This is a genomic window from Mesorhizobium sp. M0408, assembly GCF_040321495.1.
GTDB lineage: Bacteria > Pseudomonadota > Alphaproteobacteria > Rhizobiales > Rhizobiaceae > Mesorhizobium.
Genome location: NZ_JAMYRO010000033.1, coordinates 1 through 54,955, shown reverse-complemented (window position 1 = coordinate 54,955; position 54,955 = coordinate 1). Strand labels below are relative to the sequence as shown.

Sequence of the window (54,955 nt, the reverse complement as noted above, 5' to 3'; positions counted from 1 at the left end):
GCGACCAAGATCAACGTTGCCGAACTAGCGACTGAGAACGTCGCCCGTGAAAGCACCCTCTACACCGATGAGAGCCGCCTCTATTTCGACATGGGGGACCACTTCACCGCTCACGATTCGGTCAAGCATTCGGCTGGCGAGTACGTTCGCGGCGTGGTGCATTCCAACACTATCGAAAGCTATTTCAGCATCTTCAAGCGCGGCATGCGCGGCACCTACCAGCATTGCGCAGAGAAGCACCTTCACCGCTATCTTGCTGAATTTGACTTCCGCCACAATTCGCGCGTAGCCCTTGGCGTGAACGATGAAGCGCGGGCCGGCCGCATCCTTGATGGTGTCGTCGGCAAGCGTCTGACCTATGAAACGACTAGTGCAAGGTGAGGCACCCTATGGCGTCTGGCGACCGTCCAAATACCGCCCGAAAGCTGCCCGGAAAAAAGGCAAAAAAGCTTAGTCAGAAAGAGCAATCCGAGCGGTTCAAAGAGACTGCTCGGAAGCTTGAAGCGGACGAAACTGGAGAAGCCTTCAAGCACGCCGTTGAGCGAATGTTGCCGGCGCGCAAGCCCTGATTAGCCCCAGTGCTGCGCTCCGCTGTTGGGCCACCAGAAGCACCCATAATTCGCTGCTTGAGTTCTGATCTGTCCCAAGACAGTAGGTTGTAGAAAACCGCCGAACAGCGCTTCTAGTCGCCGCTCACTCCGTTCGGCCCCTCGAAGGTGTCGCTGAAAAACGAAGGCACATGAATCGGCGATTTGAAGTAGGGGCTCGTCTTCTTTAGTCGCGAAGCTGGGCGGTCCTTTTATCCTCGATATCGGAAGGTTGTGGAGCTTTTCTCGCAACCACTCTGGATACCACCGCTTCAATAGCGCCTCGCTGCTGTAAAGGCGGTGGATCGCTTCTATCGCCCTCCGAGCCTCTTCGCGTTGCTCGGCCACTAGCATCGCCACTTCATTTTCGCTGGCGTGATTTTTCATGAACCAGTCAGCGGCCTGGATGCATTGGCCATACGCCTCTGCATGAACGACCTTCGATTCACGAACTGAATTCTTGTCGCGCTCAACCGCGCGGCAAGGCAATCAACCGGTCCAATAAAGCCCATCGATCTTCATCCGGCCAATCATGGCGGTATTTCCCACCATGCTCCAAGTCGGTTGCATGGAAGATGAAACCCTCTCTAAACTTTTCGGGGACATCGGCCTTAAGCGCTTCAATACGATCAGCCAGGACACGCCACTGCCGGTCTGGATCAAGTATTAATCCTGCCACGATCGCCACCGGCTCCCGCGTGGTGTGGCCGGTTTCGTCCACATAGACAACGCGCACGATCTTGTCCCCAACGAGCGGGCCGCCGCCAAATGCGCGGACCGCGCTCCGCCTGTCCTGTAAGGTGCTCATTTTCATAGCACCTCGCGGGTGGGTACGCAAAGTATAATATGCTGAACAAATTCCTCTCCGGTCAAGGCGCTCTTGACATTTTTGTTCTTATTTCGTTTGGGGTCGCAGGTCTTGGCGGCTTCCTGCAGGCGGGCGCGATCGAGGGTCCGCTCGCCACTGTGCGAGCAGTGGGAGCGGACCCTATCAGCGCATGAAGGGACTAGGATACGCATGACGACGCTATCAACTTCAACCCGCCGTGCAAGTTCCAGGCGCCATTGTGCGCAGGATCATTGCCCAACGCGGTCAGACTTAGGTCCTGTGGTTTCGGGCAGCTCGAACATCCAATCGAAATGGCGCCGGCCTTGACGATCGCCAGACCGGCGCCAGACGGCGGCGCACTGGCGCTCGGCGGCGTCATCGTGGTGAATTTGAGACGCTGATTCAGCTGCTCCCCGCAAGCTGATTTGCGATCGAGACAACTTTACCGGCTCGCGAAACGGACCCTCAACATGCTGCCTCTAGGTTAGTCCCAGCTAAATGAAGGGGGCTTCCATGCGGGTGACCGAACGATTTTGGCGTTCAGAACGCGGCAACTTCGCCGTGGTGTTTGCGTTGGTCTTGCCGGTCGTGCTTTTGGGCGTCGGAGTGGCGATAGACTTTGCGCGCGTGAGCCGAACTGCCCAACAGTTGCAGGAGGGAGCCGACTCCACGGCCCTTCAGTTGGCCGTGGCAAGCGCGAACAGCAGCGATATGACGTCGGAACAGCGTCAGGAGAACGTTGATACTTTCGCCAGCCCCACCTTTGTGGCCACGCGAAGTCCCTATAGTGGTGACGCCCACCAGACGGTTGGATCAACCAATCCCACAATCGTGACGGTTGTATTGCACCAACCGCAGGAATTGGCCTTCTCGGCAATCCTTGGCGTCGATAAACTTGATATTAGCCGAAGCGCAACCGCGATTGCCTATCCGCGATACCCAGTCTGTCTTCTCGTGTTAGATCGGTTCGCCTCGAACGCATGGTCGAATTCGGGGTCTTCGTCGATAAATGGCCAGAAATGCGTTGCGCAGGTGAATTCAAGATCGGGGTCTGCGCTAGCCACGAATGGCGCATCGTCCATCAGGACATTGGTGACGTCAGTCGTCGGCCCCTCCGGGCCGTCTGCCGGCTTCAACCCTCAACCGCTTTTCAATCAGAAAGAGCTGGCAGATCCCATTATCTCCCGACTGATCTGGCCAACAGACAATGTCTGCACCTACAATAACCTGGTGATCAAAAACGCCACCGCAAATCTCATTCCCGGCACTTTTTGTGGAGGGCTCACTCTATCGGTTGGAGCGGTGGTCAATCTTGCCGCGGGAACGTATGTTATCAGGACGGGAGGGCTTTCGCTCTCCTCCGGCGCGGTTCTCGATGCAGCTGACGGTACCACCATCGTTCTACTCGACGATCAGGCCACCACCACAATGCAGGCCGGCGCCAAGCTACGCCTGACGGCGCCGACCAGCGGCCCGTGGATGGGGATCGCGCTAGCTCAAAAACCCCAAGGCGTGGAGAGAACCTCCACGCTCATTGGCGGTGGCGATACAGATCTAGGCGGCATAATCTATCTGCCGTCACAAAAGCTTTTTCTTACAGGTGGCGGTGCATTGTCGACGGACAGTAAGCCTCGCATCTTTGTGGTCAACCGGATCGAGATGAACGGCAATGGCTCAATTTATCTTGCTGGCGCAAGTGACTTATTGACAACGAATTCTGCAACGAGACTGATGAATTGAACTTGGCTGTAGCCAGCGCAGTGTTGTGAGACAGACTGCATTTGAGGTTCGCTTGCTTCCGTGTTGGACGGAGAGCGGATATCCAAGGCAACGCTTCCCGCATAGTTTCATCGATAATGAATCATCTCCAGTGAGTTTCTGGTGAGTTAAACAACGGGCAATAGGCTAACTCCCGGACAATTCGGGGGATTCCCGGCTGAATAGCTGCCTTCCTTGGGCAGGTCTGCCGGCGTCAGATTGCCCCGTCACCTTCTTCGACGGCATCGACAGGCCCGAGGCGTGGTAGCCATCGAATGTCAGCATTCAACGTTGCCTATTTTTTACAAGAAGCGAGTCGAAGCCTCGTTCGAAACTGCATGCATCCGCGTCTAGCCTAGTTTCACGTGATTGGGCAAACAGGCCGACTTCCTCAGTCGGCTATTGTCAAGCCCGCTTGGGTTTTCATGTCTTCGCCGCTCACCTTTTTGGTCACAGCGGAGAAATCGAGCTTGCCTGAGCCGAGGACAGGCACTTTCGCAACGACGCGCACTTCGGCCGGCACCATCAGGTCCATGGCGCCGTTGGCCTTGGCGAAGGCCAGGAATTCGGCACGTGTGGCGTTGACGGCCTCGGTAATGAGCACCAGCTTTTCGCCCTTGCGCGCATCTGGCACGGCGGCGACCGCCGAGAGCGAGCCTTTCCACAATTCGCCCGCCAGCGCCTCGACGGCGGCCAGCGAAACCATCTCGCCACCGATCTTGGCAAAGCGCTTCGCGCGGCCTCGAATGGTGATGAAGCCGACGTCGTCAACGGCGACGACGTCGCCGGTGTCATGCCAGCCGTCTTCGAGCGGCTCGAGCACGCCCGGCTTCTCGGTGCGCAGATAGCCCGCCATGACATTGGGCCCACGCACGAAAAGCCGTCCCCCATCCTCGACGCCAGGCACCGGGTCCAGGCGGTACTCCATACCCGGCATGATTTTGCCGACACTGCCGGAGCGGTTGTACATCGGCGTGTTGATGGAGATCACGGGCGCGGTTTCGGTCACGCCATAGCCTTCGAGGATGCGTAGGCCGAACTTTTCCATATAGGTCGCGCGCGTAGAAGCCTTGACCGGTTCCGCGCCGGCAAAGCAATAGCGCACTGAGCGGAAGTCGTAAGGGTGTGCCGTACGCGCATAGCCGCTGAGGAACGTATCGGTGCCGAAGATGATCGTCGCGTTCGATGCGTAGACCAACTCCGGCACGATGCGATAGTGCAGCGGGGAGGGATAGAAATACACCGGCACGCCCGAGATCAGCGGCAGCACCGTACCTGCTGTCATGCCGAACGAGTGGAAGATCGGCAGCACGTTGAAGACCTTGTCGCCCGAATGGAAGTCGATACGCGAGGCGGCCTGGGCGGCATTAGCCAGGATGTTGCGATGGGTGAGCACCACGCCCTTAGGCGTGCCTTCAGAACCTGAGGTGAACAGGATCACCGCCGGTTGGCCGGGCTTGCGGGCGACCCGGGGTGTTTTTTTGCGCAAAAGGCCGAGCAGCTTGTCCTTGAGGCCAATGGTGGCCCGCAGATCATCAAGCCACACAATATCGACCGAGCGGCCGAGTTCCTCGACCACGGCGCCAAGTTTCGCTTGTTCGACAAAGGCGCGCGAGGTCAGCACGGTGCGCACCTCGGCGGCTTTGCAAGCGGAGAGGATGTTGGCCGCACCGGCAGTGAAGTTCATCATCGCCGGAACCTTGCCGGCGGACATGATGCCGAGCAGCGTCGCACAGGCGCCGTTAGCGTTGGGCAGCATGATGCCGAGCGTCTGCTGGCCGGCATAGAGGTTTTTGAATTTCTCGCCAAGCACGGCGGCGGCTGTCAGCAGCTTGCCGTAGCTCAGCGAACCGGTGACGGGGTCCTGCACGGCCAGTTGCTTCATGCCGCGTTCGCTCGCCGTCTGGATGATCTTCTCCAGCACAGTCTTGTCGATGTCCTGGGTGCGGAAGACGAGATCCGACATGACCTGGTAGAGGGCAGCACCCGCCGCTGCGCGGCGCTTCCGGCCCTTGAGATCCGGCGGTACTTCAAGTTTGGCCGGTTCTAGTATCGTCACCTTGACCTTTGGGAACAGCTGGCGGCGCACATGCAGCGAACTCAGCCGCGAAAAATAGCTCTTCTCCAGGCCGTCGATGCGCACTGGCACGACCATCGAGCCGGTCTTGTCGGCCACCATGGCGGCACCGTCATAGACCTTCATCAGGCCGCCGGTCACGGTGATCCGGCCTTCGGGGAAGATGACAAGCGGATCGCCGCCTTGCACGACCTTGATAAGCGTGCGGGTCGACATCGGCTTGGCCGGATTGAGCGGCACAGCGCGCGCAAGTTTCATGAACGGCTTCATCCACCAGGCTTGGGCGATGGTGTAGTCGATGGCAAACACCGGCTCCTCATCCGTCAGCGTCAAAGCCAGCGGCCCGTCGAGGAAACTGACATGGTTGAGCGCCAGGGTGGGTGCCGGGCCGGCCGCCTGGAGGTTTTCCAGCCCCTCCACCTCCAGACGATGGAAGGCTCGGAACAGAATGGAAACGAAGTCGCGGAAGGCGTTGGTTGGCAGATATCTCAGCATCAGCCAGGCGGCGACCACGTTGAGTGCGGCGAGGCCGAACAGGATACCTCCAGTGGAGACGCCCGCTGCTTGAATCGCGGCAACAAGTATGCCGCCCACCGTCATAAAGCCTGCATTGACGATGCTCACGGCGGCGACGACGCGAGCGCGGCTGGCGTCGGGCGCCCAGGCTTGTACGGCGGCGAACGTCGGTACGACAAGAAAGGCGCTGGCAATAGCCATGCCGGCAAGGTCGATCGCAACATGGACCGTGTTTGGCCCGGCGAAGAATATTGCGAGCGTTTCGGCCCCGAGCGAAGGCTGCATACCCCAGATGGTCCAGGCCAGGTCCAAGCCGAATAGTGCCATCAACGCAGTGCCAACCGGGGCTGGCAAGAGCACAATGCGGCCCTGCGACATCCATGCGGCTATGGCAGAGCCAATGGGGATCGAGACGGCGAACACCGCGAGATAGGCGGTGACAGCGATTTCTCCGCCACCGAGCGAATCCTTGACCAACGCAGGCAGGATCGAAAGGACAATGGCCCCGATCAGCCAGAACCACGACGTCATCAGTCCGGCGCGCCAGATCCGCTTGTCGGCACGCAAACCGTTCACCTGTCGCCAGGTCGAGCGAAAGATGTTTTTGTCGATGACTAGGTCGGGAGCCGCAGAACCGGTGGACGGAATGTAGCGGCTGACAAACCAACAGGCCACGGCAAGGGTCATCATGATCGGCCCGAACACCGAGACGCCAATGCCATCGGCCGAGACGACGCCTCCGGCGATAGTGCCGCCGAGGATGGCGGCGAAGGTTGCCGATTCGATCCAGGCATTGGCGCGGGGCAATTCCTTGCGCTCGAGATGATCCGGCAGGATGCCGTACTTGATCGGTCCGAACAGTGCCGAGATGATGCCGAACATGAGCAACGCGATCATCAGCACCGGGATCGACGACAGCGCGATTCCAACGACAGCGACAGCCGCAGCGGCGATCTCGGTGAATTTCAGCCGACGGGCGATGAGCGCCTTGTCGAACCGGTCGGCGATCTCGCCACCAAGGGCGGACAGGAGCAGGAAAGGAGCCATGAAGACGGCACCCGCCAGCGTGACCAGTGATGCTGCCTTGTCCGCCGCCAGGGTGAACAGAATAAGGAACACCAGCGTGTTCTTGAGGAAATTGTCGTTGAAGGCGGACAGGAACTGCGTCCAGAAGAGAGGCGCAAAGCGCCGTGACGTCATCAGATGGCTGTTCGTATAGCCGTTCGTGGCGATTTCCATTGGGGCGGCTTCCATTGGGCAAGACCGTTGAAGATCGTGGTCGTATCGATCAGCGGTCTTGCGCGGTTTGAGCTTCTTGTAGTGGGAACCCGGTTACACTTCGTTACTGCGGCTCGCATCGATCAGCGGCTTTTGGGTTTTGGAGTCTTCTAGCCAGTTCATGAAGCGGCTTGCCTCTTCCGCGTCTCGCAGGGTCTTGGTGATGGTGATCGAGGTATGCACGAGCCTGGTCGCGGCCATCGGGCAGAACCCCCTGGCGGCAAACCTTGCTCCATGAAATTGATGCCGCCGTCTTCATCCAAGCGGCGATAGCGAAAGTGGCATGGTCAATGTTTGCAGGCGCTTGAACCCCTTGCGAGCGTAGCTGTTGGAGGTCATCGATATTGTCTTTTGGTTTCAGGTGTAGGTTGGGCCGGCGTTGGTCTGTTTCAGGTTCGATACAATCAAGCCGGTCTTGCCACAGTCTTTTACGTCGGGCGAGTGTTGCTCCGCAGCGGCGCGCTACAGACGGCGGTCGCCAGCCAGCTTGAGGCGCAGTTGCCGCAACCACTCGCCATCCTCTCCGAGCGGAACGCAGGACGGCTACGCGAATCTGAGCACTGCCAAGTAGGCCTAATTTTCCACTGCCGAATAGACGATGAAACGCGTAAGCGAGTTTCCGGACCGGAAGGTATGCGTTGGGTTGTCCAAACGATGCAGAGGCGCTGCTGTGTTGGCGCGACACGCTCGACCGCAGGTGCGGTCGGCGTAAGAATTTTGGAGAGGCCCGTGGTGACTGGGGATTGCGCCGGTATTGGCGACGCGCGAAGACTGGTCGATACCTGGGGCGACGGCAGCCCCTGCGACGCAACTTCATACCGGAGAATGGAGGCCGCGCTGGGAGGTTGTTGCTTCGGCTACCAACTCAAAGTGATTGTCCGGGAGAGTTCGGCGATGTCGCCATAGATCATCGAACCTGTGACGAGAAAACATTTATCACCGAGGACTTCGAAGAGTGAGCTTGACGCGGTACAAACCGGCAGGTCCTTCGAATTGGCGTACGTGCCGAGGGTCGCGGTTTCGACCTTACGGTCCTTGGCTTCGGCACAGCCGAGACTGATCGCGAGGATTGCGATAGCAATGAGAGTCGTCTTGCTCATATTTTGCCCCTGGAGCCAGCACTTGTCGCGTAAGTCGCGCGATGCATCAAAGTAGCACCGGCCCACGATCGGCTTCATCCATCGATTGGAGGAAGCGGGCTCATCCATAATTAGCAATATCTTGAGTAAGGCGCCGAGCGCACCAGACTCATGGAATGGCGGCGGGCATAGGTGTTGGTGACGTGGTGGCGATCACAGCCACATATCAAGGTGAAGAAGCGGCAGCAGATCGAGCTTACCGGAGAGATCACGCGCATACGAGGAAGGCGGCAGGGTGACCGTCGATCTGGGACCGCTGGTGACGATCGACGTCGACAAGGTCAGGCTGGTCGAGAAGTACAGGACGCCAAAGCGCAAGAAGCCGCTGCGCGACATGGTGGATTAGCTCTTGGACCGCCGCTTATCCATGCGACATCGGTACCACTCAAACGAATGGCAATTTTCTGTCTGAATGCGTTTAGGGTCGATGCTCGGAGACCACGCATGGGTATCGCGCGGGAGACAGGTGACTCCCCGTTTCAAGGCGTCGAGATGCTACGAGCACTGAATAGTCAGTTCCTTAGACCTAAAGATCGGGCGATCTGCCAGCGGGTTGTCGACCAGGTAACCGCCGACGCCAAATGGTACAGCACCCCGATAGACGGTCAGATTCTGGCCTCGACCACGCTGAATCTCTTTCAATCAGGGGTCGTAAACGAAACGAATTTGCTGGCACATGTTCGCGCGCGGCGCCACGACTTCACTAAACTGACAGGCTAGTTCTTCACCCTCGCGACATGGGCGCGAAATGCGGCTCCTCGTAGTCCGCTGGCCTATTGTTAAGCAGATTGAGCGCCCGCTTTATGTCCCGATGCAGATGCTCGATCGCTTCCCAATGCTCGCCAAATGGCTTGAGCGACAACTGCGCGTCGCGGAGTTCTACCGTCAGAAGCCACGCCTGTCGTTCAATTTTGGCGAGGTGATATTCGGAAACGGCTTCGTGTCGGCGAGGGTGCGGCATCCCGCAAAATAGGAATATATTCCGCATGCCGTCAAGGCACATAGACTACTTCGTCCTGCCCTCAGCGCCTGCTCGCCGCGGGCATTTTGGGGGGAAGCACTGAATCAAGTTATGTGCGTTTGTAGCCATCAGCGTTTTGTCGGGCTGCGCTACTCGCCCAGCCGACATCAAGCCCACGCTGGTTTCGTCCAGCGTATACGCGGGCAAGTCCTGCAGCCAGTTGGAAGCCGAACTTTACCGAACGAGTTCCGACCTGGCGCCGATAATGGCCATACAAGACAGAACCGCCCGCCATGACGTGGACGGCGTGTTTTGGCTTGGCTTGCAGGTTGGCAGCATGATGGACAACACAGACATCAAGGCACGTGAAGCCAAGAGCCGAGCTGAAGGGCAACATGGACGCGATCAACGCAGCCCGACGAAAGGGCGGCTGTGTTGCCGGCACTCTGTAAGCCGTTCCAACGTTAAAATTGTCGGCTTGCTTCCCGCCCTGGCGATTGCGGAGTGGTCGTTTCATCGATTGACTCGCGTAATGCACCGGCAGTTAATCTCCCCGCCAGGGCAAAAGAGGGGCTATGAAACTGGGAGCAAACGATGACTGTCCAAAAAGAAGACTATCGAACCAACAGAGCCGACTACGCCATAGCTGCCATGCATAGCCGAGCGACCGCTGAGGGCGATCGTGACGATTTGGTGGCGAGGAAAAAGTCCCTGTGGGTAACAGATCGGCGATCTGCAAAATTGGCTGCAAACCCGTCCGAAAGCGCGCCAGAACCCAAGGCAAAAGCGCGCGGTAAGTGAATCGGACGCCAGCCACTTTCTTACCGCCGCGTACTTCGTTCGCATGGTTCGATTATATTAGATTTATCTAAAATACTAACCAGCCAGTCGAGCATTCCCGAACGCTCGCTGGTCAGGCCCAGCGGCCCCCCTAACCCAAGCTGCTGGGCCGCCCTCAGAGCAAAGCGCGATGTATGAGCATACTAGCATTACGGTGATCGTCTCCACCTTGCCGGCCTTGCTTAGCACCACCTGGAAATCAGTTTCGAATCCCCGAATGTGCGGGGTCCAGGGGCCATCACTAGACATTTCGAGATTTGCGGTTCGAGCGGGCTCCCTTCATCGGCATGAGGGGTGACGGAGTACATCATCTTGGCAAATCAACACAGCCGGCATACTCGCCCCCTCGTTCGGTCGAAAGCTGGGTGGAACAATCAGGTGCGCAACTTGTCATCACTGATATTGCCGCTTCACCCCAGCTTTGAGCGTGCGCCCTTCAGCCCATGCGTGGTTCACCGTTTTTTCACTTTATTAGCGCACGTTCATAAACGGACATGTTGGTGTAGCTTGTACGTGCCCAAAGCCCCGGCGCAACGACCCACGCCGGGGTTTTTTTGTCCGCCTGGTAATCCGCGAGTTCAGTCCGAGGTCGCTCTCAATTCGAACGCGAGCGAATTACACCGCAAAGTCCCTTAGGCAAGACGCTGTGGGTGGCACCGCGGTGCGAAGCGCGAGTGCGGAGGAACTTTCTGGCACTCCGCCAATTATTCTGCATGTCCCAAACAGCACACGTCGAAGCGCCCCGGCAGGGACGTTTCGGCCTGGCTCCAAGCGGGGAAGGTCAAATATCGTGAGGACATTGTCGAGGGACTCGCGAACGCGCCGATGGCCTTCATCGGTCTTCTCAAGGGCCGCAATTTCGGCAAGCTGTTGGTCAGGGTTTCACAGTGAGTAGAAAAGCGTCTCCCAAACCTAGATTGCCGAAACCACATGGAATCGTTCGAGGGCGAATATGCGGGGCGCTTTGCTGTCATCGGTGAAGGGGCAAAGACTCATTCACGCCGTGCATCGGTTCGTATCTTGCAACGCCCGTAGTATCTGCCAAGGATACGCGATCCTGATCCGATGGAGCACGGGATGCCGAGCCAAATGAGAAAGCCGACCTTGACCGCGGACCAGGTCGCGCGGGTCCACAAGGTCGTTCAGGACCAGGGTTTGACGCCAGGTGCCGAGCTACACACCGATGCCGACTACGACAGCTGGGTCGAGCAAATGATCCGAACTCATCCGGCCCCGAAAGCACCGACCCGCCTGTTCGCCTACGGCTCCTTGATCTGGAAGCCGGAGATCGAGCATATCGGTGAGCAGGTAGGCCTCGCTCGTGGGTGGCATCGCGCTTTCTGCTTTCGCATGACCCGTTTTCGGGGCACGCCGGAGCAGCCAGGCCTTATGATGGGCCTCGATCGTGGGGGGCAATGCAGCGGCGTCCTGTACGACCTGCCAAAGGACAACCTCGAACGCCAATTCGGCAAACTCTTTCGACGCGAATTCACCTACAAGCCGGCCAACAGCATGCCCCGGTGGATCACGGTGGCGACCGCTTCCGGGCCTATCTCGGCCTTGGCCTTTGTGATGAACCGCGCGTCACCTCTCTATGCCGGTCGTCAGTCGCTTGAAGCCGTTGCCGATGTCCTGGCCCTGGCCTGCGGTCATTGGGGAAGCGGGGCCGAATACCTGTTCAACACGGTTTCTCACCTCGAAGCCAAAGGCATACATGACAGCAGCCTCTGGCGGCTTCAACGCCTTGTGGCGGAGTTGATAGAGCGAAACCCGGCGGAGCGGAACGTTCTTTGAGCCGACGGAGCGGTCGCTTCAAGCATCCGCAGTTGGCGCGAACATGACCTCCAGCATTGTCACCCGCGATGTCCGCTTCCGGGCGGAGGCTGAAGAGACTGCCACCGCACTTTTCAACCTCGCCAAGGAATACCTTGAACAGCTCAAGGCGAGGCCATCGACTTAAGCCTAGCTGTGCGAGTTTCGGCATTTCGACGTCGCGGTGTCGGATTATTTGCATGCAAACCAGTTTTACGACGCTATCCTCCCATCCTCAACGGAAGATTCTGGGAGGAGTGCATGGCTGCGCATGAGCAACATGCCGTTGAAATCATTAGGGACAAAGAGTGGTCGGTTCGCGTGACGGTCAACGGCACCACCACCACGGTCCCTTTTACATCTGAGAGCTACGCGCGTTCGTTTGCAGACGGTCAGGCGTTCCGACTGGGCGTTCAGGTCGCGGAGATCAAGAAGGCGGCCTAGCTGCGCGCTTGCCCCAAGGGCCCCACAGCGATTGAACCTCGAGTCACCAAAGCCGGTTGAAATTAGCGTTGCGCGGCATAAGAGCTTGTGTCTATAGTTAGTACGTGGCTCGCACGAACAAACAGATTGACTGTGACGACCTGTAGACGGCGCCCAAGCTGGGCTGCTGCGCGGTCTGGAGGTGAGCTGGAACACTCGGTCAACAGGGGATACGCACAGTGAACCGCTTTCAGAAACTCTCGACCGCAGCGCTCGTCGCAGCATCCTTCACGTCGGCCGCCCTCGCCGCGAATGACAAGCTGACGATCGGCATCGTCACCTTCTCGACATCCGACGTCGACACAAACCAGATGGTCGACACGATGAGCCAGGAAGCCAAGTCGAAGGGCTGGTCGGTGGAAACGCTCAATGCCAATGGCGATCCTTCGCAAGCGATCACCAGTATCAAGCAGCTGGCAACCAAGAAGGTGGACGCCATCATCGTCACTGTCTTCGATTCGACGGGCCTGGCGGCCGGGCTCCAGGCGGCGGCGGACGCAAAGATCCCCGTCCTTTCGGCCGGCGGCGGCATGGCAGACGGGATCGCGCTATCTGCAAGTACCGGTGCTGCGCAACCGCTGATCGACTTGATGCTGAAGGACATCAGCAAGTCCGGAACTGTACTCGACCTCACCTACCATCCCGGCATTCCGTGCCGCGAACGAGCCGACGCCTTCGATGCGGCGGTCAAGGCAAATCCGGGGCTCAAGGCGACCTCGCACGAGATCAGCATCCCGGGTGCTGCCGAATCCTCGCAGGCCGCGACCAGCGCCTGGCTTGCAGCCAATGCCAACGCCAAGGGGCCGTTCGCCATCTTCAACTGCTATGACGACAACGCTATGGGCGCGATCGCGGCGCTGAAGCAGAACGGCCGCAGCGACGTGAAGGTCTATTCGTTCAACGCCACGGCGCCCGCTGTCCAGGCTGTCAAGGACGGGACGATGACCGCCACGCTCGGTGTCGATCTGACTTCGGCAGGCAAAATGCTAGTCGATCAGATTCCCGACATCCTGGCAGCCGGCGACCAGTGGAAGCCCAAATCCTTCGTGCCAGGCTATACGCTCGTCACCAAAGACAACGTCGACAAGTTCATCAAGGACAATCCGCAGTAAGCTCTCCTGATTGTGGGTCTGGGCCGGACTTGACTGGCCGGGCCGGAGTGCTGTCATGAGAGCCGCCATGTCCGCTGATCATTCCCTGCCTGAAACCCACGCTCCGGCAGAGGCGCCCCGCGTCCTGCCGTCAACGCAGACCGGCTATGCCTCGCCCAATGCCCGACAGCGGCGCGCGTTGCTCATGCGCCTGCTTGGGACCTACGGCACCATCATCGTGCTGGCGTCGATGCTGGGGATATTCTCGGTGCTGGAGCCGGGGACCTTCGCAACCATCGGCAATTTTCGCAACATCGTAAACGACATGGCGATCGGCACCATTGTCGCGGCCGGCCTCACCGTGCCACTCGTCGCCGGTGATTTCGACCTCAGTATCGGCTATGTCGCGAGTTTCTGCGGGCTGCTCGTGGTCGGGCTGTTGAGCAGCAGTGGCTTGCCGATCCTACCCGCCATCTTCCTTGTCGTCGGCCTCGGAACGGTCGTCGGCATTGTCAACGGCATTGTCGTTTCGAAGATCGGGGTGAACGCCTTCATTGCCACGCTTGGCACGGGCACCATCGTCGTCGGGCTGAACTACGCCTATTCGGGCGGAATTCCGCTGCAGCTCACCCAGTCGCGCGAATTCACCAATATCGCGATCGGCCGGATTGCCGGAGTGCCGCACCTCGTCATCATCATGGCCGTCGTGCTTGCGCTGCTGTGGGTGATCCTCAACCGAACAGTGCAGGGCCAACACATCAAGGCCATCGGCGTCAGCCCGGAATCAGCGCGCCGCGCCGGCGTCGACGTCGATCGCAGCCGCATCGTTGCCTTCGCCATCGCCAGCACCTGTGCTGCTATAGGTGGCGTGCTGATGGCCTCCAATCTCGGCTCCGGCCAGGTGACGGCGGGTGACAGCTTCATGCTGACGTCGTTTTCGGCCGCCTTCCTCGGTTCGGCGGCGCTGCGAGAGGGTCAGTTTCATATCCTCGGCACCTTGATCGGCGTGCTGACGGTCGCCGTCGGCAACAATGGGCTGGCCATGATCGGCGCGCCGATCTTCACGCAGTTCCTGTTCACCGGCTGCCTTCTCGTCCTCGCCGTAGCGCTCGGCGGTATTGGCCGCCGCTATGCGAGGGGATAGGCCATGGCGCAGAAGATGCTGCTCAGCCTGCGCCGGATCTGCCGCAGCTTCGGCGGCATCCAGGCACTCGATGACGTTTCGCTGGACATCGCCAGGGGCGACATACTCGGCCTCGTTGGCGACAATGGTGCCGGCAAGTCGACGCTGATCAAAATCCTGGCCGGCGCGCATGACCCGACTTCCGGCGACGTGATCCTCGAAGGGCGGCCGCAAAAGTTGTCGCCGCCGTCCGAAGCGCAACGCCTCGGCATCGAGACGGTCTATCAGGACCTGTCGCTGATCGGCACGTTCACTGCCGCCGAAAACTTCTTTCTCGGCCGCGAGATTGCGCTTGGCCGCGGCCCGGCGCTGCTGCGCTGGATCCGCCGCAAATCGATGGGCGACATCGCGATGCGCGGCCTCGAGGAACTGCACATCGATATCCCCGGGGTGCGCAGCAAACCGGTGGATCGCATGTCCGGCGGCCAGCGCCAATTGGTGGCGATCGCGCGCGGTGCCTTTTGGGGCCATAAGCTGCTGCTGCTCGACGAGCCCACCGCGGCGCTCGGCGTGCGCGAATCCCGTGAGGTGCTCGACCTCATCAAACGACTCGGCGCCCAGGGGCTGACGATCGTCATGGTCACCCACAATCTCGATCATCTCTGGCAGGTGTGCAACCGCGTGGTGGTGATGCGCAGGGGCCGCAAGATCGCCGATCTCGCAAGTTCCGGCACCAACATGGAGGACGTCGTCGCTTATATCACCGGCGCCAGGCAGCCGGCGACCGCGCAGGCGGAAGCATGAGCGCGGCTGAAACGATGACGCTGCGCCGGCTGCTGGGCAATGCGCCGAGCCGCTGGGGGCATTGGGGTGCCGACGACGAGATCGGAGCGCTCAACTATCTGACCGCCGACGAGGTCAAGCGCGGCCTGGCGTCGGTGCGGGACGGCCGCACCTTCACGCTCGGCGTGCCGGTCGGGACCTCTGAGGGCGATGCCGTCTTTCCCGGCCGCTGGCCGGCCAAGCATTTCATGGTCGCCGACAAGGCCGGCTTCGAGAATGGCCACTGGCAACCGCTTGCCGGCGGCCTCGAATTCGCAGACGACTATATCACCAGCTTCGCACAGGCCGGCACGCATTGCGACGCGCTCGGCCACATGTGGTTCGACGACACGCTTTGGAACGGCTTCGCGGCAAGCAGTACCAATGGCGGCATGACCAAGGCCAGCATCATGCCGATCGCGGAGCGCGGGATCGTCGGACGCGGCGTGCTGCTCGACATCGCCCGGTTCCGCGGCAAACCGGCCCTTGAGCGCGCTGAAACATTCACGCATCGCGACCTCATGGAATGCGCCCGGGCCCAAGCGGTCGATATCCTGCCGCGCAGCATCCTTCTCGTTCGCACCGGCTGGGTCGGCGCACTGGCGGCGGGAAGCCAGCGCGTTGGCGATGGATATTGGGAACCCGGACTGACCTTCAGCCTCGACCTCGTGCGCTGGTTCGATGAGATGCAGATCCCCTGTCTGGTTACCGACACGCTGGCCAATGAGACAACCTACGAGCCCGAGACCGGGCTGATGCTGGTGCTGCACGCCGCGCTGATGCGCAATCTGGGCGTGGTGTTCACCGAAATGGCATCGCTCGACCTGCTGGCCGCAGATTGTGCCTCCGACCGCCGCTACGAAGGCTTCTACTGCGCCAGTCCGGTCAAAGTGAGCAAGGGCACCGGCGGCGCGGCAAATCCAGTGTTCATCAAATAGCACCCAACAAGGTGGAACGGCTTATGACTTCTGCAGACGACCAGATCTGTTTCCTGCCGGCCACGGAACTGGCCCAGCGCATCCGGCGCCGCGACCTGTCGCCGGTTGAAGTGACCGAGGCCTATCTGCGCCGCATCGAGGCGCGCAACCCGGTGGTCAACGCCTATACGCTGGTTCTCGGCGACCAGGCGATGGAAGCTGCGCGGGCCGCCGAAAAGGCCGTGATGGCAGGCGGTCCGCTTGGACCGCTGCATGGCGTCCCCGTCGGTATCAAGGACCTCGACGATATGGCCGGCGTGCCGACCTCGATGGGGTCGTGGGCGGTGCACGACCGGGTGCCCAAAACAAGTGCTGTGGCGGTCGAGCGCCTGCTCGACGCAGGCGCCATCGTGCTCGGCAAGACCAACACGCCGGAGTTCGGCCATAAAGGCATCACCGACAATCTGCGCTTCGGGCCGACCAGCACGCCCTTCGCGATCGGCTACAATTCCGGCGGCTCGTCCGGCGGCAGTGCGGCAGCGGTCGGCGACGGCATGGCGGCCCTGGCGCAAGGCACGGACGGCGGCGGTTCGGTCCGCATCCCCGCCTCGTTCAGCGGCACCGTCGGCTTCAAGCCCTCTTTCGGCCGCATTCCTTCGGTGACTCGCCCCGACGCCTTCTTGTGGGGACATCCTCTGGTCCATATCGGACCGCTGACCCGCACCGTTGCGGACGCCGCGCTGATGACCAAGATCATGGCCGGGCCTCACAACCGCGACCCGTTCTGCCTGCCGGATGACGGCGTTGACTATGTCGGCGCCGTTGCCGGGCGGACGCCGAAACTGCGCGTCGCCTACAGCCCGCGACTGGGCAATTTTCCGGTCGAAGCCGGGGTCGCCACCGTCGTTGCCCGGGCCGTCGATGTCATGCGAGCACATGGCATTGAGGTTGATGAGGTCGAGCTCGATTTCAGGGCCGATCACAAGGAACTGGCGGCGCTTTGGGTGCGCACGATCTCGATCCACTATGCTGCCATCGCCGTGTACTGGAAACAGGAGGGCATCGACCTGATGGGCAAGCACGCCAAGGTGCTCACCCCGCAGTTCCTCGCCATGCTGGAGGGCGCCTACAAGGTGTCCGCCGTCGACCATGCGCTCGACGATCTTTTGCGCACCGGCGTCCATGACGGCCTCGAGGATCTATTCGAAACCCATGACCTGATCGTCTCGCCGACGCTGGCCGTTCCGCCCGTCAAGAATGCCCCCGACGGCAACACGATCGGGCCGACATCGATCAATGGCGAGGCGGTCGATCCGCTGATCGGCTGGTGCATGACCTATCCGATCAACTATACCGGCCATCCGGCGATTTCGGTTCCGGCCGGCCTGACGGCGCAGGGCCTGCCGGTCGGCCTGCAGATCATCGGGCGGCGGCACGCCGACGAAACCGTTCTGGCGATGGCGGCTCAGTTCGAACGTATGCAGCCCTGGTTCCAAAGCTATCCGGGGCTCGCTGGATAGTTGGGTGTCGGAATACCTAGATCGGAAGCTGCAGCAGCTCGGAAATCACCAGACCGGCTGCGCCTAGGAGGGCGGCCCGGTCACCTGCATCGCCGGCAATGAATTCGATCGCGCCGCCGGGTCGTGACGGAACCATGGCGCGGACATGCTCCGCGATTGCGCCGAGCAGGCAATCGCCGCCGAGCACGACATCGCCATGCATGATGAAAATGTTGGGCGCCACCGTCTGCTGCAGATTGGCGATGCCGACGGCGACGTTGCGGGCATAGCGGTCGAGCAGCTCAGCCGCTCCCGGCAGCCGCCGCGCCGCCATGTCGACGAGGCGGGCCGAGTCGATCAGGTCTGGCTCTGGCAGAGCCGTGCGGGCGGCCTCTCGCCGGAGCCAGCTCAAGGTGGCAATGGTGTCCCAGCAGCCGCGCCTGCCACAGCGGCAGGGCTCGCCGTCGAGCTGCACGAAAGTGTGTCCGAGTTCGCCGCCTGCGCCTGCCGTGCCACGATAGAGGTGCCCGTCGAAATAGAGTGCGCCGCCCAGCACCTCGCCCGTGTAGACGACCGCGAATTGCCTGACGCCGCGCCCGGCGCCGAACCAGCGGTCGCCGACCAGCAAGGCGCGCGGATGATGGTCGAGCTTGACCGGCAGGCCGAAGCGTCGCCCGAGATCGTCGGCGAGCGGGTAGCGGTCGAGCGCCGGCGCGAGATTGACAGCGACGATCGACCCGCGATCGGTGTCAACCATGCCGCCGACGCCAACACCGATCCCGAGAGGCATGCGCCGCGCCCTGGAGAGAGTGTCGCCGACGCATTCAGTGATCGACTCGATGATTGGCCGGACCGGCCCCCTGCCGTCCGGCAGGGCCATCTTGCGTTCCGATTCGATCTTGCCGTCGAGCGTCGCCACGCAGGCATGCACGGCATCCGGCATCAGCAGCACACCGCAGATCGGACGGGCATTGGGCGAGAACCACAGCGGCCGGGCCGGCTTGCCGCCGCCCGGACTGGCAGGAACCGGGTCGCTCTCGACCAGCACCTGATCGTCGATCAGCGGCTGCACGATTCCGGAAATGGTGGTGCGGTTGACCCCGGCCACGCGGGCCAGTTCAGCCCTGCTCGTCGGCCCAAGATCGAACAGGGCCTGCAGCACACGGCCGCGATTGGTCGAGCCGACCATCGAGGACGACAGCAGCGCCTTGCGCCGGCGCGAAACCCGCTCCGCGCCGGACGCATCGCCGGGCGGCGTGAACAGAGCGCTGCGTCCGCCATTCGGGCGCCCATCGTCGGTATCGTCCATCGTCGGGTTTTTCATAAGGGGCATCCTGCCAGCTCTTCTAACCCAGGACCTTACCGGTTTCGAGCCCTTTGTGCGAGCAGGCAACAAACTCGTGCATTGCCAGGAGGGCAAGGACTTGCGCGAGTGCGGGGAAAAGCTGCCCCTTGATTCTGCTGCCAAAACCCCTTGGGCGCCCGCACCTCACCGCATCCCTTTCCGGCCATTGCGCTGTCCAATCATCCCTTTGCCAGGAGATCTGCGCGCCCAATTTCGTGGCCGCCGAATGGGAATTCACAGAATGCGACAGAGTTCTGAAAGACATTTCGTGTCTCTGGGGTTGTTCAAGCCCAAGGAGACCCCATGGCTTTCGAGTTGCAGACAGCGCCCCCTATCCGTGCGGCGCAGTACATTCGCATGTCCACTGAACATCAACGCTATTCGCTGGAGAACCAGGCGATGGCCATTACAGAGTACGCGGAGCGGCGCGGATACACTATCGTCCAAACTTACGAAGACGCTGGGAAAAGCGGCCTGAGCATAAGAGGTCGCGACGGACTGAAGCAGTTACTGGCCGATGTCATGACTGGCCAAAAGACTTTCTCGGCAATCCTCGTTCTTGACGTCAGCCGCTGGGGCCGCTTTCCGGATACGGACCAGTCCGCTCATTACGAGTTTCTCTGTCGTGACGCAGGCGTCGCGGTGGAATATTGCGGCGAACAATTCGAGAACGACGGCAGCATGGTCTCTGCAATCCTCAAGAATATGAAACGGGTGATGGCAAGCGAGTACAGCCGCGAGCTATCCGCAAAGGTCTCCAGAGCGCACCTGCAGCAGGCTCGTCTCGGATTCAGCCAGGGCGGACCTGTGCCCTACGGCGTCAGGCGACTGTTGCTGGATAAAGATGGGGAGCCCCGTTACCTTCTCGGCTCTGGAGAACAGAAAGGGCTCGCTGGCGACCGCGTTCTCCTTGTGCCCGGCCCGCCAAACGAAATCGAGCTTGTTAGGCGCATCTTCAACATGTTTGTTGCTGAAGGGCAGAGCATGGCCGGCATATCGGTTCGTCTGAACAAGGAAGGAGTGCCCTCCACATACGGCGATGTGTGGACGACCGGGCGCGTCGCATCCCTCCTCAAAAGCGAGTTGATGATAGGCTACTATGTCTACAACCGAACGTCGCACAGTATGAGTAGCCAATCCAAGCCAAACACTCCCGATAAATGGGTCCGAATCCGGGTCATGGAGCCGATTGTAACGGTTCAGATATTCGAGAGGGCGCAACTCGCAAGGGGAAAGCGCGGGTACACCTATACAAAGCCCGAAATGCTCAAAAACCTGAAGCGGCTATTGAAAGAGAAGAAACGACTCAGCCTCACCGTGATCAATGCTTGTCCGTATACTGCGTCAGGACAGTGCTATGTCCGGCTTTTCGGCAGCTTGAAGGCGGTCTATGCGGCGGTCGGCTACGTACCGGATCGGCGGGGAGCTCTGCGAAAGTACTCGGACGAAGAGCTTCTAGACGGATTTCGGCGGCTGCGCGCCGCTCACGGGCACCTCACCTTGTCGCTGATTAATGCGGACTCCGATTTGCCCATATACCGTGTGTTCAAAAAGCGGTTTGGCTCGATGGCCGCGGCCTATACGCTGGCTGGCTTTCCAGGACTGGAGTCGGAGCTAAAGCTGAGCGCGGTAGCGCGTATACGGCCCAGTGGCCCGGAAAGGCTGCGACGCGACGTCTCAAATGCTCAGGGCGAAAAAGGCGCATAATACGAACAGACCGAAGCTGCGGCTCTTGAATGAGGAGCCCCGACTCTGTTCGTCACGCAGCCGTCCCGCCGCTCCCACCTGATCTCGACTAGGAGGGCGGAACGGACGGTGCCAGCTCCTGCCCTACAGGCCCGCACCTCTCCCATGCGCTCTGAACGGATCAAACCGAAGCGCCATATCATCTGAACATAGACCGATTGGGGAGATCCCAGGGAGCGGTATGCTGAGATCGTGGCGGGGTCGAGCGGGCCATAGCTGGGAACCTTACCTGGATTGCGATATTTGCCTGCTCCTACTGTCGAAGAGCCGTCCGGTTCACCAAATGCCAGGAAGATGCTGAAGCGTTCCTGCGCGGTCGTCTGCCCTTGTGGAGAGGCCTTGCATGGGAGAACCCGAGAATCAATGCAAGGTGCGCCGCACACCTGATGGCGCATAGCGATATCTGCGAGAGCCAGGCGCGGCCGCGAGACAACATGGCGATTGCGTTGACGCTCGCCTTCTTGCGGAGCGTGGCGGCAGACTTCGCCTGAGGCGTCAATACCGATTTCTGGGGATAGAAATCTCAGGGCAGATAGGCAAGCTGGCGGTGAGGAGTTGCCTGCCATGAGCACACTGACCTACCGACTTGCGGGGGACCACAGCCGAAACTGGATGGTTGTCTTTGAACCAGACGAATTGCATCTTTATATTGAATGTGTGGCACCGGGGACGAGCACCGACGCGACCAACTGGATCAGCGTTGATGATTTTTTCGCACGGCGGCCGACCGGCTCTGCTCACAGCCAAGCGATCGAACGCCTGGTCGAATTGCTGCGCCGCGCGCTCGACGGGGATTAGCTTCACCTCGCAATGATGCATTCCGCAACGTTGCGAGAACTCGATATTTTTTTTGGGAAAAAACAATAGGCGGAACTGCAAGGTTTTTCGATGAAGGCGCCGAAATTCAAGACGGATCAGCGCAGCGGGATCGTCTTAAATTAAAACGCGCACTGCTCTATTCTGAATGCGGTCGAATTCTTAGTGGGCCACGTAAGCTGCAGGGGTTCTTGATACTCTTTGACAGAACCGCACTCCCCGTGTAGGTGTCCGTTGTCCTCGGACAACGGACAGCAGACAGCGGATCGGAATCAAATGAAAAGCCAGGACATCGTCGTCCTGCTCAAGCTCATCAGCCTTCAGGAGCAGGAGAAAGAAAAAGGTGTCGAAACTCTGCGCTCAGAAGCGCAGGGCCAGGATCCATACTCGGTCCGCAATCTGGAGTCTTCTCTTGGCATAAGCAAGACGGAGGTCAATGCATCCATAAATCGAAGTCTTGCCTCCGGTATCGCGGCCAGGGATAGAGATACGGGCAGAGCGAAGCCGAGCCGCAGGAACCTGCAGAATTTCATCGTGCACGGGTTGAAGTTCGTTTTTCCAGCGAAGCCCGGAGCAATGCAGCGCGGAATCCCGACCGCTTTTGCGGCGCCCATCCTAAAGAACGTGCTAATAAGCGCTGGCAGCTACATCTATGTGTGGCCCTATGCCAGCGGCCGCAACATGGGACAATCGGTGACGCCGATGTTTAAAAGCGTTCCTGAAGCCGTTCAAAGGGATGATCGGCTGTACGAGTATCTTGCCCTTGCGGACGCAATAAGACTCGGAAACCAGCGCGAGGCTGGCCTCGCGGCGGAGCGTCTTGCGGAAAGGCTCGCGCAGAAATGACCAGCATCCAAGGCCAGCTACTAGCAATGCTAAGGGCTGTCGCGGAAGCTCTAGGCGATGACCTGCGCAAGCGTCTTGTGTTCGTCGGCGGATGTACGACCGCTCTTTTCATCACCGATGCCATCACGCTCGAGGATGTCAGGGCGACTGACGACGTCGACCTAATTGTCGATCTGGCCGGCTTTTCGGAATGGGCGCAACTCCTGGAACGGCTTCGAGAGCGGGGTTTCTCGGAGTCACCCAACGACAGTGTCATTTGCCGAATGCATCTTGGCCGGATCAAAGTCGACTTCATGCCGGACGATCCCAAAATCCTCGGATTCAGCAATCGTTGGTATGAAGCGGGTATTGAGACGGCGGTCGATTGTCCGTTGGACGATAAGCTCATCATCCGTCGCCTGACACCGGCACTCTTCGTCGCGACGAAGCTGGAGGCATACCTTGGCAGAGGTGGAAAGGATCTGCTTTCTAGCCGGGATGCCGAGGACATACTCTTGATCGTCGACGGCCGAGAAGAGTTGGTTGCTGAGCTGGGAGGCGCGGAAGACGAGGTCCGTACCTATATCGGCGACCAGTTCAAAGACCTGCTTGCAGCCCCAGATTTCGACGACTTTCTGGAAGGCAATATCAGAGGGCCGCAGGGCCGGGTCGAGATTGTGCGCCAGCGATTCATCGCGATAACCCAATATGCCAGCGGTGGCTGACCTGGTCTTCGAAGTCGACCGGACACCAAGCAGGACACAAGAACTCCGAATAATCGCGACCATGGTCGTGTCGGTACACGCGCTGGCTCCGCCCTATGATTCGTACTGGCAGCGATTCTGGCGCCTCGAGCCAGCTGCTCGTAGCGGCCCTAAAGCGCCGGCTGATGCGCTGCTTCGGGGCCGTGGACTGAGGACGAAACGGTCCTGATGCGCAGCTTGAGGTTTCCGGCCTGTGGGCTGCGGATGTGAACGCGTAGCCCGACGCCGTGGCGGCCCTCGCCGATCCGGTCGCGGTGTCCTTCTGACGGCCCGGCGTTACATTTACTCAGTTTGCAACTGGGCTTCTCCCGCACTTCTGCCCGGGAGCAGGGCCGCGTGGCGTGGTATGTTGAGCGATGAGGAGGACGACACCGAACTGCCGTGGCACCGGCGTGTCGGTGCTTTCGCCGGAAGGCACGGCGAACTCGACGACGCCGCTGCTGCCATGCTGACGCAGGTGCTCCAAGTCCAGTGCGCCACGGTGTTGAGAGCGAGCTTTGCCGCTATGGGACCGGGGAGCGTTCTCCGCATGAACTCGAGGCTGTCTCGTTCCGGAAAGTATGCTTCCAGGGGCTTAACCTCGGCCTTGAGGAGGGCTTCACCCACTCCGTCAACGGTCTCCCCTCACGGTCTTCATTGTAGTCGGCTATTCCGATATCGGCCTCGCCCCCAGCCGGTTCGCTCCTCGAGCTGAAAGAGTCAGTCTGGCGTTGAGCAGCTTACTCTAAGCGACAACGAACCCAACCGGCGACGTGCCATCGGATCCGGTGCCCTGCCCTGCCCTGCCCGCCGGCACTTGCATCCCGCCTCTGAGTGTGCCCGATTTACTGCCGTAAAATATGATCCTTATGACAGAGAAAACATGCCGTTAGCTTGGATAGCAAGACAATACCGCGCTCAAAAAACTGAGCAGCTGCCTTCGTGATGGCAAGAGCAGCTGGCAGCAAGAAAAGCCGGTCAGTGACGTTAACCTTTTGTTAACCCAAAACTCCTTGCCGGAGCCGGCCGAATCGGAGCTTAATGGCGCTTGTTGAGTGAATTGCTCACAAAAAGCGCCAATTCAGGTTTCGACAGAAATGAACATCTCCATGCGGCTGCCACGCTTCGAGTTCGATGACAAGATCCTCGAGCAGGGCGCAGAGATATCGCGGCGGCTTAACCAACTCCGCATGGAGAAGTTTCCGCCAAATGCAACAAAGACACTTCGCCCTTTTTCGCTGGCGGAAGTGGCCCACTACCTCGGGGTCTCGCAGAACAATCTCAAGCGCCTCCATCTGGAGGGCAAGGGCCCCCTGCCCGAGCAGATACCTTCCGGCCGCCGTTCCTATACCGCCGAACAGATGCTTGAACTGCGCCATTTTCTGGATCGGCATGGCAGGACCGAGGTAAAAAAATACGTCCCGCACCGCAAGCCTGGAGACAAGCTCCAGGTCGTTGCTGTCGTCAATTTCAAGGGCGGCAGCGGCAAGACAACAACGGCTGCCCACCTCGCCCAGCACCTTGCGCTGACCGGGCACCGCGTGCTTGCCATCGATCTCGACCCGCAGGCGTCACTTTCGGCCCTGCATGGCTTCCAGCCGGAACTCGATCGCAATCTCTCTTTGTATGAGGCGATCCGGTACGACGACGAGCGCAAGCCGATATCCGACGTGATCGTGCCTACCAATTTTCCGGGCCTGGATATCATCCCGGCCAACCTCGAGCTGCAGGAGTATGAGTACGACACGCCGCTTGCCATGCAGGACAAATCGTCCAGCGTTGGCCGCCAGTTCTTCACCAGGATTGCAAAGGCCTTGTCCGAGGTCGACGAGCGCTATGATGTCGTCGTGGTCGATTGCCCGCCGCAACTTGGCTATCTCACCTTGACCGCCATGTCGGCGGCGACGTCGGTTCTCATTACCGTCCACCCCCAGATGCTCGACCTGATGTCGATGAGCCAGTTCCTGCTGATGCTCGGCGGCATATTGAAGACCATCAAGGCCGCCGGTGCTGCGATCGAGCTGGATTGGTTCCGCTATCTGATCACGCGCTACGAACCCACCGACATTCCCCAGGCACAGATGGTCGGCTTCATGCAATCGATGCTTGCCGGCCAGATCCTTGAGAATCCCATGCTCAAGTCGACGGCAATCTCGGATGCAGGACTGACGAAACAGACGCTCTACGAGGTGGAAAAGTCGTCTTTTACCCGTTCGACCTACGAACGGGCACTTGAATCGCTGGACGCGGTGAATTCCGAGATTGTCGCGCTCATCCATCGCGCATGGGGGCGATCATGACGGGGCATTTTACGGCAGTAAAAAGTGGAAATTTTGCTCGTGAAATCAGCCGACTAGCTGCGAATCGGAGTGATTGAATGGCGCGCAAGGATGTATTCGGCAGCGTGATGGGCCCCGCGACGTCAGTCGCCGACAGCGGGGATGTCTCGGGCTATGCGGTTCGCGGGGCATCCCGGTCGATCATGCAGTCATTCGAGGAGCTCTCTAAGAGTTCGGTCGTCGATCTCGATCCGGCGTTGGTCGACACCTCATTCGTCTCGGACCGCATGGACGATGACGATGAGGCATTTCATGAGCTGCTGGCGGCGATTCGCGAGCGAGGGCAGGATTCTCCGATTCTGGTCAGGCCCCACCCGGATAGTTCCGGCCGGTTTCAGACCGTCTTCGGCCACAGGCGCGTCAAGGTCGCACGCCAGCTGGGCAGGCCCGTTCGTGCAGTCGTCAAGAAGATCGGCGATGAGGACCATGTCATCGCGCAGGGCCAGGAGAATGCTGCCAGGGCCAACCTGTCCTTCATCGAAAGGACGCTTTTTGCCGATCGCATTCTCAAGCGGGGCCATTCGCCGGACACCGTGAAGTCGGCCCTTGCGCTCGACGATACGACCTTCTCGAAAATGCGCTCCGTGACCAACAACATTCCCGAGCAGGTCATTGTGGCCGTCGGCGCCGCCAAGAGCATAGGCCGGGACCGCTGGTGGCAACTTGCCAAGCTCATGGAGCATCCCGGGACCGCCGCACGGGCGGCAGAGTACGTGACAAGTGCCGATTTCGCCGAACCGGGCAGTGACGCTCGTTTTGCTCGTCTGTTCGACTTTTTGAATGCGCCGGTGAAGCAGCCGCGAGCCACATCGAAGCCTCAGGAAAAGGCCTGGGTGCCCCAGGACAAGTCGGTCCGAGCCAAGATCACCGACACGGGAAAGGTGTTTACGCTTGCCTTGAAGTCAAAGGATGCATCGCCCTTCGGCGCATTCATCGCCGACAAGCTCGACGAGCTTTTCGAGGCTTTCAGGGCATCGGAAACGGCAAAGAAAACAGGAGACTGAAACCGCAAAAGAAAAAGGCCCCCGAACGTCACCGTCGCGGAAGCCCTTCTCACGTCTGTAGCAAGCTGAGAATCGCATTTCCCCGAATCACTGTCAAGAGTCGTTGGCGTCGTTTCGACGAGCAGTTTTCTTTTGCCTGATTGAAAGGCGAGGGAAATGGAGAGTGGCTATGCGACGACGCCTTTTGGGCGGCGGCCGATGACGCTTGCCTTGGTGCAAGCGAACACGGCATCACGAAAGATTCCTGAAGGGGCCGCCGTCGAGAAATGGCAGGTGTATCGCTGGCTGTGCGAGGGCAAGACGATCATCGGCGTGGGAGATCGCGCCCTGGCCGTCCTCAGCGGGCTGCTGTCGTTCTATCCGGACGATCAGATCAGCGAAGAGAACGGGCTGATGGTCTATCCTTCGAACGCGCAGCTGTCACTGCGGGCGCACGGCATGGCCGATTCCACGCTGCGCAGGAACCTGGCCGAACTGGTCAATGGCGGGCTGATCATCCGCCGAGACAGTCCAAACGGCAAACGGTTCGCTCGCAAGGCAAAGGGCGGCGCAGTCGAGGAGGCGTTCGGGTTCTCGCTGGCGCCACTGCTTGCACGCGCCGCGGAGTTTCAGGAGGCTGCCGAGCAGGTCCGCGCCGACAGCCGGGCGCTCAAATTAACGCGGGAGCGGATCACCCTCCATCGGCGCGACATTCACAAGCTGGTCGAAGCCGCGATCGACGAGGGCGCGCCTGGCGACTGGGGAACTATTTGGAGGCGGTTCAGAGCAATCGTGGATGCTATTCCTCGGCGGGCAGGGCTGTCGGAGCTGGAAGCGATTGTTGCGGAGCTCTCCTTGCTTCACGACGAAGTGGATATGATGCTGGAAAGCTTCATGAATTCCACGAATCCTAGCTGCAATGAGTCCCAAAACGAGCGGCAGCAATCTGATTCAAACACAGACTCCACTTTTGTATTTGAACCAGCTTTAGAACAAAGCAGGGCGACGGTCGAACCAAGAACGGCCTACGCCGAGAAGCCGAAAGGCTTTCCGATAGGACTTGTGCTGAAGGCCTGCCCCGAACTTGCCGACTATGCCGCCCACGGAATCGCAAGCTGGCGCGATTTGATGATTACCGCCGCCCAGGTGCGCGGCTACCTTGGCGTGTCGCCCTCGGCGTATGAGGAGGCTTGCCATGTGATGGGCCAGGAGGTCGCCGCGATCGTGATTGCCTGTATCCTGCAAAGGGCGCAGCATATCAACTCGGCCGGGGGCTATCTGCGCGTGCTGACCGAAAAGGCGAGGGCAGGACAGTTCTCGGTCGGACCCATGCTGATGGCAGCGCTTAAGGCCAATGGCACGACGGCAAGAATGACCGGCTAGGGGCTGGAAATTCTTGTGCGTAAGACTGCCGCTGCTGGTGGTCCGCGCGCGGTCGAGGAGGCGAATGGCAAGGTGGTGTTATGAGATCGACGTGCCAAGCAGCTTGCAAGCTGGTTTACGCAATCAGAAGCCACCAACCAACGTCATGCGCCTGCGGGCTTGAAACCAGTCGACAAGCGCCATATGTTTTGCACAGTAAACGCGGCGACTAATATGACAAGGAACTCCATGAGGCAGGCCCTCAAGATATCCGTGCACAATGAGCCTCTGGTTTTGTCCTATATGGACCGGGCCGGGAAAATTGCCGTTGACCAGGTGGCCGACAGCTTTGGAATGTCCAAGGCTCAGTTGGCTCAGACGGCCGGGCTTGCCCGTGAAACCCTCTATCGGCTGGAGCGCAGCCGCACGGCCAAGACCCAGAGCCGTCTGCGCGAGATGCTCGAGATCATCAGCCGCGTGACGGAATGGGCGGGCGGCAAGGAACAGGCCATGGCCTGGTACCGAGCCCAGCCGCTGCCGGCATTCGGTGGACGCACCGTCGAAGCCCTCGTGAAGGACGGCAAGGCCGCTGCTATTCGCGACTACCTCGATCACATGGCCCTGGGTGGCTTTGCTTGAGGTTTGTCGGAACCTGCTACAGGGCGCATGATCCACGTTGGGCATTCAAGCCGAGTTCCGGTGATGGAGCGGCGATCAGGGGTGCTCGGTTCAATCCCAAAGGTGTGCCCGCGCTTTATATGGCGCTGACCGTCATGACGGCAGTCAAGGAAGCCAACCAGGGCTTCGCGCATCGCATCGACCCCTGCGTGCTGTGCTCCTATGAGGTGGACTGCGAGGACATCACTGATCTGGCAACCGAGCAGGGGAGGGGAGGATCTTCTGTCAGGCTGGCCGACATGGGCAGCGCCTGGGCCACGGCTCTCAGCAACGGAGAGCGACCTGCATCCTGGTCCATCTATGACCGGCTGCGGCCTGAAGGCATCGCTGGAATTCTGGTGCCGAGTTTTGCTCCGGGCGCGGAGACGGAAGACCGCAATCTGGTGCTATGGGACTGGGGCCCCGATCTTCCGCACAAAGTGAACGTGTTCGATCCGAGCGGTCGGCTGCCGAAAGGGCAACTGTCCTGCCGATGAAACGGTCCCCGGGGCGGTCCCGACAGAAGTGACCCAATTCATTTGGCGAGAATGCCTGGTCAGGCTGGAGGGCGTGCGCGGATCGCGAGACGCAAGACGGGCTTTTGCCTCCTTAGAGGCCGGACGCCTTGGTCAGGTTGATGCGGAAGCGATCTCTGCGGCGCTGATAGCGGCGGGTCATCTCCGCGGAGGCATGGCCGAGCTGTTTTTGCACATAGCGTTCATCGACCTCGGCCGACGAGGCGAGGCCGGCGCGCAGTGAGTGGCCGGCGAATTTCTTGGCCCGTTCGCCCTCCGACAGATCGCCGCGCACGCCGGCGGCCAGGGCCGCGCGCTTGACCAGGCGTGCCACCTCCTGGTCGTTCAAGCGATCGGCACCGACGGCTCTGCCTTGACCAGCAACGCGCCGAAACAGCGGTCCGTGCGCAATGCGCGCCAGTCTTAGCCAGGTCTGCAGAGCGACCACAGGGCAGGTGGCGTCGGAGGAGCCGCGGCCGATTTCGACCTCGCGCCAGCCGGTTTTGCCGCGCAATGTGACAAGCAGACCCTTCTCGGGAAAAATCTCGACCCAGCCGCGTCCGTCCTCGGTCTGATCCCTGCCGACGTCGAGGCCGACGATTTCGGATCGGCGAAGGCCGCCGGCGAAACCCAAAAGCAGCATGGCGCGGTCGCGCAGACCACGCAGCGTGCCGCGGTCGAGGGTCTCGAGCATGGCGATCAGATCCTCGGGCAGGATCGCTTCCTTCTGCCGGGGAGGGGAGGCGTGGGTGTTGCGAACGCCAGCCATCACCGTGGCGATATGCCGATCCTTGCGGTCCAGCGGCTGGCCGCGCTGGGCAAAATTCCAGGAGAGCGACGAAAGCCGGCGCTCGATGGTTGAAACGGTGTTGGGCTTTTTGTCGCCAGTGGCCGTACCTGACGCGCAGGCGGCGATATAGAGCCCGACCACCTGAGGATCGGGCGGGAACATCTCGATGCCTTGGCGCCGGCACCAGCTCGAAAAATGCTTCCAGTCGGCTGCGTAGGCGCGGCGCGTGTTGGCCGAACTCGCCGCCTCGATATAATCGCGCGCGCGGCCGGCGAGCGCCTCAAGATGCGCAGGCAGGTTGGGATTGGCGATGGCTGGAAGGGGAGGGGGCGAGCCGTAGTCGTCATCGCCCATCTCCATGATGATGTCGACGATGTCGGGCATGTCGTCATCGCCGGAAGCAGCGGATGATCGTTGCGCGTCGCCAGTCATGCTCATGCCGCTTCGATATCCGTTTGAGAGAAGTCCTTGCCGATGAAAAGCAGCGGTTCGTCCGCACGCTTTGCCAAAGCATAGGAGAAGCAATCGGCAAAATTCAGCGCCGCCGGATGGTGGCCCTTGCCGTAGGCCAGCCAACCCTGGGTCGCCAGATCGACCAATTCGGAGTCGACAGGAATGATGTCGGCCTCAATTTTGCGCAGCCAAAGATCGATCTCGGCCAACGCGTGTTCGCCGCGCCTGCTGACCAGCACCATGCGCGCCTCGAGCACGCAGGTTGCCGGGACCAGACGGATTGGGTCCAAGACCAGCGCTCGTTCCAGCCTTGCTGCCTCAGGCTCGCTCCGAAGGATCGCTACAACGGCTGAGGTATCGATCACCATCAGTTAGGGATTCCATGCTCGTCATACCCGATGATCTCCTCGTCGCTGCGACTATCCAGTTCGGGCAATCGTGCCACTCTTTCTCGGATGGCGCGCAATTCTGCCAGCAGACGCTCCTGAGCGGTCTCTCCAAAGCCCAAGCGATGCAAGCGCTCGCTAAGGGCCTGATGAATGGCTGCCGTCTTGCTGATGCCCTGGCGACGCGCGAGTTCGTCGGCGAGAGCCACGGTGGCCGGATTTTTGATGTTCAGGGACACGAAAGACTCCAAAATTCTACCTTTCTGGCCTATTCTACCATGTCCCCTAGCCCCCGTACAACGAATGATAATGCAACATTATCGTTCGTTGTGGAGCTACGACGGGCGCGGCGGTTTGTTCGCATTATCGTTGCCAGAAGCGCCGCGCTCGTTCATCCTCATTGACGATGATTCTTCGCCCCAAGCCGTCGCTCCGCCACAATGCTCACCCTGCCGGGATCGAACTGGTCACCACCGTGGCGCCGGTGCCGTCCTGGTTGCGACGGGCGGTCGACGGCCCGCAAAGCCTTGACGAGGCTGCGGTTGTGGCAGGCGCAACGATCGGCGCGCTCGACGCTGTCGTGCGCCGGCAGGAGCGGTGGGCCGGGGCCTGGCGGCAGCGCTTGGCGCTCGCGGCGGCCGCTTCGACGTCGCGACAGGCGGGCCGCGTCGAGGATGACGGCGCCCTGCGTGACGCGGTGTGTCTGACCCGTCCCGGCGATGACGTCGGGCCGGCCGGCCGCATCCTGCTCGCCTGGCGCCGGCTGACTTTGCTGCCGGCAGAGGATCTGCTGACGGAAGCTGTGCTCGCCGCCGCGCTGGACGAACTCGGTCACGGAGGCGACGACGAGGCGGTGAGCGATCTGATCGAGGATCTCCGCCAGCTTTCCGGGGCGGAGGGCGTTGTCGCGGTGCTGACCGGCGCCTTCGCGGCTGCTGAGCGCCATGGCTTCGGACGCAGTTTCGGGTCCTGGCTCGCCGACGTCCTGCTCGCGCAACGGCTGGGCTGGCAACATGCGGTGCCGCTGCTGGGAGCGCAGTCAGGATCGGGCGGGTACACGCGTGGCGTGCGACCGAGAATAACCAGCCTGGCGGAGAGGGACCAGGGGCCAGGCCGGGAGAGCGTGCAGAGCCTCCTTGTGGCTCAGGCGCGCGCCGCGCTGCGGGCCGTCGAGCTTTCGGCCGAGCTCGATCGTCGTGCCCAGCGGCTCATCGCCGTTGCACCGAAGCTGCGGGCAAAGGGATCGGATGCTGTAGTCGAAAAACTGCTCTCCGACGATGCGATTGTCGCGTCCCAGCCCATTCCTGGCATGAGCGAGCGAGGTCTGCGGCGCCTGTTTGACAGGCTGGTCGACTTTGGCGCCGTGCGAGAATTGTCGGGTCGGCCGACCTTCCGGCTCTATGGGCTGTAGCGATGGCGGACCGGACGGGAACTCAGCGAAAGGATAACCAGCGCTTGCTGGTCGATGCCGAACTCGAGCACCTGCCGCCGGAGCTGCGCTGGCGTGAATGGATGGGCCGGATTGAGGCGGTCATCTTCGCCGCCAGCGAGCCCGTCATGCGTGAGACGCTGGCGCGGGTCGTCGGAAAGAGCTGCAACGTCGATCTGATCATCGACGACATTCGCGAGGAACTGCGCAACCGGCCCTATGAGCTCGTGTCGGTCGCCGGAGGATGGCAGCACCGAACCAGGAAAGCGTTTGCCGACGTCATTCGCGGTGCATTTGGCACAGCAGCGGGCCAGGGCGCGGATAGAACGCGGTCAAAACCCCTGTCGCAGTTCGAGGCGCTGGTGCTGATGTGCATTGCATACTTCCAGCCGATCACCCGTGGCGAGCTGTCATCCTTCTTCGGCAAGGAGGTTTCACGCGATCTGATCGGCGTACTGCGCGAGCAGGAATTCATCACCTCGGGACCGCGCAGCCCACAGCCCGGCGCCCCCTACACCTACGTGACGACCAAAGCCTTCATGTCGCACTTCGGTTTCGACACGCTGCGCGACTTGCCCGATTTCGAGGCGCTCGAGGACGCCGGACTGCTCAGCAAGGAGAAGCTGCTGGCGGGAGAAATTCCGGCCGGGCTGGCGAGCGAGGAGGAGGAAGGCGAAGAGGAAGAATTAGAGGCTGACCGCGTTGAGGACCAAGTGCCCTAGAGGTCGTTGCGCCCTTGGCGAGAGGCGGCAATTCAGGACCAGGACGACTGATCGTGCGGCAGCCGATGATCGGGATCATGGACCGCGACGCGATCCTCTTCGACAAGATTGGCCGAGAAGATCGCCAGATTGGTGCCGCCGGCATGGCGCAGCGACGGAAACAGGATACCGCGAAGCCCAGCCGTGATGACCAGGTCCGCGAGCTTCCACGATGGCGGGATCTTCCTGTCGATGCGGGCGATCTGGCGCCACGCACAATCCCATCCTTGCCAGATGTCGTCCCAGACGTTTGGGTCGAACCCCTGCGAAAGGTCGGCGACCTCGGCGAGCGTGATCTTGTAGGCTGCAAGGGTGGCCGGCGGGATGATGCTGGCGCCCTGCTTGTATTCATCGAGGGCCGTTCGCGGCGCGCGTGACAGGTAAAGCGCCTCCACGCCCGGTCGATTGAAGCGGCCGCCGTCGATCGCCGCGCCCGCACCGCTGATGGGCAGGAATGCCCATTGGGTGTCAGATAGCGGTGAAAGATCTCGTCCGGGCCGACGTGGGTGATTCTCACCCGCGCGCCCCGTTCTCGAGATCCCTGATGAAGGCCAGAACCGCCTCGACCTGGCCGTCCGCAACGAGCTCGGCCGCCGTGCGATGGCCATAGTCGGCGATGGGCTCGTTGCGATACCAGTAGATCGCCTTGTCGACGTTACCGGTGAGTTCCGTCGCGGCCGAAATCACCTTCACCATTTCGCGCATCCGGCCCTGCAGGCGTTCCGATGCGGGATTGCGCAGCGTGTTGCGATGAACACCGGTTAACTGCGCCAGGTTGGCCACCTTCACGCCGAGGGCCTGCGACAGGCGTTTCGGCGAGATATAGGGCGTGCGTGGTTCCTGCAAGCTATCGACAAAGCCTGAGACCACCGCGGAATGTGCGAGCTGTGCGTGGGTCATGACAAATCTCCGACCTCTCATACGCACAATATATGCACATTAAAGCGCATAGCAAGTGAACAGAGGCCTTTCCTCATAGCGGTTGCCGCCCGGAAAATGCGGGCCGACAATCTCGGCGCCCTTCCTGGTCGGCGAGAATGACATGCTGGTCGGCATGGTGACCGACCGCGATATCGTGATGCGCGGTGTCGCCGAGGAGCGCTCAGCCGGCAAGACGACCGTTCGCGAGGTCATGTCCGAGCATGTCTATGCCATTTGCGGATCAAGCGGATGATGCGCTTGCTGCCGATCCTGTGTTCGATGAAGCGAACCAGCCTTTCCTGACTGACCGTCCCGAAGAAGTTCTGGGTGTCGGCGTCTACGGTCCAGTTCACCTCCCGTTGGTCGATCGCGATGTACAGGGCATCCAATGCACCGTGTGGTCCTCTTCCGGGCCGGAACCCGTAGGAGAAACCGCAGAAGTCGCCTTCATAGATGCATTGAGCACCATGACTGTTGCATCCTGAACGATCTTGTCTTCCAGTCGCTGTTTCCCATCCGCCTTCGGTATAAGCCCCCCCGCTGGACCCGTTTGTGCAAATCCTCAAGCCGAAGCTCGAGGGCGCTGACGAGCCCCTCTGGCATCTTCCCCATTCCGCCGCTACCACCCCTTGGCTGAGAAGCTCGCACAATCGGCGACCATCGCCCTCATACGCGTCAATCCGATGGTGGGGGCCTTTCACGAAGTCCAACTACTAACGGAAGGGACAGCACACAGAGTCCCGCCATCATGAGGAACCCGGGCGGGCCATATGCTCCATAAAGCTGACCTGATGCCCAGACAAGGCCCGCGGTGGCCAGCCCCGGGCCGATCGCGTAAAGGGCCTGCGCCGTGGCGGCAAGATGTGCCGGCACGCTGCTGGCGATAACACGCATACAGGCAAGATGCAGCAGTGCGAAGGTAATGCCGTGAAGCGGTTGCACGAACGCAAGCATCCAGATCGCCGCCGTTTCCGCTTCCACGACCCAGCGCAGGATTCCGGCCACCGCGGCCAGAGCAGCGGCCCCGGCCACGCCAAGCCGGCGCAGCAGGATCGGCCCGACCACAACGAACACCACCACCTCCGCTCCGACGGCTTCCGACCAAAGTATGCTGCTCGCCGCCGTGCCGACCCCGGCCGCCGTCCAGCGGATGACCGAGAAGGTGTCATGCATTGCATGGCTGCCATAGATCAGCGCCGCAATCATGACGATGCGCCGGAAAGTCGGAAGACAGAGCAGCTCGCGCAGCCCGCCGATTACGCTTTGCCCGACCGGGTCCGCAGCCCGCTCGGCGCCGGTGTCTGATTCCGGCACCAGCGCGGCGGCAGCCAACGCTCCGGCGAGCAGCGCGGCGTACATCCATATAATCGCATCCAGCTCGAAAACTCCGAGCACCTGGCCAGCCGCGAGGGTGCCAGCAACGAAGGCCGCTGATGCCGCACCCCGCACCCAACCATACTCAAAACCCGGCTCGCGCACCGATGCGCGCGCCGCAAGGGCGTCGGCGAGGGTTGTGATCGGTGCCAGCCCGGCTGACTGGGCCAGATAGACGACCAACAGAAGAAAGACGCCTTGCACGGCAGCCAGCCCAAGCGTCGCCGCTACCGCGATCCCGATGCAGACCGCCAGGGTGATGCGGAGGGCACCGAGAAGATCTGCAATTCGATTGGCGAGCGGTCCGGCAATCAGCCGGGCTGCGTTGCCTAGCCCGAACAGAACGCCCAGCTCTTCAGGTGTCAGGCCGCGCGCCTCAAAATACCGTGGCCAGAACGGGGACGCTGTCCCGAATGCAGCATACATTGCGGCATAGAGCGCTAAAAATGCCAGCAGCGGGCCAAGGCGTGCCATGCCAAAGTTCTGCCACGGACGCGCCTCGCGCTACAGGGGGGATCTGGAGAATGATGCTTCTTCTGCGAATAAACTCGGCCCCGCTGAAGCGGCTTCGACACGCCACGTTGACCCCAGAATATGATCACCTTGATGCCGGCGCTCGCGGTCGGTGCCATGCCGGAATGCCCGCACCCCCGCGAACATTCCGCAAAGATCAGGACCTAGGCCTTCATGCCTTGCCTAGCCCGAACGTCACGATGGGTGATCTTCCCGGGAACATATTAGCAATTCGAGAGTTGGCGTCGGTGGAATACAAGGAGAGGTGTGCGCGTCGCCCGCTATCGTTGAAGGCCGACTTTTCACTTTCACGATGTCCTGCAAAAATGAAGATCGCCCAGATTGCACCTCTTATCGAATCTGTACCCCCCAGGCTCTATGGCGGGACCGAGCGCATCGTTTCATATCTGACGGAAGAGCTGGTTCGACAGGGCCACGAGGTGACCTTGTTCGCCAGCGGTGATTCACGCACTTCGGCCGAACTGGTGGCGTGTTGCGATGTTGCACTGCGCCTGAATCCCAAGTCCCAAAACCATATTCCCTACCACATCATGATGCTTGAACAGGTCCGTAAACGGGCGGATGAATTCGATGTACTGCATTTTCATGTCGATGTTCTCCACTTTCCGATAATTCGAGAGTTCGCGCAGCGAACCGTTACCACGCTTCATGGCAGGCTCGACCTTCCGTTCCTGGCGCGGCTTTACGCGATGTTCAACGACATTCCGCTGGTCTCGATTTCCGATGACCAGCGCCGGCCCATGCCGCCGGTCAATTGGCTCGGAACGGTCTACCATGGCCTGCCGCGTGATATTCTTCCATTCCGGCGGAAAGCCTCGGGATATCTGGCATTTCTTGGCCGCATCTCACCGGAAAAGGGCCCGGAAGTGGCGATAGAAATCGCCGCCCGCGCTGGAATGCCGCTGAAGATCGCGGCCAAAATCGACGCGGTTGACCAATCATTTTGGGAGGAGCGAGTTGAGCCCCTGGTGCTTCGATATTCGAATGTCGAGTTCATTGGCGAGATCGATGAGCAGCAGAAGGCGGAGTTTTTGGGCAATGCGACAGCGCTGCTGTTTCCGATCGACTGGCCCGAACCGTTCGGCCTTGTAACCATCGAGGCAATGGCCTGCGGCACCCCGGTGATAGCCTTCAACCGCGGCGCCGTTCCAGAGGTCATCGATGATGGCGTGTCCGGATTGATAGTGGACAGCGTCGACGAAGCTGTGGAGGCTGTACGGCGGATAGGCGGTCTCGATCGCGCACGGGTACGGGAAACTTTTGAAAGGCGGTTCATGGTCGGGCGCATGTGCAGCGACTATATGGCGGTCTACCGCTCGCTCGCCGGCAACAAGCGATTTGCATTTGGCTCTCGAAATGGCCGCGCTGAAATGCAGCTGGTCAGGCCTGTTTGATCGAACCGGCCTAGAACCGATCGGCTTCGAGCCGCTTTTGATCGCGCTTTACAGCAGAATTCGCCAATCATTCGCCAAGAATTAGAACGAGGCTCTCCGCGATCGCGCGCCGAGTGCGGGATCGACGCGAGACGCTGTTGATGAGGATGGTTCGGCGCCGGCCTTATAGGGGAGCATGTGTGCCTGCGCAGCCCAAGTCTCCACCGCCCAAGTCTCTTTCGAACAGGAGGGCTGAAATGACCACTGAAGTCGAAGCACGCAAGCTTGATCCCGCTGTGGCTCTCCCGGCGCTCGACGAATCGGCGCCGCGCGAGCCGCATAGGCAATTTGCTCTCAAGCACGAGGACTGCTTCATCGTCGCGGACAGCTACGGCGACATACGCGGCACCGGCGACGGGCTTTTCCGCGACGATACGCGTGTGCTGTCGCGCTTCCGTCTGTTCGTCGGCGGCCGCATGCCCTCACTGCTTGGCGCCTCGCTGTCGCAAGATAACATCCTATTCACCGCCAATCTGACAAATCTGGCCACCATCGGGCCGAACGGTAGTGAAACGCTGCCGGGTGTCGTGCACATCGATCGGACCCGGTTCATCTGGCAAGACCGCATGTTCGAGCGCGTCATCTTCACGAACTACTCCGCGCGCGATGTGCTGCTGCCGGTCCGGTTCGACTTCGACGCCGATTTCCGTGACATGTTTGAGGTGCGCGGCACTACGCGCAGCCGGCGCGGTCGCGCGCATGAAGCGCGGGTGGGCGAGTCAAGAGTGACGTTTCGCTACGAGGGCCTCGACAATGTGGAGCGCCAATCCGTCATCGCGTTTTCGATGACGCCCCATCAGATGCACCCCAATCACGCCGAGTTCCTCATTCTGGTGGGGATGCGCGACAGCAGAGCGCTCCATCTGGAGGTCGGTCCCAGCGAGGAAATCCCGTCCAGTGATCGCTTCCGCGCGGCCGCGGCGCGAGCGCGGTTTGCCATGCGCTCAAAGCGTCGACAGGGCGCCACCGTCTTCAGCTCCGGCCGCGTGTTCAATGACTGGCTCACGCGCACCCGCGCCGACATAGCGTTGCTGACCACTGATCTGGAGACCGGGCCTTATCCGTACGCCGGTATTCCCTGGTTCTCGACCGCCTTCGGCCGCGACGGCGTCATTTCCGCCTTGCAAATGCTGTGGCTCAACCCTGACCTTGCCCGCGGGGTCCTGGCGTTCCTTGCCCGCTATCAGTCGACAGAGACTTCGATATTTGATGATGCCGAGCCCGGCAAGATCATGCATGAAACGCGCAAGGGGGAGATGGCTGTGCTGCGAGAGCTACCGTTCGGCCGCTACTACGGCGGCGTCGACACCACTCCGCTCTATGTTTACCTGGCCTGGTCCTATGCCGATCGCACGGGCGATGACGAGTTCGTCGATCGCATGTGGGACTCGCTGTGTGCGGCCATCGCGTGGATGGAGGAGGTAGGAGCCCGCAACGGAGAGGGTTTCGTGACCTACAGCAGGGCGGCAGATACGGGGCTTTTCAACCAGGGCTGGAAGGACAGCGCAGACGCTATCTTCCATAGCGATGGGACGATACCCAGGGGACCAATCGCACTGGTCGAGGTGCAAGGTTACGTCTTCGCAGCCTATCAAGGCATGGCTGCGCTGGCCGCCAAGCGCGGCGATGTCGCCAAGGCAGCGCACTGGAGCGGCATGGCAGAAAGGATCCGCAACGCAGTGGAGACGCAGTTTTGGATGCCAGACCGCAATTTCTATGCCTTGGCAATCGACGGCGAAGGCAAGCAATGCGCGGTGCGCGCCTCCAACCCCGGTCACCTGCTTTATGTCGGGCTACCGTCAGCTGAACGGGCGCAATCAGTTGCCGAGCAGCTGTTATCAGCCCATCTCCACAGCGGTTGGGGCGTTCGGACTTTGGCCGACGACGAGCTTCCATTCAATCCGATGTCCTATCACAACGGCTCGATCTGGCCGCACGATACGGCAATCTGTGCCGCTGGGCTCGCCCGCTACCAGGAGCGCACCAGTGTTGTGAAGCTTATGAGCAGCATGTTCGAGGCGGCGGTCCGTTTCGACATGCGGCTCCCGGAGCTATTCTGCGGGTTTACGCGTGCGATCGGTGATGCGCCAGTGGCCTATCCCGTGGCTTGTCTGCCACAGGCATGGTCCGCCGGATCCGCCTTCATGATGCTGCAAGCCTGTCTCGGGATTCGGATCGATGGTTGGAAGGGCGAGATCAATGTCGAACGCCCTCGGCTGCCGATAGGCATCGACAACATCGTCCTCCGGCACTTAGCGGTCGGTGACGTGAAGGTCGACCTCACTTTTCAGCGCGTCGGCGACCGCATCGTCTGCTATCTCGACGAGCGACACGAGGGCCTCGTGCCGCTGGTTGTGCGCTCTTAACTGTGGGCGGCTGCAAAAAAATGGTCGTGCATCAGGCAACCGAGCCCCACCCGACCGGGCTCCAGAGCGGTTGTACTCTTTTTGGCGAAGGGCGGTTTCGGTAAGATAGCCGGAGCGCAGGCCGTGGGCGGAGAAGGCTTGCGGGTCGAGCCCGGCCTCGGCGACGCGGCGCTTGCGATCTCGCCGCGTTTGGCGTGAACCAGCCCCTGATATTCAAGCATTTGGAGGGCGGTGGTAACGCCGGGGCGCCGGGCACCAAGCATGGTCGCCAGAAATTTATGCGTCAGGTAGATCTTGTTTCCTTCGGCGCGGTCTTGGACCATCAGCAGCCAGCGGGCCAACCGCTCCTCGATTTTGGAATGGCCGTTGACCAGCGCGGTCCGGGACGACTGCACGAGGAACGCGTGGGCATAGCGAAGCAGCGACTCGCGAAGGGACTGGCTTGCTGCAATCGCAGCGCGAAGGTCTTCAACGGGCAGAATCCAGCCATTGCCGGCGACCTGGATATAGGTTTCATTGGGAGATCTGTCTTAGCCGAGGATAACGGCAACCCCTGTCATGCCATCGTGGCCGACGATGCCGACTTCGCTTTGCCGCCCACCGGTCATGGTGGCGACTACCGATGCAATGCCCATCTCTGGAAAATACACACGCTCGATCGGCTGATATGCGACCTCCAACTGGTCTTTGATGTCGAGTTCGACGTGACGTTACCCGGACACCGATTGCAGGCCATTGCTAACGACCGCTCCTTACGATTGGGAAATTTTCTTCGGAGGTGAGTTCGATCTCGCCTTTGACTGCGGTAATCCAAATGGGCCGAAAGATATCGACGCGGTGCTAGTGTTGCAATCGTTCGGCACCCCAGTTTGCTCTCCAAAGCTGCTGGAGAGAGGGGTGCCACTAACCTCTCCTGCCGACCTGGTTCACCATAACCTGCTGCATGAAACGTCTGATCGGCACGATTGGAAAGTTTGGGCTGGGCGATTTGTGCCGAACCTTCTTGACGTGAACTCGGGTGAGGTCTTTCCCAGTGCCGATATGGCCTATCGTGCCGCGGCCATGGGCCAGGGCGTCGCGATCGGAGACCTCTCTGTGCTCCACGAAGAGATCACCAAGGGAGAACTGGTCCTGCCGTTCAAGGATATGCAGATCTCTGACGACACGGAGGCCTATTACTTGTGTTGCAGAAGAGATTGCTGGACCGACCCTCGTATCGCCGCATTCCATCAGTGGGTATCGGCCGAGGCAACGTGGTCCTGAAGGCCGGGACGGTCAGGCGCGCCCCAAACGGGACAATCGGGCGCGGCCATTTAAGTCGCATAGCATCGTATCCTGGAACTTCGAGGTGTCTACTCATAGAACACTGTATGGGGATGCCTTCAAGATCGTCCAGACACTACACGGTCACGTACTGGTTGCGCCTTGTCAGATGTGGCCAGCGTTCTCGCTGTTGGCGGACCACGGCAATTGTCCGCAAATGCGGCTAACGCTTCGAACTGGCGATTGAAACAGCTGGCCTGGAAACCCGCGCGAAGGGGGTGCTTCCCACCTGCGCAGTCCGTGGAGCTTAGCGCATTAGATCGGCGTACAAACGCAGCGGGAACTTTTAGCCCCTCGCGTCCATTTCCTGATCGATGCCCTGGAGAGTTCCGCCATGAATGTCAGCGATGAAAGGACTGTATCGCTTTGGGCGGCAACCGAAGTCGCGCCTGAGGCGGTTCCGCTCGAGCGGAGTGAACAGGTCGATGTCGTGGTCGTCGGATCTGGCATTGCCGGACTGTCGGTCGCCTACGAACTGGCCGTCGCCGGGCAAAAGGTGGCAGTGCTTGATCGCGGCCGGATCGGAAGCGGCATGACGGCACGCACTACCGCGCATCTGTCATCGATCTGCGACGACTATTTTTCGGAACTGATCAAATTGCGCGGCGAGGAACTGGCGCGGATTTACTACCAAAGCCAGTCGGCCGTTATCGACCGTATCCAAGCAATCCAAGAGGCGGCGGAGGGTATTGCGTGTGATTTCCGCCGCCTCGACGGCTTTCTGTTTCCGGCGTCAGGCAGAAAGGAATCCGTCATCGAGCGCGAACTGGACGCCGCTCTGAAGATTGGTGTCGACGTCGAGAAAACCGCAGGCGTGCCGTTTGCAGGCTTTTCGGATACGCCCGTCCTTCGCTACGGCAATCAGGCGACATTTCACCCGCTCAAATATCTCCGCGGGCTGGCTGCGGGCATTCGCGCGCGCGGCGGCATGCTTTATGCGGAGACTATCGTCGACAAGGTCGAGGAGACCGACGGCGGCGTGCGCGTAACCACGGTCTCAGGCTTTGCCGTGTCTGCCAAATCGGCCGTTGTCGCCACCAACTCGCCGATCAACGATCGGGTCGCCCTTCATACCAAACAAGCGCCCTATCGGACCTACGCGATGTCATTCGAGATCGCGCGCGATATCCTACCGGATGCGCTGTATTGGGATACTGAAGACCCTTATCACTACGTTCGGCTTCAGCCTGGCAAAGGTCGGACCGACTTCCTGATCGTCGGAGGTGAAGACCACAAAACAGGACGGGCCGATGATGCCGGCAAACGCTTCGCGGCCCTGGCGGCCTGGACCAAAAGGCTGGTGCCCGATGTCGGCATGGAAACCAACCGTTGGTCCGGGCAGGTGATGGAGACCGTCGACTATGCCGGGTTCATCGGTCGCAATCCCGGTGACCGGCGTGTCTTCGTTGCTACCGGCGATTCCGGCCAGGGCATCACCCATGGGGTCGTGGCAGGCCTGTTGATTTCCGACCTGATTCTCAAGGGGGAAAGCCCCTGGCGGGAACTTTACGAACCCTCCCGCAAGACGGTACGGGCGATCGGCGACTATTTGGCGGAGAATGCGACAGCAATCAGGAGTTTTGCCGAGTATATCGCGCCTGGCGAAATCGATTCCGCCGACAAGCTGCGGCCGGGAGAGGGCGCTATCGTGCGCGAAGGGCTTACCAAAGTCGCGGCTTTTCGCGATGAGGACGGCACGCTCCACAAGCGCTCGGCCGCATGTACTCATGTCGGTTGCCATGTTCATTGGAACTCGCTGGAACGCTGCTGGGATTGCCCCTGCCACGGCTCGCACTTTGCCATTGATGGCACCGCCTTGAACGGACCGGCCGTGTCGCCCTTGGCTTTGATCGAATAAGCCAATCGGCGTTCGCTTGTGTATTGGCGCCGAAGCACCGGCCAGCGCAAATGACGCCTATGACGTAGATATCACTGGTCATAAAAGGCTACATCGATGCAGTTGTGATCTCTAGCTTCTCGACAAGACGAGAGACATCAGTCGCCCATAATCAGCTCAAGGTCATGGCTCGGATTCGAAGCACAACATTTGGCGAAAATGCGCGACAACCGAAGGAACATTTATCGAGTTTTACGGGGTTAGAAAGGCTGGCCCGCGATCAGGTGCCAACAGGTGATACCGGCGGGCTTTTGGGAGGAAGTCAGGATCCGTGTCACGCCTTCAATTCATATTTCGCGCCGTCGCGCGTTGCAGTTCGGCTTGGGAGCAACCCTCGCCACCACCACGGGCCTGACGCCGGTTTCTCGCGCCTATGCCCAGGAGGACGTGCAGGACGAAGACATTTTCCGCTTTGCGCTCAATCTCGAATATATGGAGGCTGAATACTACCTCCGCGGCACCACCGGAAAGGGTATCGACGACGCCGATGCCGGCTCGAAACCGGGCGATGTCGTCGGCGGAAAGAAAGTGTCCTTCGAAACACCCGCCATCGGCCAATTCATGCAGGAAGTTGCTGAAAACGAACTCGCGCACGTCCGATTCTACCGCAAGACGCTTGCAAAGAACGCCGTCGACAGGCCGGCCATAGATTTCGATGCGGGGTTCAAGGCGGTTACGGAGGCAGCTGGCCTCGGGCGGGACTTCGATCCCTTCGGTAACGAAACGAACTTCGTTCTCGGCGGCATGCTGTTCGAGGATGTCGGCGTCACCGCCTATGCGGGTGCGGCGACAGTTCTGAAAAACAAAGACTTCCTCGCCGCCGCCGCAGGCATCCTGGCGGTCGAGGCCTACCACATGGGAATGGCGCGATCGACGCTATACCGGAAGGGAGAGGAAGCCTGGAAGGCCGCCAACGCTGTCTCAGATGCCCGAGACAAAATCGACGGATCGGACGATAAGGACCAGGGGATCCAGGTGGACGGCAAAGCCAACATCGTTCCTTCAACGCCGGACGCAATCGCCTTCACCAGAACACCGCAACAGGTGCTCCGGATCGTCTATCTCACCGACAAGGACGGAGTGAGCAAGGGCGGCTTCTATCCGGAAGGGATGAACGGCACGCTCAAAAGCACCTGAGCCGCTCGCGACAGGCAATCAGATCGCCGGAAGAGGCGGGGCGGGTTCACGAGCGCAATGATCGTGGCCACTACGCCTGCATGACGATCCCGATGCCAAAACCTGCCGCTGGAGCCCAGGACAGGATCGGATGACCGTCCGGTTTGGTTTCGAGCCGCGACCTTCGCGGCGTAAACGGCAAAGTCAGGAAATGGCGCGTCCCGCGGGTAGCAATCGGCTCGATGGAACGACCGCTTCGGGACCAACCAGACGATGCTGCTCTTGTGCTCGTCGGGTGAGCCGGGCTACCGTTCGCTCGCCCTGTCCGTCCTGCGCCTCGAGGCCCTCGAGGACGGACGGGTCGCGGAGGTCGTCGACTTCGAGGTGCCGATGAGTTTTCCGCTGCCGCGCGGTTTCAACAAGGACGAGGTCGAACATGGGGAGGTCGGATGGAGGTCGCGACTGAGCAGGAGTGGCAGGCCGCCCGCAAGGAGCTGCTGGCGGCCGAGCGGGAGCTGGCGGCGCACGAACGGCGCGTCACCAAGCAACGGCGGGAGTTGCCCTGGGTTCCGGTCGAGAAGCACTACGCTTTCGCCACCGACGACGGGCCGAAGGCCTTGCCGGAGCTGTTCGATGGCCGCTCGCAGCTCCTCATCTATCACCTGATGTTCGGGGAGGACTGGAAGATGGCGTGCCCGGGCTGCACCTCGGTCGGCGATGGGCTGGGCGGCATGGTCACGCACGTGAACGACCGCGACGTGACGCTCATCGCGATGTCGCGGGCGCCGCTGGAGAAGCTGATGGCAACTAAGGCACAGCGCGGGTGGACAATGCCCTACGTGTCGGGCTACGGCGACGACTTCCTGTTCGACTACGGCTTCGCGTTCCGCCGGGAGAAGATGTCCGGAATCGTCCGCGACGAGTTCGACATGGGGCAGCTGCTCCGATGTTGCTGATGGCCGGCGACTTCGTGCTGGTTCCGGAAATCTTCTCGTTCACGATGAGCAGCCTGGAACCGCCTCCTCGCGGAGCCCTTGCCCAACGTCTTGAGACCAGCCCGGGTGTCCTCCGGCTCGGTGACCCAGAAGCGACCGCCGAAATCAAGGCGATGGTTGGCCATTGTGCCTTTGGCTCGGATGACAAGGCTCTTCTCGTGTCGTTGCTACCAGAGGTTATCCATGTCCAGGGCGAAGAGCGGCTGATGATGCTGGTCGGGATGATAAACGACGAAACGAGAGCCGACCGGCCCGCCCGTGAGATGGTGCTTCACCGGTTGTTGGAGGTGCTGTTGATCGAAGCTTTGCGTTCAACGGCAAGCGCCGCGGCCTCGCCCGGTCTCCTGCGCGGTATGGCCGATCCGCTGCTGGCACCGACCTTGCGCCGGATTCACGCGGATCCAGGTCGCAGCATGACGGTGGAAACACTCGCGCGGGATGCTGCCATGTCCCGTTCGACCTTCTTCGATCGTTTCCGGAGGGAGGTTGGCGTGGCCCCGATGGAATACGCGATCGGCTGGCGCATGGGCGCTGGCGAAGGAATTCCTTCGCAAGGATGTTGCCACGGCGGAGATTGCGCAAGGCGTCGGTATGGCTCGGCAAGCGCCTTCAGCGTCGCGTTCAGTCGGCATGTGGGAATGCCGCCCGGCGCCTATTCGCGGGTAAACACCGCTGGGTAACGCCGGCCCGATTGCAAAATGTGGAGCAGGCTGCTTTGGCCCCTCACTTGCCGATGTAGGCCGCCAGTTCATCGGGCGTTCCGTTGGGAAAAGCCTGCTTCAGAAAATCCAGAAAGGCAGATACACGCGCGCTCAACAGACGCCGCGACGGGTAAAGCGCCCACAGCGCGATCTCGGAACCCTCGATATCACCCCAGTGCAGCAAAGTGCCGTCGGCCAAGTCGTGACTCACCAGCGAAATCGGCATACGAGCAGCGCCTACGCCGGTTCGCACGGCATCCCGAACCATGATGAGGGACGACAGTGCGAGAATGGGCTCGATCCCGATCGTCGCGGATCCTTCTGAAGTCACGACGTTCCAGGTCTGCCGATCGCTGGCCCCACGCACGACACCTGGCACCGAGAGATCTGCGGCCGGCCGGGGCAGATCGGGGCTTGCCACGACGACCAGGCGATCATGCAGAAAGGCTCGGCCGACAAGACTTTCGTCTGGGTCCGGATTGACCCGGATGACCAGATCATAACCTTCCTCGATCATGTCCACGGCTCGGTCCTCTGTCGTGACTTCCAACCGCACGTCGGGATATTTCAATGCAAAGCCCGCCGCGATCCTGCCCATGGCTGTCTGCGAAAACAACAGCGGCGCGCTGATCCGTAACCTGCCGCGCGGCTTGTCCCCGCCCGCCGCGATCGTGGCCGCCGTTTCGTCGAGCTCCGTCAGCAGAGAGGCTGTCCGCTCATGAAGGGCGCGTCCTTCCTCAGTGAGTTTGAGGTTGCGCGCGCCACGTTCAAAGAGCCGAAGTTGAAGGGCAGCCTCCAGTTCCGTAACCCGTCGGGACAAGGTCGCTTTGGGACGGCCGGACGCCCGCGACGCTTTGCCGAAGCCAGCGTGACGCGCGACAAGGTTGAAATCGGCAAGGGCGACGAGATCCATAATCGTTCCACCTGTGAGACGAAGTGTCCAAATTAACGGCCTATTGGTTTAAGAATGAACCAGCCATATTCCGGGTGTCAAGCAATACCAACCCGGAGAAAATCCCATGACCATTCTCGTTACCGGCGCCACCGGCAATATCGGCGGCCGAGTCATCCATCACCTCGTCGACCGCGGCGCTGATGTCCGCGCTCTCGTCCGCGACCCCTCCAAGGCCAATTTCCCGGCAGGTGTTGCCGTCGTCAAAGGTGACTTCCTGGACGTCGACTCCCTACGTACCGCCTTCGACGGTGTCTCGACGCTCTTCCTGCTGAACGCTGTCGCACCAGACGAGTTCACCCAGGCTTTGATCGCCCTCAACGTCGCCCGCTCGGCTGGCGTCGAACGGATCGTCTACCTGTCAGTCATTCACCCGGACGTCTACGTGAACGTGCCGCACTTCGCCGGGAAGTTCGGCGTCGAGCGGATGATCGAGCAGATGGGCTTTCACGCTACCATCCTGCGTCCGGCCTACTTCATCCAGAACGATCTGACGATCAAGGACGTCATCGCTGGCTACCGCGTTTACCCGATGCCCGTCGGCGACAAGGGGCTTGCCATGATCGACGTTCGCGATATCGCGGAGGTTGCTGCCCTTGAGCTGCTGCGCCGCGAACAGGCCGCACAGCCGCTCCCGATCACTCGCATCAACCTGGTCGGTCCCGATACCCTTACCGGAGCGGATATCGCCGCGATCTGGTCGGACGTGCTCGCTCGCCAGATCAACTATGGCGGCGGCGATACGGCTGCCTTCGAGCAGAACCTCAAGCAGTTCATGCCTCCATGGATGGCCTACGACATGCGCATGATGGGCGAGCGATTTTTGACCGATGGCATGCTGCCCGAGGGCAGTGATGTCGAGCGCCTGACGACGCTTCTTGGACGTCCGCTCCACTCCTACCGCGACTTTGCCTCGGAAACCGCTGCCTCTGCCTGAGGCAATCAGCCACAATTTCAAACAAAGGACCATCAACATGATCTATTCGACCGCAACCGTCCCGGTGAATCCGGAAGGCGAAACAAAGCTCACCCGGGAGCAAGTATGGAAGGGTTTGGAACTGAAGGCGCGCGACGCGCGCCTGTTCCTCCCGCCGGGTCTCTGCACCCGCTGCGATGTCGTGGAGGAAAGTGATACCCACTTCGTGCGCGAAGCCACCATCGCCGGCTCTGACATCAGGGAGATCATCACCCTCGAGCCGCAGAGCAAGGTCACCTTCTTCCAGGCGACCGGCCCACGCGAAGGCGCCATTATCAATGAGCTTTTCGAGGACGAAGCCGGCGCACTGCAGCTGAAGTTCTACTGCTACCTCGGCCTGCGCGGCAAGGAGGCTGATGGCCCAGAGGAACAGGCCGAGCAGACGCAGTTCGACAGCGACAAGGGCTACAAGTCGGCCCTGCTGTCGACGCTGAAGCGGACCCGCGAACTGCTCGCAGAGGGCCGCCTCTGATTATCACCAGCATCCAAACCAACAGGGCGGCCTCCTGAGAGGCGCCAGGCTTTCAAGAGGACCAAAATCATGACCACACCCGTCCCTGAAACACGTTTCGCCGCCGTACCGAATATCCTGGTGCTCGGTGCCACCGGGCCGACCGGCCGCCATATCGTCAGCCAGGCCGTAAGCCGCGGCTACGATGTCACCCTCCTGGTGCGCTCGCCGGAAAAGGCCGCAAACATGAAGGGAGTGAAGATCGTCGTTGGAGACGCCCGTGACGAGAAGGTGTTGCGCCAGGCCGTCAAGGGTCGCGATGCCGTGATTAGCGCGCTCGGCACACCCGCAAGCCCATTTCGCGAAGTCACCCTTCTTTCGACCGCGACCCGAGCGCTTGTCAGCGCCATGAAAGCGGAACACGTCTCGCGTCTCGTCGCCATCACCGGTATGGGCGCTGGCGACAGCGCAGGGCACGGCGGTTTCCTCTTCGACAAGCTGATCTTCCCTCTGCTCCTGCGCAAGGTTTACGCCGACAAGAATCGTCAGGAGGCAATCATCAAGGGCAGCGATCTGGATTGGACTATTGTCCGTCCTTCAGTTCTCAACAACAAGCCTGCACGCACCACGATCCAGACGCTCACGAACTTGAACCAGTTCCGCGGAGGCTCCATTTCGCGCGAAAACGTTGCGGCGTTCGTGCTGGATCAAGTCACCACGGATCGGTGGCTACATAAGTTGCCGTTGATCACCGGGTAGGGTGGGCTTGAACGGCCTATCAAAGCGAAAACCGCCAGCGCGACGATTGCGGTCAAACGAGCCGCGAACGCATAGCTGCACTGCACAAAAATTAAGTGCAGCGTGATTCGTGCATACAGACTTCAGTTGATGCACATGGCGGCTTCCTCCCAGTTCCGCCGCAGCAGCTGTTCCCCTCTGGAGGTCCATGACCTTCACACGTTATGGGCCGCGGTTTTCCGTCGGCCCTTTTTTCTTTTTCAGAACCAGGTCGCAATGGCGTTGCGGACGCTGAAGGAAGGCGGGGCAAGCCCCGCGATCGTCCTATTCGAAGGCTGCCATTTGGACCGTTGCGGCCTTTGGTCGACCGAGTTTGCAGGCTGCTCGACCGGGCGAGCATAGGGCTTCCAGGTATCGCCTGTGATGTCCTCGTAAGCCGAGACGGCACCTTCGGCTGCCATGCGAAGCACGTGGGCCTGCAGGCCCATGTCGGCTGCGAACTCGCGCCTGCGTTGGGCGCGATTATCGAAGCCTACCGGGCCGTCCAGGTCCTCGTCTCTGGTGTCGTTGGAGAGTTTCGTGGTCAGATCACGGGCCTCGGTGACCGCGCGGCTGTAGAATTGCCCGGCGCCGTAGGCGGAGCCGACGAACGACCCGACGATGCGCTGCATGTGGATCTGCATGGCCTTTTCCAAAAATGGAACTCGCATTTTGCATTGAAGATGTGGCCCGAGCATCGAATGCCTCCTTCCGCAGGGGGCACGACATCATCCCGGTTGACTCTCAGCCACGGGCGATTATATATTTGACAAACCCAGCGGGATGAGCGATAACGATTCCAAGGAGTTATCGCCATGTCCGTTTTGCCCCGCCCCTACTTCCACGACGAAGCCGCCGCATTCGAGCACGTCGAGGCGATGCTTTGGCCGCAGGGTCCGGTCTGCCATCACTGCGGATCAATGGACAAGCACTACAAGCTGGCTGGCGTTCGCTCCAAGCCTTCGAAGAAGAACCCGCACGGCGTAGAGCGCCATGGCCTGTACAAGTGCGCCGCCTGCCGTGCCCAGTTCACGGTCCGCATGGGTACGATCTTTGAGGAAAGCCATTTGCCGCTCCACAAGTGGTTGCAGGCCATCCACCTCATGTGCTCGTCAAAGAAGGGCATTTCCTCGCACCAGCTCCACCGCGTTCTGGAATGCACCTACAAGACGGCTTGGTTCCTGTCGCATCGCATTCGCGAGGCCATGCGCTCGGATGACTTCACGCCCATGGGCGGCAACGGCAAGTTCGTTGAGGTGGACGAAACCTACATTGGCCGCCTTGCTGGCGTTCCGAAGCAGAGGACCGGCGCGGCTCACAAGAACACCGTGCTTACGCTTGTGGAGCGTGGCGGCATTGCCCGTTCCTTCCATATCGACAGCACGTCGATTGCCAAGGTGGTCCCGATTGTTCGCGCCAACATCGCAAAGGAAACGGCACTGATGACCGACGAAGCCCATGTCTACAAGCGCGTCGGCGGCGAGTTCGCTTCCCATAGCCGCGTCGAGCATGGCGTCAACGAATACGGCCGCATCAAAACCAACGGCGCTGGCGAGCGCATCAACATCAACACCAATACCGTCGAAGGTTTCTATTCGATCTTCAAGCGCGGCATGAAAGGCGTTTACCAGCATTGCGCCGAACACCATCTGCACCGCTATTTGGCAGAGTTCGATTTCCGCTATTCCAACCGTTCGGCCATGGGCATCGAGGACAACGTTCGCTCACTCATTGCCTTGAAGGGCGCTAAGGGCAAGCGCCTTACCTACCGACAAGCTTATTGATGCCAAGAAGGATCATTGCCGAAAACCGGTGCAGTTAAAGCTGCCGCTCTGGAAGGGAGAACCCTTCAAAAAACGGAGACGCCGTTAAAACGAGAAAACCCGCCCTTTGGGGGCGGGTCTCTTCAACCACCGATAGTCATTGGCGTGTTCTCCGTTAAGCCCTTCGGAGGGGAACTACGTTCCCCTCTAAATAGTCGCACAAATTATGACATACAAGAAAACCCTTTGCAAATAGGTTAACAAAATGAAACCAAATTCCTGCTAGGCGTGCTCGTATAGAATAATTTCCCCAGCCGCCCGAACGATCAGGTTGGACCAAGGGCGAAGTTTCTCATAATTGGACCTAGTTGGGAGAATAACCGTAGCGTTCTTGTCTTCCCGACCGTGTGCAAGGGCATTCCGGATTTTGCGAGCCGAGTTGCAGATATTCCGCACTCCATTGTTCATAAAATCGTCCTTGCTCTGAAGCCCTGCGATCAACGGACCGATCTCAAAGCCCCCGTCAAACGTCTCGTTCTTCGAGAACATTTCAACGTTGACCTCCAGGAATTTCCAAAGGATCTGAGGGTCCACAGCTTTAGCCATGACGGATTCGAAGCGCTGGTATTCATTTATGGTTGAAGACCTGACAGCTGCCAGTACGCGGTCAGCCGTACCGCTAATATCATCAAGGGCGTGGGGCATCATAAGCGCTTTTCGAACGGCTATTTTGGGAGCGCTTTCCACGAAGAAAAAAGCGGAATGCTCGATAATTCGGTAAGCGTAGAGAAATTTCCTGGCCGGCTCTGGATTCTCCGTAGCGCCCCAGAACTGGAGTAGCTCGGAATCCAACGGGTGGGCAGAGATTACGGTGGGAAACTTTTCATAACGATACCGGGTTCCAACTTCGCTAGGCGCCTTCGGCAATTGCGGCGGATGGGATGATTACCCGAGGGGTGAGGGCGTCATAATAAGACATATAAAAGTTCAAACAGTTGAGAAACTCGATTATTCTGTCTTCAGAATAGTCGATGTCTTCAATGTAAAAGCAGGCTGGGACCCCAAATCTTTTATCGGGCTCCTCGTCAATGCCCAGAGCGAAGGCATAGTTGATGAAAGAGAGCGTGTTTCGATAGCCATTTTCAGTTGGCCCAACGGGCTTAATGAATGCGGATAACGCGATGAGTTCATCGCTCGCTTTTGCAAAGTGACATTTGTGCGTCTTGTTATTGTAGTAGAATTCAAAGGAACGGCCAAAAACCTCCTTATTATTGTTGCTCAAGGCATAGGCGGTCCAAAGGACTTCTAGCCTTTTGCTATCAACATGAAAGATAGCTGAAAGCCTCTCGGGGAATATGATCTTATTTAGTATCGCAATTGTATCGTCTTGGTCATCATCCAAGGCTATTATCATCGCTGGGTCGCCCCATGGATTGGAAACCGCTAAGATTTCCTCGCCCGTGAGCGATGTTTTCTTCACTTCCGATTTTGGGTTACTATCCAAAAATGGCTTGAGCTTTTGTATCGCTTCAGCGTCTTCCATGCTGCCCTCCCAAGGAAAGGCAAAACAATGGCAACTAAAAAGCAAAGTCAATTGCAGAAATTCAAAGAGGCCGCGCGCGAACTGGAAACCGACCAGTCAGAGGAAGCCTTTGACCGCGTGTTGAAAAAGGTAGTGAAGTCGGCCCAACCGAAGGACGACAAGGAACTGCCGAAGCCTAAGAAGGGGTTAGCCGACCGCTCCAAATAGGCCGTGCGGGCACCCTTTATCCCCACAACCACAGAGATGGAACATTAGCAGAACGCGATCGCTTGTTGCCGCTGGGTAATCCGCCGTACAATCGGGGTCATCTCGATTCGAGCCGTTAGCGGCGGAAAGGCCAATGCCAATGAACAAGGACAGTGCATTCCAGATCACGGTACGTGGGCGCTTAATTCGCGAAGATGCGGACGGTTTCGTTTGCGTGACGGATATCCATTCCGCCGCTGGATATTCAAAAAATCAGCGACCTGCAGATTTCCAGCGCCTTCCCCAATGGATGGCGATCGCGACAGAACTGCATGAGAAATTAGTGGGAAAATCCCACCAATTCAAAACGTCTCTGATTTGGCGCTCAAAGACAGGGCCGAACGGCGGCACATACGCCCATCCGGTACTTGCACTGGCTTTTGCCGAGTATCTCAGCCCCAAGCTGGCCGTCGAGGTCAGAGAAACTTTCCTTCGTGCCAAGCAGGGCGATGCGACCCTTGCCGACGAGATTCTTCAGAAGTCCGGCTCTGCCGCCAACGAGTGGGCCGCAAAGCGCGCTTTGGCAAGAAGCGCTCGGAATGACTACACCGCCATGTTGGCTGGTCACGGCGTTACAGTACCTACCGATTTCGCGGCTTGCACAAACGCAACTTACACAACCTTGTTCGGCAAAACGGCAAAGCAGATGAAGGCTGCAAAGGGCGTGCCTGAAAAATCCAGTCTTCGGGACGCGATGACCACGAAAGAGTTGATTTTTACTATGGCGTCAGAAGCTCTGTCGTCGGAGCGGATTGAAGAAGAGAATAGCCTTGGGCCCGGCGAGTGCCGCACGGCAACCGCTAAGTCTGCTCGCTTCATTAGGGATGCCATTGAAGGCGACCGGCGTGACCGCCGAAGCTCACAGCCTACGATGTTCTAAGAGGCCATTCCCCTACGGCTGGGTAGCGCCCCAGCGTGGAATTAGGGGTATTTGCTTCCTGCAAGCTGTCTGGCACGGCCTTCGGCAGTTGCCGATTTGCGCGTGAGCGGGGTACACCTGACCACCAGTTGGTCGTTAGGAGTAACATATTCCAGACAGGATTTATTTGGTGTATCTGGGATACACGCATTAACGTTAGCCTTTATCAACTCCCCAGCGGCGAGCCCATACGCGGGGTAGTTTTTGCATGTTCCCTTACTCGAATAAGGAACGTTCGCCTGACTTGTGCATGCGCTTGCGCTGGCAGCAATGGCTACAACGATTGCTATACGGATCATTTGCCCCCCAAGGATCATCTCGCGGATAGGTAGCATCGCGAGACCCCTAAAGATAGCCGGGTTTGTCAAATACATAATCGCCAAAGCGCTTGATCGGTCCCGCCATCATGGATTGCGGCGGGACTTTTTTGGGTCCGGGAACACGGGGCGCGAAGAAGGTTCGATGCACGCAGTACATCCTCCATACGATATTGCTGCACGATCGGTGGTGCTCCGACCAGCCCGCGTCTCCTCAATCCAGAGACGCGGGCTTTTGGTGAGTGTCCTGTGTCAGCGCGCCATCAGGTCTGTTCAGCGCTAGAATAGAGGCGATCGCGTATCTATCTGACCGAACGCAAAAAGAAGCCAAGCGTGCCCCACTGAAAGCACAAGCAAGCGCAAGGGTTCATGGACTGATGCTCGGCTGGCGGCAACTTGCTCACCAGCCGAGTTTATCTTAGCCGGTGGTCGGGGGAGACCAGCCAGCCACACGCTGGTGATTCCAACCTGAGCCGATGTGCCAATCAGCAACCTTCGTCGGTCTTTTTCACCTGGCCCGGCGCGGCGGTATTGGCTGTCGTGTCCTGCTGACCAGGCGCCGCCTGCTGAGCGCTGCCAGTCTGCTGGCCGGGCGCGCAGTCTCTGGCCGAGTTCGGATTTGTGGTGCCGCTGGTGGTCGTGGTCGTGTCGGTGCCTTGATCGCCGGACATGTTGGTGCCGCTGCTCGTCGTGCCGGTGCCCTGATCCGTCGTGCTGGGCATGGTTGTCGTGGTCGAGGTTCCGCTCGAAGTTCCGCTGGTCGTCTGGGCAAAGGAAAGCCCGGCCGACAGCGCCAGCACGGCCGAAGCCAAAAGGATGCGTTTCATCTTCTTTCTCCTGTCTGAATGCGGGGGATGCGCTGGCAAATCCAACAGGCAGATAGAAAGAGTGTTCCCCCAAGAGGCTCAACTTTTGTCACTCTGGTCGTAGGCCAGCCTTAAAGTGGCGGACGTATATTAGAAGCCTCTTGAAGAAGACGCTGCCCGCACCAGAATCCGTGGCATGGCTCGGGGAATAGACATTGGTGACCAGGTGGCCATTACGGCCAGGGTTCGAAGGCGGATAACAGAGGACCGCGTAAGCGTGTCGATCCCAGGCTACGACTTCCCACATTCCATCATCGACCACAGCAAGGTGAACCGAGGCCAGCAAATCAACCTCAAAGGCGAGGTCACGCGCATCGACGAGGACACCGTGACGATCGACCTCGGGCCGCTGGTCACGGTCGACCGTGACAAGGTCCGGTTGGTGGAGAAATATAGGCCGCCAAACCGACGAAAGGCACTTGTCGTTGCCCCGGATTAGAACCGACAACATCGCGACGGGCTATGAGGGCAGGCCGCATGACGGGCCGGTAGAGGACGAGTCGAAGCACTTGGTCTACTGCCCAGTCTGCGGCCAAACGTTCGACGCGCGCGATCTTGGACAGGTGTTCCACCACGCTGAGCCGCAGCACGAGCCGCTTCCGG

The 54,955-nt window shown here is 60.1% G+C and carries 56 protein-coding genes and 5 pseudogenes (1 of these 61 cut by a window edge); 41 read left to right on the top strand and 20 right to left on the bottom strand.

The window, feature by feature from the left end:
* Positions 1-381 carry the 3' portion of an IS1595 family transposase gene (locus NKI67_RS28380; RefSeq protein WP_352648059.1) on the top strand. The gene continues 567 nt to the left of window position 1, outside the view, so 381 of the gene's 948 nt are visible here — the last part of the coding sequence; its start codon lies beyond the left edge, outside the window; the stop codon is at positions 379-381.
* An 8-nt stretch (positions 382-389) separates the two neighbouring features.
* The gene (locus NKI67_RS28375) at positions 390-569 is read left to right on the top strand and encodes a hypothetical protein (protein WP_352648057.1); all 180 of its coding nucleotides are present in this window, start codon (positions 390-392) and stop codon (positions 567-569) included.
* On the opposite strand, the gene NKI67_RS28370 is transcribed toward NKI67_RS28375, so the two are convergent.
* Together NKI67_RS28370 and NKI67_RS28365 are read right to left on the bottom strand one after the other, a co-directional pair.
* Positions 570-1,076: a DUF3800 domain-containing protein gene (locus NKI67_RS28370; RefSeq protein WP_352648055.1), complete on the bottom strand. Its 507-nt coding sequence runs from the start codon at positions 1,074-1,076 to the stop codon at positions 570-572. It lies immediately after the preceding gene.
* Entirely contained in the window at positions 1,057-1,401 is a 345-nt protein-coding gene (locus NKI67_RS28365; protein WP_352648053.1) for a hypothetical protein, read from the bottom strand. Before NKI67_RS28365 ends, NKI67_RS28370 begins: the two co-directional genes overlap by 20 nt.
* A gap of 528 nt (positions 1,402-1,929) precedes the next feature.
* Here NKI67_RS28365 and NKI67_RS28360 point away from each other — a divergent pair.
* Positions 1,930-3,156 carry a pilus assembly protein TadG-related protein gene (locus tag NKI67_RS28360; RefSeq protein WP_352648051.1) on the top strand — a complete coding sequence of 409 codons (1,227 nt, stop codon included), beginning with the start codon at positions 1,930-1,932 and terminating at the stop codon, positions 3,154-3,156.
* A gap of 409 nt (positions 3,157-3,565) precedes the next feature.
* Here NKI67_RS28360 and NKI67_RS28355 read toward each other — a convergent pair whose 3' ends face one another.
* The 3 genes from NKI67_RS28355 to NKI67_RS28345 form a co-directional block, all read right to left on the bottom strand.
* Positions 3,566-7,006 (bottom strand): acyl-[ACP]--phospholipid O-acyltransferase, encoded by a 3,441-nt coding sequence (locus tag NKI67_RS28355; RefSeq protein ID WP_352648049.1) that lies wholly within the window; start codon positions 7,004-7,006, stop codon positions 3,566-3,568.
* Positions 7,007-7,099: 93 nt separating this feature from the next.
* Positions 7,100-7,246, bottom strand: a complete 147-nt coding sequence (locus tag NKI67_RS28350; protein WP_352648047.1) for a hypothetical protein — start codon at positions 7,244-7,246, stop codon at positions 7,100-7,102.
* Between the two features lie 656 nt (positions 7,247-7,902).
* On the bottom strand, positions 7,903-8,145 hold the full coding sequence (locus NKI67_RS28345) for a hypothetical protein (RefSeq protein WP_352648045.1): 243 nt from the start codon (positions 8,143-8,145) through the stop codon (positions 7,903-7,905).
* A 483-nt stretch (positions 8,146-8,628) separates the two neighbouring features.
* Between NKI67_RS28345 and NKI67_RS28340 the strand changes: the two genes are divergently transcribed.
* From NKI67_RS28340 to NKI67_RS28290, 11 genes and pseudogenes are all read left to right on the top strand, one after another.
* Positions 8,629-8,904 carry a hypothetical protein gene (locus NKI67_RS28340; protein ID WP_352648043.1) on the top strand — a complete coding sequence of 92 codons (276 nt, stop codon included), beginning with the start codon at positions 8,629-8,631 and terminating at the stop codon, positions 8,902-8,904.
* 28 nt (positions 8,905-8,932) lie between these two features.
* Positions 8,933-9,157, top strand: coding sequence for a hypothetical protein (locus NKI67_RS28335; protein ID WP_352648041.1), 225 nt, complete (start codon positions 8,933-8,935; stop codon positions 9,155-9,157).
* 1,578 nt (positions 9,158-10,735) lie between these two features.
* Positions 10,736-10,876: pseudogene (locus tag NKI67_RS28330) on the top strand (NADP-dependent oxidoreductase); the annotation flags it as partial.
* Positions 10,877-11,074: 198 nt separating this feature from the next.
* Positions 11,075-11,779, top strand: coding sequence for a gamma-glutamylcyclotransferase (locus NKI67_RS28325; protein WP_352648039.1), 705 nt, complete (start codon positions 11,075-11,077; stop codon positions 11,777-11,779).
* Between the two features lie 43 nt (positions 11,780-11,822).
* Positions 11,823-11,945, top strand: a complete 123-nt coding sequence (locus NKI67_RS28320) for a hypothetical protein (protein ID WP_352648037.1) — start codon at positions 11,823-11,825, stop codon at positions 11,943-11,945.
* 113 nt (positions 11,946-12,058) lie between these two features.
* Positions 12,059-12,241, top strand: coding sequence for a hypothetical protein (locus NKI67_RS28315; protein WP_023679139.1), 183 nt, complete (start codon positions 12,059-12,061; stop codon positions 12,239-12,241).
* Positions 12,242-12,459: 218 nt separating this feature from the next.
* Positions 12,460-13,392: a sugar ABC transporter substrate-binding protein gene (locus NKI67_RS28310; protein ID WP_352648035.1), complete on the top strand. Its 933-nt coding sequence runs from the start codon at positions 12,460-12,462 to the stop codon at positions 13,390-13,392.
* Between the two features lie 67 nt (positions 13,393-13,459).
* Positions 13,460-14,515, top strand: a complete 1,056-nt coding sequence (locus tag NKI67_RS28305) for an ABC transporter permease (RefSeq protein WP_352648033.1) — start codon at positions 13,460-13,462, stop codon at positions 14,513-14,515.
* A 3-nt stretch (positions 14,516-14,518) separates the two neighbouring features.
* Positions 14,519-15,298: an ATP-binding cassette domain-containing protein gene (locus tag NKI67_RS28300; RefSeq protein WP_352648031.1), complete on the top strand. Its 780-nt coding sequence runs from the start codon at positions 14,519-14,521 to the stop codon at positions 15,296-15,298.
* Positions 15,295-16,254, top strand: coding sequence for a cyclase family protein (locus NKI67_RS28295; protein ID WP_352648029.1), 960 nt, complete (start codon positions 15,295-15,297; stop codon positions 16,252-16,254). The genes NKI67_RS28300 and NKI67_RS28295 overlap by 4 nt, the downstream gene beginning before the upstream one ends.
* Before the next feature lie 23 nt (positions 16,255-16,277).
* Positions 16,278-17,753, top strand: a complete 1,476-nt coding sequence (locus tag NKI67_RS28290) for an amidase (protein WP_352648027.1) — start codon at positions 16,278-16,280, stop codon at positions 17,751-17,753.
* A 16-nt stretch (positions 17,754-17,769) separates the two neighbouring features.
* Here the strand turns inward: NKI67_RS28290 and NKI67_RS28285 are convergent, their stop codons facing one another.
* Complete coding sequence (locus NKI67_RS28285) at positions 17,770-19,056, bottom strand: ROK family protein (RefSeq protein WP_352648026.1); 1,287 nt, start codon at positions 19,054-19,056, stop codon at positions 17,770-17,772.
* A 324-nt stretch (positions 19,057-19,380) separates the two neighbouring features.
* Between NKI67_RS28285 and NKI67_RS28280 the strand changes: the two genes are divergently transcribed.
* The 9 genes from NKI67_RS28280 to NKI67_RS28240 all read left to right on the top strand — a co-directional run bounded on the left by NKI67_RS28280 (position 19,381) and on the right by NKI67_RS28240 (position 29,045).
* Positions 19,381-20,784 carry a recombinase family protein gene (locus tag NKI67_RS28280; RefSeq protein WP_352648024.1) on the top strand — a complete coding sequence of 468 codons (1,404 nt, stop codon included), beginning with the start codon at positions 19,381-19,383 and terminating at the stop codon, positions 20,782-20,784.
* Positions 20,785-21,387: 603 nt separating this feature from the next.
* Entirely contained in the window at positions 21,388-21,621 is a 234-nt protein-coding gene (locus tag NKI67_RS28275) for a hypothetical protein (RefSeq protein WP_352648022.1), read from the top strand.
* Positions 21,622-21,915: 294 nt separating this feature from the next.
* A complete protein-coding gene (locus tag NKI67_RS28270) occupies positions 21,916-22,485 on the top strand; it encodes a hypothetical protein (RefSeq protein WP_352648020.1) in 570 nt (189 codons plus the stop codon).
* Positions 22,482-23,189: a hypothetical protein gene (locus NKI67_RS28265; RefSeq protein WP_352648018.1), complete on the top strand. Its 708-nt coding sequence runs from the start codon at positions 22,482-22,484 to the stop codon at positions 23,187-23,189. The genes NKI67_RS28270 and NKI67_RS28265 overlap by 4 nt, the downstream gene beginning before the upstream one ends.
* A gap of 1,115 nt (positions 23,190-24,304) precedes the next feature.
* On the top strand, positions 24,305-25,507 hold the full coding sequence (gene repA / locus NKI67_RS28260; protein ID WP_352450316.1) for a plasmid partitioning protein RepA: 1,203 nt from the start codon (positions 24,305-24,307) through the stop codon (positions 25,505-25,507).
* A gap of 77 nt (positions 25,508-25,584) precedes the next feature.
* Positions 25,585-26,550 carry a plasmid partitioning protein RepB gene (gene repB / locus NKI67_RS28255; protein ID WP_352648016.1) on the top strand — a complete coding sequence of 322 codons (966 nt, stop codon included), beginning with the start codon at positions 25,585-25,587 and terminating at the stop codon, positions 26,548-26,550.
* 156 nt (positions 26,551-26,706) lie between these two features.
* Positions 26,707-27,912, top strand: coding sequence for a plasmid replication protein RepC (gene repC, locus NKI67_RS28250; protein WP_352648014.1), 1,206 nt, complete (start codon positions 26,707-26,709; stop codon positions 27,910-27,912).
* A 228-nt stretch (positions 27,913-28,140) separates the two neighbouring features.
* Entirely contained in the window at positions 28,141-28,530 is a 390-nt protein-coding gene (locus NKI67_RS28245) for an antitoxin Xre/MbcA/ParS toxin-binding domain-containing protein (protein ID WP_352648012.1), read from the top strand.
* Positions 28,527-29,045 carry an RES family NAD+ phosphorylase gene (locus NKI67_RS28240; protein WP_352648010.1) on the top strand — a complete coding sequence of 173 codons (519 nt, stop codon included), beginning with the start codon at positions 28,527-28,529 and terminating at the stop codon, positions 29,043-29,045. Before NKI67_RS28245 ends, NKI67_RS28240 begins: the two co-directional genes overlap by 4 nt.
* Positions 29,046-29,157: 112 nt before the next feature.
* Here NKI67_RS28240 and NKI67_RS28235 read toward each other — a convergent pair whose 3' ends face one another.
* The 3 genes from NKI67_RS28235 to NKI67_RS28225 are packed head-to-tail and all read right to left on the bottom strand — an operon-like array spanning position 29,158 to position 30,931.
* Positions 29,158-30,291 (bottom strand): site-specific integrase, encoded by a 1,134-nt coding sequence (locus NKI67_RS28235; protein WP_352648008.1) that lies wholly within the window; start codon positions 30,289-30,291, stop codon positions 29,158-29,160.
* Positions 30,288-30,674, bottom strand: a complete 387-nt coding sequence (locus NKI67_RS28230) for a type II toxin-antitoxin system VapC family toxin (protein ID WP_352648006.1) — start codon at positions 30,672-30,674, stop codon at positions 30,288-30,290. Before NKI67_RS28230 ends, NKI67_RS28235 begins: the two co-directional genes overlap by 4 nt.
* Entirely contained in the window at positions 30,674-30,931 is a 258-nt protein-coding gene (locus NKI67_RS28225; RefSeq protein ID WP_031195575.1) for a type II toxin-antitoxin system VapB family antitoxin, read from the bottom strand. The genes NKI67_RS28230 and NKI67_RS28225 overlap by 1 nt, the downstream gene beginning before the upstream one ends.
* A gap of 167 nt (positions 30,932-31,098) precedes the next feature.
* Here NKI67_RS28225 and NKI67_RS28220 point away from each other — a divergent pair, with 167 nt between their 5' ends.
* A complete protein-coding gene (locus NKI67_RS28220) occupies positions 31,099-32,103 on the top strand; it encodes a DUF1403 family protein (protein WP_352648086.1) in 1,005 nt (334 codons plus the stop codon).
* A gap of 2 nt (positions 32,104-32,105) precedes the next feature.
* Positions 32,106-32,843 carry an SMC-Scp complex subunit ScpB gene (scpB, locus tag NKI67_RS28215; RefSeq protein ID WP_352648004.1) on the top strand — a complete coding sequence of 246 codons (738 nt, stop codon included), beginning with the start codon at positions 32,106-32,108 and terminating at the stop codon, positions 32,841-32,843.
* Between the two features lie 32 nt (positions 32,844-32,875).
* On the opposite strand, the gene NKI67_RS28210 is transcribed toward scpB, so the two are convergent.
* On the bottom strand, positions 32,876-33,490 hold the full coding sequence (locus NKI67_RS28210) for an RES family NAD+ phosphorylase (protein ID WP_352648002.1): 615 nt from the start codon (positions 33,488-33,490) through the stop codon (positions 32,876-32,878).
* Entirely contained in the window at positions 33,396-33,782 is a 387-nt protein-coding gene (locus tag NKI67_RS28205; protein ID WP_352450324.1) for a hypothetical protein, read from the bottom strand. The genes NKI67_RS28210 and NKI67_RS28205 overlap by 95 nt, the downstream gene beginning before the upstream one ends.
* A 142-nt stretch (positions 33,783-33,924) precedes the next feature.
* Between NKI67_RS28205 and NKI67_RS28200 the strand changes: the two genes are divergently transcribed.
* Positions 33,925-34,056: a CBS domain-containing protein gene (locus NKI67_RS28200; protein WP_352648000.1), complete on the top strand. Its 132-nt coding sequence runs from the start codon at positions 33,925-33,927 to the stop codon at positions 34,054-34,056.
* Here the strand turns inward: NKI67_RS28200 and NKI67_RS33925 are convergent.
* Positions 34,028-34,332 (bottom strand): annotated as a pseudogene (locus NKI67_RS33925) (group II intron reverse transcriptase/maturase); the annotation flags it as partial. The gene NKI67_RS28200 and the pseudogene NKI67_RS33925 sit on opposite strands and share 29 nt — an antisense overlap.
* A 146-nt stretch (positions 34,333-34,478) precedes the next feature.
* Positions 34,479-35,651, bottom strand: coding sequence for an MFS transporter (locus tag NKI67_RS28190; RefSeq protein WP_352647996.1), 1,173 nt, complete (start codon positions 35,649-35,651; stop codon positions 34,479-34,481).
* A 365-nt stretch (positions 35,652-36,016) separates the two neighbouring features.
* Between NKI67_RS28190 and NKI67_RS28185 the strand changes: the two genes are divergently transcribed.
* The gene (locus tag NKI67_RS28185; RefSeq protein WP_352647994.1) at positions 36,017-37,105 is read left to right on the top strand and encodes a glycosyltransferase family 4 protein; all 1,089 of its coding nucleotides are present in this window, start codon (positions 36,017-36,019) and stop codon (positions 37,103-37,105) included.
* A gap of 236 nt (positions 37,106-37,341) precedes the next feature.
* Positions 37,342-39,510, top strand: coding sequence for an amylo-alpha-1,6-glucosidase (locus tag NKI67_RS28180; RefSeq protein ID WP_352648084.1), 2,169 nt, complete (start codon positions 37,342-37,344; stop codon positions 39,508-39,510).
* A gap of 242 nt (positions 39,511-39,752) precedes the next feature.
* Here the strand turns inward: NKI67_RS28180 and NKI67_RS28175 are convergent.
* Positions 39,753-39,833, bottom strand: a pseudogene (locus NKI67_RS28175) (Crp/Fnr family transcriptional regulator); the annotation flags it as partial.
* Between the two features lie 36 nt (positions 39,834-39,869).
* Between NKI67_RS28175 and NKI67_RS28170 the strand changes: the two are divergent.
* The 4 genes from NKI67_RS28170 to NKI67_RS28155 all read left to right on the top strand — a co-directional run bounded on the left by NKI67_RS28170 (position 39,870) and on the right by NKI67_RS28155 (position 43,867).
* A complete protein-coding gene (locus tag NKI67_RS28170; RefSeq protein WP_352647992.1) occupies positions 39,870-40,292 on the top strand; it encodes a hypothetical protein in 423 nt (140 codons plus the stop codon).
* A complete protein-coding gene (locus NKI67_RS28165) occupies positions 40,246-40,773 on the top strand; it encodes a LysR substrate-binding domain-containing protein (protein ID WP_352647990.1) in 528 nt (175 codons plus the stop codon). Before NKI67_RS28170 ends, NKI67_RS28165 begins: the two co-directional genes overlap by 47 nt.
* A gap of 394 nt (positions 40,774-41,167) precedes the next feature.
* Positions 41,168-42,691: an FAD-dependent oxidoreductase gene (locus NKI67_RS28160; RefSeq protein WP_352647988.1), complete on the top strand. Its 1,524-nt coding sequence runs from the start codon at positions 41,168-41,170 to the stop codon at positions 42,689-42,691.
* Between the two features lie 360 nt (positions 42,692-43,051).
* Positions 43,052-43,867: a ferritin-like domain-containing protein gene (locus tag NKI67_RS28155; protein ID WP_352647981.1), complete on the top strand. Its 816-nt coding sequence runs from the start codon at positions 43,052-43,054 to the stop codon at positions 43,865-43,867.
* Positions 43,868-44,050: 183 nt separating this feature from the next.
* On the opposite strand, the gene NKI67_RS28150 is transcribed toward NKI67_RS28155, so the two are convergent.
* On the bottom strand, positions 44,051-44,284 hold the full coding sequence (locus tag NKI67_RS28150; protein ID WP_352450333.1) for a hypothetical protein: 234 nt from the start codon (positions 44,282-44,284) through the stop codon (positions 44,051-44,053).
* 11 nt (positions 44,285-44,295) lie between these two features.
* On the opposite strand from NKI67_RS28150, the gene NKI67_RS28145 reads away from it, so the two are divergent.
* Positions 44,296-44,802 carry a DUF899 family protein gene (locus NKI67_RS28145; protein WP_352647979.1) on the top strand — a complete coding sequence of 169 codons (507 nt, stop codon included), beginning with the start codon at positions 44,296-44,298 and terminating at the stop codon, positions 44,800-44,802.
* A pseudogene (locus NKI67_RS28140) lies at positions 44,790-45,521 on the top strand (AraC family transcriptional regulator); the annotation flags it as partial. The gene NKI67_RS28145 and the pseudogene NKI67_RS28140, both read left to right, overlap by 13 nt.
* A gap of 43 nt (positions 45,522-45,564) precedes the next feature.
* Here NKI67_RS28140 and NKI67_RS28135 read toward each other — a convergent pair.
* Complete coding sequence (locus NKI67_RS28135) at positions 45,565-46,455, bottom strand: LysR family transcriptional regulator (RefSeq protein ID WP_352647977.1); 891 nt, start codon at positions 46,453-46,455, stop codon at positions 45,565-45,567.
* Positions 46,456-46,561: 106 nt separating this feature from the next.
* Here NKI67_RS28135 and NKI67_RS28130 point away from each other — a divergent pair, with 106 nt between their 5' ends.
* From NKI67_RS28130 to NKI67_RS28120, 3 genes are all read left to right on the top strand, one after another.
* Positions 46,562-47,431, top strand: a complete 870-nt coding sequence (locus NKI67_RS28130) for an SDR family oxidoreductase (RefSeq protein ID WP_352647975.1) — start codon at positions 46,562-46,564, stop codon at positions 47,429-47,431.
* Positions 47,432-47,468: 37 nt separating this feature from the next.
* The gene (locus NKI67_RS28125; RefSeq protein WP_352647973.1) at positions 47,469-47,942 is read left to right on the top strand and encodes an SRPBCC family protein; all 474 of its coding nucleotides are present in this window, start codon (positions 47,469-47,471) and stop codon (positions 47,940-47,942) included.
* Positions 47,943-48,011: 69 nt separating this feature from the next.
* On the top strand, positions 48,012-48,680 hold the full coding sequence (locus tag NKI67_RS28120; protein ID WP_352647971.1) for an NAD(P)-dependent oxidoreductase: 669 nt from the start codon (positions 48,012-48,014) through the stop codon (positions 48,678-48,680).
* A gap of 303 nt (positions 48,681-48,983) precedes the next feature.
* Here NKI67_RS28120 and NKI67_RS28115 read toward each other — a convergent pair.
* Positions 48,984-49,351: pseudogene (locus NKI67_RS28115) on the bottom strand (hypothetical protein); the annotation flags it as partial.
* A 162-nt stretch (positions 49,352-49,513) separates the two neighbouring features.
* On the opposite strand from NKI67_RS28115, the gene NKI67_RS28110 reads away from it, so the two are divergent.
* A complete protein-coding gene (locus NKI67_RS28110; RefSeq protein ID WP_352647969.1) occupies positions 49,514-50,482 on the top strand; it encodes an IS1595 family transposase in 969 nt (322 codons plus the stop codon).
* A 261-nt stretch (positions 50,483-50,743) separates the two neighbouring features.
* Here NKI67_RS28110 and NKI67_RS28105 read toward each other — a convergent pair whose 3' ends face one another.
* Positions 50,744-51,169, bottom strand: a complete 426-nt coding sequence (locus tag NKI67_RS28105) for a hypothetical protein (protein WP_352647968.1) — start codon at positions 51,167-51,169, stop codon at positions 50,744-50,746.
* A gap of 202 nt (positions 51,170-51,371) precedes the next feature.
* Entirely contained in the window at positions 51,372-52,004 is a 633-nt protein-coding gene (locus NKI67_RS28100) for a hypothetical protein (protein ID WP_352647966.1), read from the bottom strand.
* Between the two features lie 27 nt (positions 52,005-52,031).
* Here NKI67_RS28100 and NKI67_RS28095 point away from each other — a divergent pair, with 27 nt between their 5' ends.
* Positions 52,032-52,211, top strand: a complete 180-nt coding sequence (locus NKI67_RS28095) for a hypothetical protein (RefSeq protein WP_352647964.1) — start codon at positions 52,032-52,034, stop codon at positions 52,209-52,211.
* Positions 52,212-52,344: 133 nt separating this feature from the next.
* The gene (locus NKI67_RS28090; RefSeq protein ID WP_352647962.1) at positions 52,345-53,130 is read left to right on the top strand and encodes a KilA-N domain-containing protein; all 786 of its coding nucleotides are present in this window, start codon (positions 52,345-52,347) and stop codon (positions 53,128-53,130) included.
* Positions 53,131-53,971: 841 nt separating this feature from the next.
* On the opposite strand, the gene NKI67_RS28085 is transcribed toward NKI67_RS28090, so the two are convergent.
* Positions 53,972-54,313 (bottom strand): hypothetical protein, encoded by a 342-nt coding sequence (locus NKI67_RS28085; protein WP_352647960.1) that lies wholly within the window; start codon positions 54,311-54,313, stop codon positions 53,972-53,974.
* A gap of 256 nt (positions 54,314-54,569) precedes the next feature.
* Between NKI67_RS28085 and NKI67_RS28080 the strand changes: the two genes are divergently transcribed.
* Positions 54,570-54,791 (top strand): KOW domain-containing RNA-binding protein, encoded by a 222-nt coding sequence (locus NKI67_RS28080; RefSeq protein WP_352647958.1) that lies wholly within the window; start codon positions 54,570-54,572, stop codon positions 54,789-54,791.
* The last annotated feature ends 164 nt before the right edge of the window (positions 54,792-54,955 follow it).

What these genes read in the sequence shown, in the direction of transcription:
- NKI67_RS28375 (WP_352648057.1), top strand. Translation starts at nt 390, where the DNA reads ATGGCGTCTGGCGACCGTCCAAATACCGCCCGAAAGCTGCCCGGAAAA.
- NKI67_RS28365 (WP_352648053.1), bottom strand. Translation starts at nt 1,401, where the DNA reads ATGAAAATGAGCACCTTACAGGACAGGCGGAGCGCGGTCCGCGCATTT.
- NKI67_RS28360 (WP_352648051.1), top strand. Translation starts at nt 1,930, where the DNA reads ATGCGGGTGACCGAACGATTTTGGCGTTCAGAACGCGGCAACTTCGCC.
- NKI67_RS28355 (WP_352648049.1), bottom strand. Translation starts at nt 7,006, where the DNA reads ATGGAAATCGCCACGAACGGCTATACGAACAGCCATCTGATGACGTCA.
- NKI67_RS28350 (WP_352648047.1), bottom strand. Translation starts at nt 7,246, where the DNA reads ATGGCCGCGACCAGGCTCGTGCATACCTCGATCACCATCACCAAGACC.
- NKI67_RS28345 (WP_352648045.1), bottom strand. Translation starts at nt 8,145, where the DNA reads ATGAGCAAGACGACTCTCATTGCTATCGCAATCCTCGCGATCAGTCTC.
- NKI67_RS28340 (WP_352648043.1), top strand. Translation starts at nt 8,629, where the DNA reads ATGGGTATCGCGCGGGAGACAGGTGACTCCCCGTTTCAAGGCGTCGAG.
- NKI67_RS28335 (WP_352648041.1), top strand. Translation starts at nt 8,933, where the DNA reads ATGCGGCTCCTCGTAGTCCGCTGGCCTATTGTTAAGCAGATTGAGCGC.
- NKI67_RS28325 (WP_352648039.1), top strand. Translation starts at nt 11,075, where the DNA reads ATGAGAAAGCCGACCTTGACCGCGGACCAGGTCGCGCGGGTCCACAAG.
- NKI67_RS28320 (WP_352648037.1), top strand. Translation starts at nt 11,823, where the DNA reads ATGACCTCCAGCATTGTCACCCGCGATGTCCGCTTCCGGGCGGAGGCT.
- NKI67_RS28315 (WP_023679139.1), top strand. Translation starts at nt 12,059, where the DNA reads ATGGCTGCGCATGAGCAACATGCCGTTGAAATCATTAGGGACAAAGAG.
- NKI67_RS28305 (WP_352648033.1), top strand. Translation starts at nt 13,460, where the DNA reads ATGTCCGCTGATCATTCCCTGCCTGAAACCCACGCTCCGGCAGAGGCG.
- NKI67_RS28300 (WP_352648031.1), top strand. Translation starts at nt 14,519, where the DNA reads ATGGCGCAGAAGATGCTGCTCAGCCTGCGCCGGATCTGCCGCAGCTTC.
- NKI67_RS28295 (WP_352648029.1), top strand. Translation starts at nt 15,295, where the DNA reads ATGAGCGCGGCTGAAACGATGACGCTGCGCCGGCTGCTGGGCAATGCG.
- NKI67_RS28290 (WP_352648027.1), top strand. Translation starts at nt 16,278, where the DNA reads ATGACTTCTGCAGACGACCAGATCTGTTTCCTGCCGGCCACGGAACTG.
- NKI67_RS28285 (WP_352648026.1), bottom strand. Translation starts at nt 19,056, where the DNA reads ATGAAAAACCCGACGATGGACGATACCGACGATGGGCGCCCGAATGGC.
- NKI67_RS28280 (WP_352648024.1), top strand. Translation starts at nt 19,381, where the DNA reads ATGGCTTTCGAGTTGCAGACAGCGCCCCCTATCCGTGCGGCGCAGTAC.
- NKI67_RS28275 (WP_352648022.1), top strand. Translation starts at nt 21,388, where the DNA reads ATGAGCACACTGACCTACCGACTTGCGGGGGACCACAGCCGAAACTGG.
- NKI67_RS28270 (WP_352648020.1), top strand. Translation starts at nt 21,916, where the DNA reads ATGAAAAGCCAGGACATCGTCGTCCTGCTCAAGCTCATCAGCCTTCAG.
- NKI67_RS28265 (WP_352648018.1), top strand. Translation starts at nt 22,482, where the DNA reads ATGACCAGCATCCAAGGCCAGCTACTAGCAATGCTAAGGGCTGTCGCG.
- repA (WP_352450316.1), top strand. Translation starts at nt 24,305, where the DNA reads ATGAACATCTCCATGCGGCTGCCACGCTTCGAGTTCGATGACAAGATC.
- repB (WP_352648016.1), top strand. Translation starts at nt 25,585, where the DNA reads ATGGCGCGCAAGGATGTATTCGGCAGCGTGATGGGCCCCGCGACGTCA.
- repC (WP_352648014.1), top strand. Translation starts at nt 26,707, where the DNA reads ATGGAGAGTGGCTATGCGACGACGCCTTTTGGGCGGCGGCCGATGACG.
- NKI67_RS28245 (WP_352648012.1), top strand. Translation starts at nt 28,141, where the DNA reads ATGAGGCAGGCCCTCAAGATATCCGTGCACAATGAGCCTCTGGTTTTG.
- NKI67_RS28235 (WP_352648008.1), bottom strand. Translation starts at nt 30,291, where the DNA reads ATGAGCATGACTGGCGACGCGCAACGATCATCCGCTGCTTCCGGCGAT.
- NKI67_RS28230 (WP_352648006.1), bottom strand. Translation starts at nt 30,674, where the DNA reads ATGGTGATCGATACCTCAGCCGTTGTAGCGATCCTTCGGAGCGAGCCT.
- NKI67_RS28220 (WP_352648086.1), top strand. Translation starts at nt 31,099, where the DNA reads ATGATTCTTCGCCCCAAGCCGTCGCTCCGCCACAATGCTCACCCTGCC.
- scpB (WP_352648004.1), top strand. Translation starts at nt 32,106, where the DNA reads ATGGCGGACCGGACGGGAACTCAGCGAAAGGATAACCAGCGCTTGCTG.
- NKI67_RS28210 (WP_352648002.1), bottom strand. Translation starts at nt 33,490, where the DNA reads ATGGCCATCGCACGGCGGCCGAGCTCGTTGCGGACGGCCAGGTCGAGG.
- NKI67_RS28205 (WP_352450324.1), bottom strand. Translation starts at nt 33,782, where the DNA reads ATGACCCACGCACAGCTCGCACATTCCGCGGTGGTCTCAGGCTTTGTC.
- NKI67_RS28200 (WP_352648000.1), top strand. Translation starts at nt 33,925, where the DNA reads ATGCTGGTCGGCATGGTGACCGACCGCGATATCGTGATGCGCGGTGTC.
- NKI67_RS28190 (WP_352647996.1), bottom strand. Translation starts at nt 35,651, where the DNA reads ATGGCACGCCTTGGCCCGCTGCTGGCATTTTTAGCGCTCTATGCCGCA.
- NKI67_RS28185 (WP_352647994.1), top strand. Translation starts at nt 36,017, where the DNA reads ATGAAGATCGCCCAGATTGCACCTCTTATCGAATCTGTACCCCCCAGG.
- NKI67_RS28180 (WP_352648084.1), top strand. Translation starts at nt 37,342, where the DNA reads ATGACCACTGAAGTCGAAGCACGCAAGCTTGATCCCGCTGTGGCTCTC.
- NKI67_RS28170 (WP_352647992.1), top strand. Translation starts at nt 39,870, where the DNA reads ATGGCCGTTGACCAGCGCGGTCCGGGACGACTGCACGAGGAACGCGTG.
- NKI67_RS28160 (WP_352647988.1), top strand. Translation starts at nt 41,168, where the DNA reads ATGAATGTCAGCGATGAAAGGACTGTATCGCTTTGGGCGGCAACCGAA.
- NKI67_RS28150 (WP_352450333.1), bottom strand. Translation starts at nt 44,284, where the DNA reads ATGTTCGACCTCGTCCTTGTTGAAACCGCGCGGCAGCGGAAAACTCAT.
- NKI67_RS28145 (WP_352647979.1), top strand. Translation starts at nt 44,296, where the DNA reads ATGGAGGTCGCGACTGAGCAGGAGTGGCAGGCCGCCCGCAAGGAGCTG.
- NKI67_RS28135 (WP_352647977.1), bottom strand. Translation starts at nt 46,455, where the DNA reads ATGGATCTCGTCGCCCTTGCCGATTTCAACCTTGTCGCGCGTCACGCT.
- NKI67_RS28130 (WP_352647975.1), top strand. Translation starts at nt 46,562, where the DNA reads ATGACCATTCTCGTTACCGGCGCCACCGGCAATATCGGCGGCCGAGTC.
- NKI67_RS28125 (WP_352647973.1), top strand. Translation starts at nt 47,469, where the DNA reads ATGATCTATTCGACCGCAACCGTCCCGGTGAATCCGGAAGGCGAAACA.
- NKI67_RS28120 (WP_352647971.1), top strand. Translation starts at nt 48,012, where the DNA reads ATGACCACACCCGTCCCTGAAACACGTTTCGCCGCCGTACCGAATATC.
- NKI67_RS28110 (WP_352647969.1), top strand. Translation starts at nt 49,514, where the DNA reads ATGTCCGTTTTGCCCCGCCCCTACTTCCACGACGAAGCCGCCGCATTC.
- NKI67_RS28105 (WP_352647968.1), bottom strand. Translation starts at nt 51,169, where the DNA reads ATGATGCCCCACGCCCTTGATGATATTAGCGGTACGGCTGACCGCGTA.
- NKI67_RS28100 (WP_352647966.1), bottom strand. Translation starts at nt 52,004, where the DNA reads ATGGAAGACGCTGAAGCGATACAAAAGCTCAAGCCATTTTTGGATAGT.
- NKI67_RS28095 (WP_352647964.1), top strand. Translation starts at nt 52,032, where the DNA reads ATGGCAACTAAAAAGCAAAGTCAATTGCAGAAATTCAAAGAGGCCGCG.
- NKI67_RS28090 (WP_352647962.1), top strand. Translation starts at nt 52,345, where the DNA reads ATGCCAATGAACAAGGACAGTGCATTCCAGATCACGGTACGTGGGCGC.
- NKI67_RS28085 (WP_352647960.1), bottom strand. Translation starts at nt 54,313, where the DNA reads ATGAAACGCATCCTTTTGGCTTCGGCCGTGCTGGCGCTGTCGGCCGGG.